The organism is Luteibacter sp. NPDC104163 (genome assembly GCF_055584245.1).
The window spans coordinates 57,672-115,342 of sequence record NZ_JBVJMK010000011.1 but is presented as its reverse complement, the minus strand read 5'-3'; the positions used below and the strand labels follow the sequence as shown (position 1 = coordinate 115,342).

Below are 57,671 nucleotides of genomic sequence, written 5' to 3'. Positions count from 1 at the left end.
ATGCTCGGTCATCGCAGACATGCTTTCTCACGCTCCGTTCGTTGCGGTATCGATGCCCCCGTTCCTGGGGCCATGGGCCGCTATTGGTAGCACAGACCATGCTTCCGGGGCGACCACGCCACGCGCATCCTGCGACGCGCTGCAACAAAGCAAAGGCCGGCGTCGCCGCCGGCCTTGCAGGGTTTTGGCGACCCCGTGTAGGGGTTCGCCTAGGCCGATTACCAGCCGATGCCTACACCCACACCACCCGAACTCTCACCCCCGCTGACGGCGGCACCGAAGGTGACGCTGGCGTGCGGCGTGATCGACCGTGAGTAGCCGACGGACAGGGCACCCTGCCCCTTGTATCCGCCGACGCCCACGCCGAGGCGGTTGTCACCGCTGACGCCCTGGGCGCTGAAGGCCATCTGCGACATGGCCGCTCCCATCGCGCCTACCTTGTTCAGGCGGTCGTTGAGGTTGCTGAAGCGGTTGTCGACCTCGCGCTTGTACTCGTCGAACGCACCACCACTCACGATGTCGCCGAACTTCTGGTCGGTGTAAGCCTTGGCCTGGTTCAGCGTGCTCGCATCGCCCTGGTCCGCGTAGGACTTGGCTGTCGTCAGGGCCTGGTCCACCTGGCCCACGTTCGCCGCGTCCGTCGGCGCCGTGCCCGCGGCGACATTGGTGACCCGGCGTTCCGCACCGGCCGAACCGACCGAGACCGTGTTCGGCTGGTCGGCGACCGAGTTGGCCCCGAGTGCCACGCTGTTGGTCGCGGCCGCGGTGACCGTGGCGCCCGTGCCCACCGCCGTGCCGTTGTCCGCACCGACCGACGCGTTGTTGCCGATGGCGAGGTCGGTCGTGTCCTTGGCATAGCTGCCGGTACCGATCGACGTGCCGTCACCGGTGCCGGGGACGATCGCCTGGGCGGCGGGCGTGACGGCGGCCGGTGCCGCTGCGGCGGTGACCGCCGGGTTGGTTGCGGCCGGTGCCATGACGGCGTTCACGTGGGCACGCGAGGGGCTGGTCCCGGGCGAGCTCGTCGCGACGGACCCTGCGCCGGTTTCGAGGTTGCCGACACGGCTGTTCAACGAGGTGAGTGCGCCATCCAGCGCCCCGACCGCATCGCCGACCGTGTTGTACGAGCCACCCTGCACCCGATAGACCGGGCCGACGAAACCGGTGGCACCCATCGTGGCGCCGCCACCCAGGGCCATGGCGACGGCATTGCCGGCCACGTTGCCGGAGCCAGAGAAGGCGCTGCTCAGGGCCGTGTTGAGCTGGTTGACGTTCACCGCGTCGGTGCCCTGAGTACCCGCTGCTACGTTGGTGATCTGGCGGTTACTGCCGGATGCGCCGACGGATACCGTATTGGCTCGCGTAGCGACGGAGCCCGCGCCCAGTGCCACGGAGTTCTTCGCCGTCGCCCGTGCGCTGTCGCCGATCGCGGTGGAACCCACGCCCGCGGCGTTAGCCGAGGCACCGATCGCCGTGCCCGATTCCTTGCTGGCGGTGGCGAACGAACCGATCGCGGTGGACAGGTCGCCGCCCGCGCTGCTGCCGGCGCCTACCGCGGTCGAATAGGCACCCGTCGCGGCCGCATCATCCGAACCGTCCTTCGCCCCATCGGCTGCGACGTAGTGCGCAGCGCTGCTCACGCTGCTGGCCAGGCTGTCGAGCTGGCCCTTGTTGGTGGCATCCGTTGCCTGGGTACCCGCGGCCACGTTCGTCACCTGGCGTTCGGCGCCGGCCGCACCCACCGAGACCGTATTGGCGCGGCTCGCGAGCGACCCGGCACCGAGGGCTACGCTGTTCGAGGCATTCGCCTCGGCTTGCGCACCCAGGGCCGTGCTGTTGGCGCCCGTCGCCGTCGATGTCGTACCGATGGCCGTGGCGTTGCCGCCATTGGCGAACGAGCCGCTACCGATGGCGCTATCGCCGTTGCCGCCGGCGAACGCACCGGAGCCGGCGGCGGTGGCGAACTGGCCTGCGGCGGTGGCGTCGTCGCTGCCATCACCGGTGCCGGTAGCCTTGAAGAAGTGGCTGGCGTCGCTCACGCTGCCGGCCACCGCATCGAGCTGGTTCTTGTTCACCGCGTCGGTGCCTTGCGTGCCGGCCGCGACGTTGGTGATCTGCCGCTCCGAGCCGACATCGCCCACCGACACCGTGTTGTCACGATCAGCCCAGGAATTGGCACCCAGTGCCACCGTGTTGTCGCCGATCGCCGAAGAGCCCGCGCCCAGTGCCGTGCCGCTGTCACCCAGCACCCAGCTGTTCGCGCCCAGGGCCACCGCGTTCGCGGCCTCGAGGCCGAACAGGGCGAAGCCGGTTTCGGCGTACTGGCCGATCGCGACGCTGCCGGTGCCAGCGGCACTCGCGCCACCGCCGACCGCCACCGCGCCATCGCTGTAGGCCGCCGTGCCGTAGCCCACTGCCGTCGAGAGTTCACCCGGCGCATAGGCCTGACCGCCGAGGGCGGTCGAGCCGGCACCGGACGCTTCGGAGAGGAAGCCACCGGCGAGCGACTGTTCGCCCTGGGCGAACGCCGCCGTACCCAGTGCCGTGGCGAACTGGCCTTCGGCCTGCGCGCTCGCGCCTACCGCTGTTGCGGCCAGACCCGAGGCCGACGCTGGGCCGACTGCTTCGCCGGTCGCCGTGAGCGTGATCAGCGGATCGCCGTTCTCATCGACGGCCTGGCCACCGATCGCCGTGGCGCTGTTCGCCGTGGCCTGTGCGCCACTGCCATAGGCGGAGGTGTTCTTGCCCTGGGCGGTGGAACCATAACCGCCGGCCGTGGCGCCATCACCCTGCGCGAACGTCGCCGCGCCGAGGGACGATGCACCTACGCCATTTGCGCTGCTGCCGTTACCGACCGCCGTGGCGTAATCGCTATCGGCCACGCTGCTGGCACCGACGCTCGTCGCGCCGCTGCCATCGGCGATGCTGTCGTAACCATTCGCCGTGCTGTCGTCACCAAACGCCGCGCTCGATGCGCCCGTCGTCGTCGAGCGTGCGCCCGACGCTTCGCTGTTCGCGCCGACGGCCGTGCTGTCTTCGCCCGTGGCCGTGGCCAGGCCGCCTACCGCCGTAGCGTTGTTCGCGCCCGCGTAGCTGCCACTACCGATCGCCGAAGCGAAGTCGCCATTCGTGGTCGACACCGCACCCACCGCGGTGGACTGCGTGCCGACTGCAATGGCTTCCGCACCAAGTGCGCTTGCACCCAGCGCCTGCGCCGATGCCGATTCACCCAGGGCGGTGCTGCTATCCGCCGCCGCGTAAGTGTTCCAGCCGATGGCCGTGGCGTAGTCCGCGGTGGCCCATGCACCCGCGCCCAACGCCGTGGTCGCGTAGCCGGTTGCTTGCGCGGTGAAGAAGCCGAAGGCACTGCCGCCCACCGCTACGCTCTCGTCGCCGGTGGCCGTCGCACTTTCACCGACCGCGACACTGCTGATGCCACCTGCGGTGCTCTGCGTACCCACCGCGGTCGAGTAATCACCCAGCGCATTGGCTACCGCACCGAATGCCGAGGATTGCGCGCCGCTGGCGTAGGCACCTACGCCCACTGCCGAGGCCGCGAAGCCACTGGCACTGGCGCTTGCACCGACCGCCGTACCACCGACGTCCGCGCTGGTCGCGCCGGTATCGACCGGCACGCCGCCATTAGTGATCAGCGGATTACCGTCCGCGTCGACGGCGACGCCGCCGACAGCCACGCTACCCGGGCCATTGGCCTGCGAACCCGCGCCGTACGCGGCGCTGTTCTGCCCCGTGGCCGTGGCGCCATAACCGGTCGCCGTGCTGTTCACACCGCTGGCGAATGCGCCGGCACCATAAGCCGCGGCACCGTTCGCCCCCGCGAAGGCACCGGAGCCCGAGGCCACCGCATAGTCGCCCACCGCGGTCGCATCGTCGCTGCCGTCGTTCGCACCGTTCGCCTTGAAGTAGCGCGTGGCACCGTTCACTGCATCGTTCACCTGGCCGACGTTCGCGGCATCGGTGTCCTGCGTACCGGCGGCCACGTTGGTGATCTGCCGTTCCGCACCAACGTCACCCACCGAGACCGTGTTGTCGCGATCGGCCACGGAGCCCGCACCGAGCGCGACGCTGGCAACGCCAAGCGCGGCACTCTGCGTGCCAATAGCCGTCGAGTAATCACCGATCGCGTTGGCCACGGCGCCGAAGGCCGCGGACTGCGCGCCACCTGCAAAGGCGCCCACGCCGAAGGACGAGGCAGCGAAGCCCGCGGCCTGGGCGCTCGCACCCACGGCCGTGCCACCGACATCCGCGCTGGTCGCACCGGTATCCACCGGCACGCCGCCATTGGTGATCAGCGGGTTGCCGTCTTCGTCGACGGCGACACCACCCACCGCGACGCTCCCCGGACCATTGGCCTGCGAACCCGCACCGTAGGCAGCGCTGTTCTGGCCGGTGGCCGTGGCACCGTAGCCGGTAGCCGTGCTGTTCACGCCCGTGGCGAACGCGCCGGAGCCGTAAGCGGCCGCACCGTTAGCGCCCGCAAATGCACCCGATCCGGAAGCCACCGCGAAATCGCCTACGGCGGTCGCGTCATCGCTGCCGTCGCTTGCACCATTCGCCTTGAAGTAATGGCTGGCGTCACTGACGCTGCCGGCCACCGCATCGAGCTGGTTCTTGTTCACCGCATCAGTGCCTTGCGTGCCGGCCGCGACGTTGGTGATCTGCCGTTCCGAGCCGACATTGCCCACCGACACCGTGTTGTCACGATCAGCCCACGAATTCGCACCAAGCGCCACCGTGTTGTCGCCGATCGCCGACGAACCGGCACCCAGGGCGGTGCCGCTGTCACCCAGCACCCAGCTGTTCGCGCCCAGGGCCACCGCGTTCGCGGCCTCGAGGCCGAACAGGGCGAAGCCGGTTTCGGCGTACTGGCCGATCGCGACGCTGCCGGTGCCGGCCGCACTCGCGCCACCGCCGACCGCTACGGCGCCATCGCTGTAGGCCGCCGTGCCATAGCCAAGTGCTGTGGAGAGTTCACCCGGCGCATAGGCCTGACCGCCGAGGGCGGTCGAGCCGGCACCGGACGCTTCGGAGAGGAAGCCACCGGCGAGCGACTGTTCGCCCTGGGCGAACGCCGCCGTACCCAGTGCCGTGGCGAACTGGCCTTCGGCCTGCGCGCTCGCGCCCACAGCCGTCGCCGCCAGACCCGAGGCCGACGCCGGACCCACCGGTTCACCGGTCGAGGTCAGCGTGATCAGCGGATCGCCGTTCTCATCGACGGCCTGGCCGCCGATCGCCGTGGCGCTGTTCGCCGTGGCCTGTGCACCACTGCCATAGGCGGAGGTGTTTTTGCCCTCTGCCGTCGAGCCGTAGCCACCCGCAGTGGCACCATCGCCTCGCGAGTTTGCGGCTGCGCCCAGCGACGATGCACCTACGCCATTCGCGCTGCTGCCGTTACCGACCGCCGTGGCGTAATCGCTATCGGCCACGCTGATGGCACCGACGCTCGTCGCGCCGTTGCCATCGGCGATGCTGCCGTAGCCATTCGCGGTGCTGTCGTCACCAAATGCCGCGCTCGAGGCGCCGGTCGTCGTCGAGCGTGCGCCCGACGCTTCGCTGTTCGCGCCAACGGCGGTGCTGTCTTCGCCAGTGGCAACGGCCAGCCCGCCTACCGCCGTAGCGTTGTTCGCCCCCGCGAAGCTTCCGCTGCCGATCGCCGAAGAGAAGTCACCGCTGGTGGTTGCAACCGCACCTACTGCCGTCGACTGGGTGCCTTCCGCGATCGCTTCGGCGCCGAGTGCGCTGGCACCCAGCGTCTTCGCCGATGCCGATTCGCCCAGGGCGGTGCTGCTATCCGCCGCCGCGTAAGTGTTCCAGCCGATGGCCGTGGCGTAATCGGCGGTCGCCCACGCGCCCGCGCCGAGCGCGGTGGTCGCATAGCCAGTCGCCTGCGCCGTGAAGAAGCCGAAAGCACTGCCGCCCACCGCGACGCTCTCGTCGCCGGTGGCCGTCGCACTTTCACCGACCGCGACACTGCTGATACCACCGGCGGTGCTCTGCGTACCCACTGCAGTCGAATAATCACCGAGCGCATTGGCGACGGCACCGAATGCCGAGGACTGCGCGCCACTGGCGTAGGCACCGACACCCACCGCCGACGAAGCGAATCCGCTGGCATTCGCACTCGCACCAATGGCCGTACCGCCGACATCCGCGCTGGTCGCGCCGGTATCGACCGGCACGCCGCCATTAGTGATCAGCGGATTACCGTCCGCGTCGACGGCGACGCCGCCGACGGCCACGCTACCCGGGCCATTGGCCTGCGAGCCTGCACCATACGCGGCGCTGTTCTGCCCCGTGGCCGTGGCCCCGTAGCCAGTTGCCGTGCTGTTCACGCCCGTGGCGAACGAACCGCTGCCATAGGCGCTCGCGCCGTTCGCTCCCGCGAACGCGCCCGATCCCGAGGCCACCGCGAAATCACCGGCCGCCGTGGCGTCGTCGCTGCCGTCGTTCGCACCGTTCGCCTTGAAGTAGCGCGTGGCGCCGTTCACCGCATCGTTCACCTGGCCGACGTTCGCGGCATCGGTGTCCTGTGTACCAGCGGCCACGTTGGTGATCTGCCGCTCGGCACCGACGTCACCGACCGAGACGGTGTTGTCGCGATCGGCGACAGAGCCCGCACCGAGCGCGACGCTGGCGACGCCAAGCGCAGCACTCTGCGTGCCAATTGCCGTCGAGTAATCACCGATCGCATTGGCCACGGCGCCGAAGGCCGCGGACTGCGCGCCACCTGCAAAGGCACCCACGCCGAAGGACGAGGCAGCGAATCCGCCTGCCTGCGCGCTCGCGCCAACCGCCGTACCGCCGACATCCGCACTGGTCGCACCCGTATCCACCGGCACGCCGCCGTTCGTGATCAGCGGATTACCCTGCGCGTCCACCGCGACGCCACCCACCGCGACGCTGCCCGGGCCGTTCGCCTGCGAGCCGGCGCCATAAGCCGCGCTGTTCTGGCCGGTGGCCGCCGCGCCGTAACCCGCGGCCGTGGCATTGCCGCCACTGGCGAACGAGCCACTGCCGTAGGCGCTATCGCCTGCGGAGCCTGCGAAGGCACCCGAACCCGACGCCGTGCTGAACTTGCCGATCGCCGTGGCATCGTCGCTGCCATCGGCCGCGCCGTTCGCCTTGAAATAGTGTTGTGCATCCGCCGTGGCGGCATCCACCGCATCGACCTTGCCGGACACCTTGGCGACATTGCCCGCCACGGTATCGACGCGTCCATTGACCGTATCGACGCGGCCGTTGACGGTGTCGACCCGCCCGTTCACCGTGTCGACCCGGCCATTCACCGTGGTCACGCGGTTGTTGACCGTATCCAGCTGACGCTTGTTCGTCGCATCCGTCGCCTGCGTGCCGTCGGCGACGTTCACGACCTGGCGCTCGCTGCCACTGCGACCCACGGACACCGTGTTCGCGCGGTTCGCCACGGAATCCGAACCCAGCGCGACCGCGTTGTTCGCTATGGCGCGCGCGCCGCGACCGAGCGCGGTGCTGCCGGTGTTCGCCGCGTTCGCGCCCTGGCCCAGCGCGAGGCTGTCGGTTGCCGTGGCGCGTGCACCCTGCCCCACCGCCGTAGCGAAGTCGCCCGATGCCTGCGCATCCTGGCCTACCGCGGTGCTGTAATCACCCTTGGAGTTCGCCGCCGAGCCGAGCGCCACGCTGTAGTCGCCCGCGGCCTTGGCCTGCGCGCCGCAGGCAAACGCTTCATAACCCTTCGCGACCGGCGCGAGCAGCGATGAGAAACCGCTGCAGATGCTGCCCTGCGCCTTGTTGTTCTGTGATCCCGCCTGGGCCGCGGGGCTGGCCAGCGCGAGCATCGCGCCTGCTGCCAGTGGCAATGCGGCCATGGCCGCGCGGAGACGTCGGGAGGCGCCGCCCTTGCCGTTCGCCCGTGCATGTTCGGATGCGACGACCAGGATGCCGAGCGACTTGTTCCATACCTTGCTGTAGATCGTGTTCACGTAACTTCCTCCCGTGGGTGCCGCCGATGTCGGCGGGCGACGGGGCGCGCCGCGCGCTGCCTCCAGTGCCTGCCGTTTCAATGGAACCCGGGCCGCTCGAGGCGGCCCGGGTTTAGCGCACTTACTTCGTGTAAACCGCCTGCACGGTGACTCCGCTGTAGGCCTTCACGCCGGTCACCTGGAAGTACCAGGTACCCTGCGCGGGGCTTGCCTTGGTGTACACCTCGGCGTTTCCGGCACGGTTGGCCACGGCGGTAAACGCCGTCGCACCCGGTGCCTGCACGGCGATCGAGACATCGCCCGAACCACCCGCGGTGCGGAAGGTCAGCGACTTCGCACCGGCCGGCACCGCCAGCGAGTACGCCTTCGTGCTGCCCGCGGCACCGGACTGGTTGCCCAGGCCGACGTTGTTGCCGAGGCTGATCGCGTCCGGCACCGCCGCATGCCACGCGGCGTACTGCTTCTGCGTCTCCGCATCGCTCAGGCACGCGTTGAGGCTGGATGCCTGCGCCGCCGTGATCAGGCCGGAACCCGCCAGCGTCGAGGCGTAGCCGCGCACGCCGGTGCGGTAGATGGCCAGCGTAGCCGCATCACCCGCGATGGTCTTGGCGTTGGAGATCACGTTGGCACCGACGATCACACCACCCGGCACGAGCGTCGGGATGCCCGTGTTGCAGGTGAGCAGCAACTGGCCCGTGGTGTTCAGGCCCCAGCCTTCATCCTTGAACAGCGCCGGCGTCAGGTCGACGTCGATCTGGCCCATCAGGTCCTGGTTGATCGCGTATTCCATGATCGCGTTCGGCGTCAGGCGCGTGTCGTAGTGCGAGAACGACGAACCCTGCGCAAGAACCGTCGGTGCGTAGAGCTGCACGTTGCCCTGCGCGTCGGCGCCGGCGAGGCCGGTGCCCTTGCCCACGGCACCGGTCAACCCGCTGAGGTTGGCCTTGAGCTTGTTGCCATCGACCTGGCTCACAGCGATCACCGGGATGTTGATCGTGGTGGTCGGCGTGCCTCCCGGGGTGATCGCGCCGGCCTGGTTGTTCGCGATAAGCACGGCGGTGGCGCCGGCCTGCTGCGCGAAGGCCACCTTGTCGGTGAAGTTACAGGTGCCGCGATCGATCAGCGCGATGTGGCCGCTGATGGCCGAACCGTTGGTGATCGCCGTGCACGCATCGGCAGGCGCCGCCTGGACCACGCTGCCGCTGAAGTTGGAAGCGGTAGCGAGCGGCCCGAACGCACCTTGCGCATACTGGTAGCTGCCGGCGGCAGCGGCTGGCGCCGTCACCTTGAACACATCCGGCAAGCCCAGCGCCAGCGGTGCCTCGGCCTTCACGGTCGCACCGGTGAATACCAGGTTGCCATCGTCGAGGGCCGCGGTGACACGCTCCGCGTTGGTCAGGTCGTACCACTTCTTCATCTTCGTGTCGTTGAAGACGAAGGTGGAGTAGATGTCGGGACGCGCGACGCCGTCATCGCCAACGTACGGCGAGCCGGTGGTCAGGCTGTTGAAGCCGGAGAAGCCGAGGCCGTGCGCCATCTCATGCAGCACGACGTTCAGGAAGTTGATCGAACCGGCGGGCGTGTTGCCATCCAGGCCGAAGTACCACTTGGAGCCCTCGAGGCATCCGGTGGAACCCAGTGCGCCGTTGAACTGGCTCTGGATATCCGCCTCGCCCGGGATGCCATCTTCGCCGCTCAGTGCATCGAAGAGCGCCGAGTGATACCAGGTGTTGCGCACCGCGCGCGGCGGCAGCGTACTGGTGTTATCGAAGTAGAAAATGTAGGTGGTGCCGGAGGAACCGAGCACGCCGGATGTCGCATCGCAATCCAGCTTCTCGAAGGTCGCGTTGTTGACGATGGTGACATCGCTCTGGAGCACGGCGCCCCAGACATCGGCGGCGAACTGGTAGACGTTCAGCGCCTGCTTGCCGACCGTGGTGCCGGGGTTACCGCCAACCGGTACCGCCGGGGTCGGATCGTCGAGGCCCTTGCCGGTGCCGACATCCTGGTTGACGATCTTGATCTCCGCGGCGCTCGCGCCCATGGCGCAGAACAAGCCGGCGGCGGCGATCGCGGTGAAGAGAAGATTGCGGCGGATCATTTCACCACCTCCGGCGCCTTCGGCGCGGCCTGCACGCCATGGTCGTCGTGGTGGATGCTGAGGCTGCCATCCGGCTGCCGCTCAGCGACCACGCTGCTCATCAGTTCCTGCGGGACCTTCACGGCCTTGGCGCGTACGCCATTGCCAAGTGAGACGCTGCGGAAGGTCGACTTCGCCTCGGCGGCCGTGCGCGGCTGGCCCGCGGCCAGCTTCGATGCCGTCGCATTGCGCACCCCGAAGGCCTTCGACAACGCGGCCCGTTCTTCCGCCGTCGGTTCGCGCAGACGGCCGGTTGCGGGATCGATCGCGACCTGCACGCCTTGTACGACGACGGTCTGCGGCGCGGCGGTCTTCGGCGCATCGGCCGCCTGGGCCGCTGTCGCGAGGGTGAAGACGCCCGTCAGCACCAGGCCGACGGCCTGTGCCAGTGTTCGTGAATACATTGCCCTTACCTCCCTTTTGCGGCGGCGGGGACCCCTCCCCGCACGCCACGCCAGCGAAGACCCCTCCGCTGGCGCAAGACGGAAAGCCCGCCCCCTGGCCAGGCTCTCCCCACCCACCGGCGCACGGCCGGTGGACGGATTCGCTTACGGCGCGGTGAAGCGCACGAGGACGTTGACGTTGGCGTAAGCCGCCGGGCTGGTGACCGTCAGGTACCAGGTACCCGAGGCCGGCCGCGCGACGGTTACCGTCTCGTTGTTCGTGCCCTTCTTCGCCGAGGTGGTCTCGCTGCCCCCGGCACCGTTCTTCACCGCGATGGACACATCGCCGCTGCCACCCGACGTGGTGAACACGAGGGTGCGGGCGCCGGTCGGCACATCGATGGAGTAGACCGCGGCCGAACCGTCGCCGGACGCCTTCACGCTCGTGCCGTTGGTCAGCACGGTGACGTCGGGCTCGCCGGGGCCGGTGTCGTTGCCGAGCGCCTTGTTCACGGCGGCGTAGGCATCGACGATGCCGGCGCCGATCGGCTTGTCCGGCGTGGACGGGAACTTGTGGGCCGTCGAGGTGAGCAGCGTGCGGATCTGCGCAGGCGTCGGCATGGGCAGGTTCGCGCCCTTCACCGCGGCGAGCATCAGGGCGATGGTGCCGGTGACGTGCGGCGTGGCCTGCGAGGTGCCAGCCATGCCGCCGTAATCCGGCGTCGTCGGGACGGTGAGACCGTCGTTGATGGCCGACCACGAGAAGCCTGCGGAAACCGGCGTACCGGACGACGCGTCGTTCGGGTACACACCGCCGCCTGGCGCGGAAAGCGTCACGCCCGAACCGTAGTTCGAGTAGAACGCCCGCTTGCCGGTGATGCCGTTGGAGGCGACCACGATCACGCCCGGGCAACTCGAGGGCGAATAGTTCGCCGTGTCGTCATCCTCGTTACCGGCCGCGACCACCACGGTGGTGCCACGCGAGATGGCGCCCGTGATGGCGTCCGCCGTGACGTCGTCGTCGCTGCACTTGCCTTCGCCACCGAGGCTCATGTTGATGACCTGGGCGACATGCGTGTTGTCGGGCACGCCATCGACATGGCCACCGGAGGCCCACACGATCGCGTCCGCGATATCCGAGCTGTAGCCACCGCAGTGGCCGAGCACGCGCACCGGGAGCACCTTCGCCTTGTAGGCGATGCCGGCCATGCCGGTGGTGTTGTTGGTCAGCTCGGCGACGTTGCCGGACACGTGCGTGCCGTGCCAGCTGGAGTCTTCCGCGGGATTGTTCGCGTCGACACAACCGCCATTGGTCGCGAGGTATTTGGCATCCGTGGTCCAGTCACCGAGATCCCGGCCACCGGAAACGCGGCCGTCGGCCGCGCGTCCCGATACGTAGCTGTCGCCGATGAAATCGTAGCCCGCATCGGCGAGCGACAGGTCGATGTCGGGGTGGTCGGTGATGCCGGTATCCAGCACGGCCACGGTGACGCCGGTGCCGTCGGAGAGGTTCCATGCGTTGGCGACGTTGCTGCCGCCCTTGTTCGCATAGCTGCTCGCATCGGAGCCGATTTTCTCGGCCGTGCCGTCCGGTGCGCGGAAGTGCCACTGGTAGCGGGCGTAATACTGGTCGTTGACCACGACCGGCGTCACCGCCGCGGCGGCGGAGATGTCACGCACCTTCTGCATCATCACGTCGGCCTGGACGTGCGCTACGGCCGGATCGCTTGCGATCTGGCGGATCAGCGCGTCGGCTTCCGCGGCGCTGAGCTTGCGCGAGACGCGCACCAGGTCGGCGCCCGTGCCCAGCTTGCGACTGTAGCTGACGGTCGGTGCCGCGGCCTTGCCCGCACGCAACGAACTGCTGGTGGAAGCGGCGCGCGATAGCGCGGCGCTTACCGCCTGCGTCGCCGCGGCGGCGTTCGCCCGCTGCGTCGTGCCATCGCGGTACTTCACGATGAAGCGGTCGTAGCTGTTGGTGGCACGCAAGGTGCTGACGTTGAACGTGGCGTGGGGCGCGGCCCCGGCGGCGAACGCGGCTGGCGCGGTGGCCAGGATGAGCGAGGCGGCGAGCGCCCTCGCGAAAATACGATGTCCCATCTGCACTACCCCTTAGCCCGTGGTACTGCCTGGACGGCCGATTGCGGGCCGCCTTCCTTTTTTGATGCCCATGGCGGGCATCCCCTGCAAAAAAAAGACACTGAGATCCTTCTGACTGAACATCCATGACGACGACTTTTTGACGCCGAAGCGCCAGCCGTCTTCTGAACCTAGCAGCAGGAAAATACGACCGTCAATAATCTGACGCAGGAAATCGTGTCGTCCGAAAGGCCTATCCCCCAATCCACGGCGAAACCGGGTGCGGACGGCCATATATGTTCTAATTCATGGCTTTGCACCGCGATAACGCATCGCCCGGGCGCGTTCCACACTCACACATTTGCGAAATAAATCATGGACTTGATCGACATCGGCGCAAACCTTACACACGAGTCGTTCCACGCTGACCTCGACGCAGTCCTTTCACGGGCAAGCGCGCACGGCGTCGGCCGAATGATCGTCACGGGAGCTTCACGCGATGGCAGTGAGCACGCGCTCACCCTGGCGCGCGCCAGCGGCGGCCGGCTGTTCGCGACGGCCGGTGTCCACCCGCACCACGCCGTCGATTACGACGATGCGACCGACGCCCGGCTGCGCGAGCTCGCCGCGGAGCCGGAAGTTCGTGCGGTCGGTGAGACCGGGCTGGACTACAACCGCAATTATTCGCCCCGCGAAGTGCAGCGCGTGGTGTTCGAGCGGCAGCTGGCGATTGCCGCCGAGTTCGGCATGCCGCTGTTCCTGCACCAGCGCGATGCGCACCACGACTTCCTCGCCCTGCTCAAGCGCTACCGCGATCGCGTGCCGGCCGCCGTCGTCCACTGCTTCACCGACACCGGCGAAGCCCTGCGCGACTACCTGGACCTGGACTGCCACATCGGCATCACCGGCTGGATCTGCGACGAACGCCGGGGCGGACACCTGCGCGAACTGGTCAGGCTCATTCCCGCCGACCGCCTGATGCTGGAGACGGATGCACCGTACCTCCTGCCGCGCACGCTGCGGCCGATGCCGAAGGACCGCCGGAACGAGCCGATGTACCTGGCGCACATCCGCGACGAGGTCGCGAAGGATCGTGGTGAGACGCGCGAAGCCGTCACCGAGGCATCGACGCGCACGGCCGAGGCGTTCTTCCGCCTGCCGTAAGCGCGCTCAGCCCGCGTGGAGGCCCGTGAGCGCGGCCTCCGCGAGGTCCACTTCGCGTACCAGCGTGTGCAGCGTTTCATCGTTGATGGTGTGGTCGCGGCGAAGCTCGAACAGCTGGCGGCGTTCCGCGCGCAACGCGGCAAGGCGCATGGCTCGCTCGGTACCGGCCTCGGCACGCGCCTTGCCCGGCACATCACCCTCCTCGCCCGCAGCCTCCAGGCGCTGTTGGTAGTCGGCCATCACGCGCGCCGCGACGCGCGACGCAAGCGCGATCGCGTCCGCATCACCGCCGTCTTCAACCTTCTTCTGCTCTTCGGCGATGCCGCGCAACGCAGCCTCCGCCGTCAGGGCACGCGCCTTGCGCTCCTCACGCACGCGCGGATCTTCGCCAGGCAACTTCAGGCTCTTCACCGCGAGCGGCAGCCCCACGGCGCCGAACACCAGCGTGCACAGGATGACGCCGCTGGCGAGGAAGATCATGAGGTCGCGTACGGGGAAAGGCACGCCTGGCGCTTTCATGAAGGGCAACGAAAGCACACCGGCCATGGTGATCGCGCCACGCACGCCGGCAAGGGCCGTCGTCCACATCAGCCGCGTGCCGACCTTTGGCCGCTTCTCGCCACGATGCAGCGCGCGCATGAGGACGAAGCGCAGCGACACCCATACCCAGATAAAGCGCAGGATGACCAGGGCCAGGGTAATCGCGACGATGTAGGCGGCGAGATACCAAAGCTCGCCACCACCGGCCTGTTGGAGATCGGTCTTCGCACCGCCAATGATGTTCGGCAGCTGCATGCCGAGGAGCAGGAAGATCAGGCCGTTGAACACGAACTCGACCATCGACCACACCGCGCTGTTCTGCATGCGCGTCGCGACGTAACCGCCCTTCAGCACGTCCGTGTAATTCATCATCATCCCGGCAGCCACGGCAGCGAGGATCCCGGAGACATCGAAATGCTCCGCCAGCAGGTAGGCCGCGAAGGGCAGCAGCAGGAGCAACGCCACCTGGCTGGCCGGATCGACCTCGCCGCTCCAGCGCACGAGCCTGCGCCGGAACAGCCCGAAGGCGACCGCCACCAGCGCGCCGGCGGCCACGCCGCCAACGGCCGTGATCGCGAAGTCGCGTGCGGCGTGCAGTGCGGAAAAGCGCCCGGTGATCTCCGCCGCGACGGCGAACTGCAACGCGACGAGGCCCGATGCGTCGTTGAGCAGCGCTTCGCCGGAAAGGATGTGCATCAACCGCGGCGGCATGCGCGTGCCGCCGGTGACCGACGACATCGCCACGGCATCCGTGGGTGAGAGCACCGCGGCAAGTGCGAAGGCGACCGCGAGTGGCACCGTGGGGATCATCCAGTGGACGAAGTACCCCACGCCGACGATGGTGAACATCACCAGCCCCACGGCGAGCGCGAGGATCGGCCCGCGCAGCAGGAACAGTTCGCGCTTGGGAATCCGCCACCCATCGGCGAACAGCAGCGGCGGGATGAACAGCAGGAAGAACAGCTCCGGATCGAACTCGACATGGACGCCGAACGGCCGGGCCAGCACCGCGCCGAGACCAATCTGGATCAGTGGCAGGGGAAGGCGAAAGGGAAGGATGCGTACAACGGCGCCGGACAGGGCGACGACGAGGAGCAACACGAGAATGGTGATAACGAGATCCATGCGGGAAACGTAGCGAGGCGAGACTGAATCCGGCAAGCGATAACTGGCCAGGATCGCAAGATCATGCCATTTCCTACGCACAATCAGTAACTTATCGCTACGACTTCACTCTTCGCGCCCTCTGGTGCTCCAGGCACAACGACAACAGCAGTCTTTCCCCCTGGTCTGGGCCGCTTCCCTGGAGAGAGAAGCGGCCTTTATTCAACTGTTCCACGCGAAAGAATCCCGCGTAATAACTCGCCACGCATGAAACTTTTTTAATTCTTCCCTTAACAAAAAACGCAACCTTGCAGCCACTGAAAGGCAAACCCAGCCTCGCAACCGCCTGGCTGTTCGCAAGGCACCACCATGGCCTATGCGAATTGCCATGATGCAAGACATCCAATTCCCTGCGTTCATGAAATCCGCATTGAGTGGCGTTCGCTGCCGCGCGTAGTTTTTGCTCGCATGTTGCCGTTTTGTTAACGCAACACGCGAGGCAACGACAGCGCCGGCCGACACCCCGCCAAGGTAAGCGGCCCGGTTTTGCATCATTTGGCCAATGGCCGGGGAGAATGAATGAATACGCGTCATAACCACAGGCAGCCAGGCCGGCGCACGCTCGCGCTCGCCGTCGCCATGGGGCTGGGCTTCGCAAGCAGCGCTGCTTTCGCGCAGAGCACCGCAGGCAACATCTTCGGCACCGGCCAGCCGGGCACCACCGTAACCGCCACGAACACGGGCAGCGGCGTAAGCCGCTCAACCACGATCGGCAACGATGGCCGCTTCAACATCGTTTCGCTGTTGCCGGGCGATTACAAGCTCACCACCAGCGGAGGCGCCGCCGCGCCCACCTCCCGCGACGTGCAGGTCGTGGCGGGCCAGGGTTTCAACGTGAACCTGGCCGCCGCTCCCGTCACGGCGGGCAACGCCGAGGACCTCAGCGCGGTGTCAGTCACCGCGAATGCGCTGCCGCCGATCGACGTGGCTTCGGCACAGACGAGCACCGTGATGACCGCCGCGCAGATCAAGCAGCTGCCGCTGGCGCGTAACCAGACCGCGGTAGCCCTGCTCGCGCCCGGCGCGACGAAGGGCGACAGCGCCTTCGGCAACCTCGCTTCGTTCAGTGGCGCATCGGTCGCGGAGAACAGCTATTACGTCAACGGCTTCAACGTCACCAACTTCTTCCAGAGCCTGACCTATTCGCAGGTTCCGTTTGAAGCGATCGATTCGGAAGATATCCAGGACGGTGGCTACGGCGCCCAGTACGGCAATTCGACCGGCGGCGTGATCTCGGTGAACACCAAGCGTGGCACGAACACCTGGCAGGGCGGCATGGATTTCACCTGGAATCCGTACCAGCTGCAGGCGAAGCAACCGAATGTGTACCTGCAGAACGGCGCGCTGCTGCAGAACAACCGCCACAACAGCAACTACCTCATCGGCAACAACCAGTCGGGTAATGCGACGGACTTCGGCCAGCGCTGGAACGCGTGGCTGGGTGGCCCGCTGATCAAGGACAAGCTCTTCATGTTCGCCCTGGTTGGCGGAACGCGTACCGCGGACGAGCACTACGGCGACACCACCGGTGGCGGCAGCTTCAACAAGACCACCATCAAGGATCCGCGTTACCTGGTGAAGCTGGACTGGAATATCAACGACAGCAACATCCTGGAATACACCGGCTTCAGCGACACCAGCACCCAGCAGCAGAGCATCTACGGCTACGGCTACGACGACAACAACCAGCCCTACCGCAGCGACTACCTGGGCCAGGTGTACGACAAGACGGGTGGCATGACCAACATCCTCAAGTACACCAGCTACATCACCGATGACTTCACCCTCACGGCCCAGTACGGCAAGAGCACCAACAAGCGCGTGAGCACGGCGACGGCGGCCGACGGCACGGTCGAGTCGTATGACGGCAATATCTTCGATGCCGCCAACTCGCCGGGCTGCCCGGCGATCACCGACTCGCGCACGCCGGTGACCAACGGCGCCGCGGGCTACCCGCACTGCTCGTTCACACCCACCGGTTCGCTCAACACGCCGGACGGCGAGGACAAGCGTGAAGCCGGCCGCATCGATTTCGAATACCACCTCGGCGACCACGAACTGAAAGCCGGCTGGGCGCGCGACCACTTCAAGACCGACACCGGTACCGCTTATGAGGGCGGCGCGCTGTACCAGTACAGCTCCATCCCCGAGGATATCCTCGGCCATGCGCCAGGCCTGGATCCGTCCGACAGCGTCGTCCGCCAGACCGTGTTCGCCACGGGTGCCAAGGTCGGTATCACGCAGAAGTCCTACTACCTCGAGGACAACTGGCACGTCACCGATAACTTCCTGGCCCGCATCGGCGTACGCAACGATGCCTTCGAGAACACCAACAGCCTCGGCCAGACCTATGTGAAGCAGGTGCACAGCTGGCAGCCGCGGCTGGGCTTCTCGTGGGATGTGCACGGCGATTCGACGCTTAAGATCTACGGCAGCGCGGGCGATTACTCGCTGCCGCTCGACGGCAACGTGGCCCTGCGTGGTGCATCCGCCTCGCTGTACCAGATCAAGTACTTCAGCTATACGGGCGTCGATCCGGTCACCGGCGCACCGATCGGCCTGGGTGCCCTGCCCCCGGCCTATGCGGCGGCCTTCCCGGCACGCACCGGCACCACCTATGCAAACGGCGAGGCCGGCCTGGTGCCCAACCCCACCGCGGTCGCCACCCAGGACCTGAAGCCGTTCAAGCAACGTGAGTTCATCCTCGGTGCGCAGCAACAGGTCGAGGACTGGACGCTGGGTGTCAAGGCGATCTACCGGAGGATCCTGACCGGCATCGACGACTCGTGCGATTTCCGCCCGATCGCCAAGGCCGCGAACGCGCAGTATGGCCTGAACCTCGATACCACGAGCCTCACGCCCGCCGACGCCAACGTGCCGGGTTGCTACATCTTCAACCCGGGCAGCGCGGTCACGCTGACCACGCCGGTGGATGCGACAGGGCAGCTGTACAAGATCCACCTCACCGGCGACGACGTGGGCGAGCCGAAGTACAAGCGCGCCTACGAGGCCCTCCAGCTCACGGCCGAGCGCAACTTCGACAACACCTGGTACCTGAAGACGTCGTACGTGTGGTCGCACCTGCGCGGCAACTCGGAAGGCGGCGTGGATTCCAGCAACGGCCAGGCCGATACCGGCACCACCGAGCTGTTCGATTACCCGGAGATCATGGCGGGCTCGAACGGTTACCTGCCCAACGACCGCAAGCACACCTTCAAGGTCTACGGTGCATGGCAGATCAGCGACGAATGGCTGGTGGGCGCGAATGGCGTCTTCCAGACCGGCCGCCCGGAGAACTGCTACGGCCTGAACCCGATCGATGCGGTGGTCAACGGCGGCTATGGCTCGGGTGCGTACCTGTACTGCGACGGCATGATCGTGAAGCGCGGCTCGGTCGGCCGCACGCCGTCCTACTGGAACATCGACCTCAACGCCTCGTACAAGCCGCAGTGGGCGAAGGGCGTGACCTTGTCGGCCAGCGTATTCAACGTGTTCAACAAGCAGCACACGACGACGATCAACGAAGTGGGCGAAGACCCGAACGGTGCGCCGCTGACCAACAGCACGTACAAGGTCCCGACCGGCTTCCAGTCGCCGCGTTACGTACAGGTCTCGGCCGAGTACGACTTCTCGCTCTAGGCATCACCACAAGAAGACAAGGCGCGCGGCCCCTCCCAGCCGCGCCGCCTTGCAGATCTCCCCGGATTGCCGCCCGCTCCCACGGGCGGCATTTTTTTGGGCTTCACGCCGTCGCCGGGCGCAGCCGCGGCGCCAGGACGAACACAGCGATGCCGAGCAGGATCAGCACGACGCCCACCCAGATCGCGGGCGGGAAGCGTTCGCCAAAGGCGAGCCATGACGTGGCAATGCCCGAGACGGGAACGAGCAACGACAACGGCGCCACCGCGGAAGCCGGATAGGTCTTCATCAGGTGATTCCAGATCGCATAACCGAAGATCGTGGTCACGTACGCCTGGAAAAGGACGGAACCGGCGGCAGCCCAGGTCATGTTCGCCGCGAGCGCGGTGAACGGCCCGCTGCCTTTCGCCAGCAGGGTCAGGAGCACGAGCGCGGGGACCGCGAACGCGCTGGTCCAGACGACGAAGGCCAGCATGTCCGCTGGACGGAAGCGCTTCACCAGCAGGTTGCACAGGCTCCAGTTAAGCGCCGCGAGCAGGATGAGCGCGGTGCCAAGCGTGCTGGCCGTACCCGGCGCCGCGTGGATCACGGTGGCGAGGCCGGCCACGGCGAACACCATGCCGATGACCTGTGGCGCCTTCACCGGCTCGCGGAACACCACGGCGCTCAGCAGAACCGTGAGGAATGCGGCGAACTGCAGCACGAGGGACGACAGACCGGGAGACATGCCGTGCGCCATGGCGATGTTCACGACACCCCACAGGCCAGCGCCGAACAAGACGCCATACGCAGCCATGGCCAGAAGCGGAACGCCCGCCGGGCGACGCACGAAGAAGATCAGGGGAAGCGCCGTGAACACGAAACGCAAAGTGGTCAGTACGAACGGATCGAGCGCACGCAGGCCAACTTCGATGACCGAGAAATTGCTGCCCCAGATGAGCGTCACCAGGATGCCAAGCAAGAGATGGAGCGGGCGCATCGTGCATTCCTTCGCTGTCGTAAGACCGACATCGTAGGACGTGCCAAGTTCGCTGCCTACAAGATCATTCTTGTGAAGCCTTGTGGGAGCGCGCTTGCGCGCGATGGGACTTGCGGCACCCCCATCGCGCGCAAGCGCGCTCCCACCATCAGCTGCGCGGCACGCTGATCGACTGGTTCGCCGTGACGCGGCGGGAGATGGCGTAGTAGATGAGGTTGCCGATGCCGGTGCAGGCGGCGAGGACGGCGACGACGCCGGGGTTCACTTCATCCCAGCCGGCGGCCTGGATGATGCCGAAGCCGATCGCCACGACGACCAGTACGGCGCCCCAGCGCAGGGCCGACTGGCGGCGCTGGTTGAGTTCTTCCTCAAACCACTGGCGCTGCAGGTCGCCGGTCATGCCGGCCTGGATCATCTTCCCGCGGAAGCGGGCCTCCACGATCCACTTGATCACCAGGGCGATCGAGGCGAACAGGCTGATCGGTACGAGGAAAACGACATTGTCCATGGCAGGGCTCCTGGCGAAGGTGGGTCTTGGGAACATGGATACGTCCAGGCCATGACCGGTTGCACTGCAACCGAACGCCGATTGGGCGTATCCCTTACCCCCATGGACGATCGCGCGACATGATTGAGGACCGCACCCTGGTCGAAGCCGTACTGGCGGAGGCGCCGGGAGCGTTCGCGCGCCTGGTCCGGACCTACCAGGGCCTGTGCTGGCATATCGTCCAGCGCATGGTTCGCCAGCCGGACGATACGGCCGAGCTATGCCAGGAGGTGTTCCTGCGCGTACATCGCACGCTCCACCAGTTCCGCTATGAGAGCCCCTTGCGCGCCTGGATCGGCCGGATCGCCTACCACACGGCCCTGCGCCACCTGGAACGCAAGCGCATCGACATCGTGGACCTGGGGGCGGACAAGGACGGCCAGGCGTTCCTGGAGAACCTGGGCGACGGGGCCGACCTGGAGGAGCGCATGGGCCAGGACCAGGCCGATGCCCTGCTTCACGCCGCCATCGAGGCGCTCCCGCCGGTCCAGCGGACGGTGCTGACGCTTTACCATCTGGACGAACTCTCCATCGCGGAGATCGCCCAGGTCACCGGCATGGCCACCGGCACGATCAAGAGCCATTTGTTCCGGGCCCGCCTGCGCCTGCGCGGCGAGCTGGAACCAAGCATGGGAGTTACCGCGCCATGAAAGACATCGATTTCCGCACGAACCACGCCGCCGAGAACGAATGGCAGGCGCAGGAACGGGGTGATGGGCCGTACGCCGCCATCCGCCGCGCAGCCCGTCAGGGCATGGAACCCGCCTTGCCTCCCGATTTCGCCGAGCGGGTGGCCGCGACGGCCCAGGCCCGGGCGCGCGCCCTGCGCCAGCCGGCCCGGCTGGAAAGCTGGCTGATCGGCGTGCTGCTCGCCGTGCTGGTCGTGACCGGCGGGGCCGCCATGGTGTTCGACGCCCGCTTCCAGATGACCCTGCGCGAACTCGACGTGCCGGGCGCGGCCTGGTTGCTGGGCCTGGCCGCCTGCGCGGCGCTGACCCAGGCCATCGCCTTGTTACCCGGTTCCCGCCGGCAAGGCTGACGGTTACTCGTTCTCACCCTCGAAGCGCAGGTGCTTCACGCTGCGGCCGTGGCGACGGACCAGTTTCAGGGCTTCCACGCCGACCTTGATGTGCTTCTCGACGAACTGGGCGGTGACCGTGGCATCGCTCGCTTCGGTCTTCACACCCTCGGGGATCATCGGCTGGTCCGAAACCAGCAGCAGCGCGCCGCACGGGATGTGGTTGGCGAAGCCGGCCGCGAAGATGGTGGCCGTCTCCATGTCGATCGCCATGCTGCGGGTCTTGCGCAGGTATTCCTTGAACGCCTCGTCGTGCTCCCATACCCGGCGGTTGGTGGTGTACACCGTACCGGTCCAGTAGTCGTGGCCGAGGTCGCGGATCATGGTGGAGACCGCGCGCTGCAGCTGGAACGCCGGCAGGGCAGGCACTTCCGGCAACAGGTAGTCGTTCGAGGTGCCTTCGCCGCGGATCGCCGCGATCGGCAGGATCAGGTCGCCAATGGCGTTCTTCCGCTTCAGGCCACCGCACTTGCCCAGGAACAGGGCCGCCTTGGGCTCGATGACACTTAGCAGGTCCATCACCGTGGCGGCATTGGGGCTGCCCATGCCGAAGTTGATCAGGGTGATGCCATCGGCCGTGGCGTTGGGCATGGGCCGGTCGCGGCCACGCACTTCCACGCCGTTTTCCTCGGCGAAACGCTCGACGTAATGGCCGAAGTTGGTGAGCAGGATGTGCTCGCCGAAGCCATCCAGCGGCGTACCCGTGTAACGCGGCAGCCAGTTGGTGGTGATTTCGTTCTTGGTTTTCATGGGGAACCCGGTGCCGATGCGCCGGCAAGGGGGTGGGCCTGGAGGGCCTGGCCGGCGCGGTTACCGGCGACGCCACGCCGGCAAGATGCCAAATTCATTCGGGCAAGTGTAGCATCCGGCGCAGCGGGGTGGGCAGGGCGCAATGGGTGCCCGGGCATGCCGCCAGGCCGGCAGGGCCTGACGAGATGGGGGTACGACCCGATGCGGATTGGTGTGGCGATTGATGCGGCCGTCGACGTGCCGCAGGACTTCGTGGAACGCAACGGCATCGCCGTGATGCCCATCACCGTCAAGGTGGATGGCCAGAAGTTCAAGGATGACCGCGACCCTTCGGAGATCCTGCGCTTTCGCAACCAGAACCTCGGCAGCAAGAGCCATTCGGCCGAGACCGAAGCCAGCAGCGTGGACGATGTGCAGAACCTGTTCCTCGAGCGGCTGGTCAAGGAATACGACTGCGTGGTCTGCCTGACGATCATGGCGACGCGCAGCCCGATCCACGACAACGTGATCAAGGCGAGCTTCGCCATCCTCAAGAATTACCGCCCCGTGCGCGAGGCCGCCGGCATTTCCGGCCCGTTCCTCATGCGCGTGGTCGACACCCGCAACATCTTCGCAGGCGCCGCGCCCGCAGTGGCCGAGGCGGTGCGCATGATCCAGGCGGGCAAGTCACCCGCCGAAGTCCGCGAACGCGCGGCGCATATCGCCGACTGCTCCTATGGCTACATGCTGCCGCGCGACCTTAACTACCTGCGCTCGCGGGCGCGCAGCAAGGGCGACCGCAGCGTGAGCTTCCTCAGCTCCATGCTCGGCACGGCGCTGGACATCAAGCCGATCCTGCGCGGCCACCGCGGCGAGACCGGCCCGGTCGGCAAGGTGCGCGGATTCGAGCACGGCGCGCAGGTGCTGTTCGATTACACGGCCAAGCGCGTGCAGGCTGGCCTGCTGGTGCCCTCGCTCACGCTGAGCTACGGCGGCGATCTCGATGACATGCGCAACCTGCCGGGCTACAACGCGCTAGTACGCATCTGCGGCGATGCCGGCGTGGAGATGCTGGAAACGCCGATGAGCATCACCGGCATGGTCAACGTGGGCGAAGGCGCGATGACCCTGGGCTTTGCTTCCGAAGACCACGTGGCCGACTTCTGAGCATGCGCGCCGGTTGCGTCCTCGCGCTGCTCCTTGCCTTGCCCATGGGCAGAGCGCAGGCGGAAACCGTCTACAAATGCGTGGCCGGCGGGCAGACGATCTACCAGCAGGCGCCGTGCGCGAAGCAGCAGCACCAGGAAGTGCTGCAACTCACCGATTCGACACCCGCCGACGGGCGCGTCGCACCGATGCCAACGGCGCCGCCATCGCGCGATCAGCTGACGGTCACCGACGAAACCCCGCCGCGACCGGCCGCGCCGCTGCCCACGCTGTACCTGTGCGTGCGCGCCACCGACGGCAAGACCTACACCAGCAGCAACGGCCATCCCGATGCCTATGCCGCGCCACTCGGCGTGCTTGGTGCCGTCGACAACGGTCTCGCGAACACCTACGGAAGCCGCAACGCCGCCGTGTCCTCGTTCCCGGAAATCAACCGTGGCAAGGGCAATGCCGCCGCCATCGCGACCAGCAACTACGTGTGGGTGCGGGACCAGTGCCGGCCGATGTCGCCTGCCGAAACCTGCGGCGCCCTGCGCGACCAGAACGACGTGAACCAGAAGGCCATGCGCAACGCGTTCAAGAGCGAACGCGGGCCGCTGGATGCTAAGGATGTGCAGCTGCGCTCGCAGCTGCAGAATTGCGGCTGATCAGAACCCGTAGCGCAGGAACCCGCCATCCACGCCGATCACCTCGCCGGTGACATAGCTCGAGGCCGGCAAGCAGAGGAACGCCACGGCGCCAGCAACTTCTTCGGGCTCACCCACGCGGCCCATGGGCGTGCGGTCGAGCACTTCATCGAGATAGTCCGCATCAGCCAGGGCGGGGTCGGTGCGCTGCGTGCGGATGTACCACGGCGCCACCGCATTCACACGGATGCCGTCTTCGCCCCACTCACATGCGAGGTTGCGGGTGAGCTGGTGGATCGCGGCCTTGCTCATGCCGTACGGTGAGCCCGTGCGGACATGCTGGATACCCGACACCGAACCGATGTTCACGATGGCCGCGTGCGTGTGTTCGACGAGATGCGGGTGCGCGAGGCGGCACATCTCGTAGGTGGAGAACACGTTGAGCTCGAAGATGCTGCGGTAGTCGTCCTCGGTGTACGCCAGCGTGGACTTCACGATGTTGCCGCCGACGTTGTTGACCAGGATCGACAGTTCGATCTCCATGTCGTTGACCCAATCGAAGACGGCGAGGCGGTCCTCGTGATCGGTCAGGTCGGCAGCCATCACCAGGATATCAACCTCGGGGCATTCCTCGGCCAGCTCCTGCGCGGCTTCCTCGAGCGCATCGTCATCCCGCGCCACCATGAGGACGTTGGCGCCGAGCACGGCGAGTTCGCGGGCACAGGCATAACCGATGCCCTTGCTGGCGCCGGTCACCAGGGCCGTGCGGCCATCGAGCCGCCAGGCGGCCATTCGTGGATGCATCTGGGAGTCCTCCATGCCGGTGATCGTACCGTATGACCGAGGCAACGGAAGCCACGATCCGCGATTGCGCTCAGGCCCGCGCGGCGGGAGACTCACGCCCTACTGCCTGAGGACCACCGCATGATCCGCTACACCCTGCCGCTGGCGTTCATCGCCACCTGCGCCGCCTGCTCCAAACCGCCGCAGCCCGCCCAGACGCCGCCCGCGCCCCAGGCGCGCGTGGAAACCCCCTGGGACAGCCTGGAAGCGCAGAAGAAAAAGGCACAGGACGTGCAGAAGACGGTCGACAAGCAGGCGGAAGACCAGCGCAAGGCGGTTGACGCGCAGACGCAGTAGGAACATCGGCGCCCGGCGGGAACATCGCGCGCAAGCGCGCTCCCACAACGTTCCTTGGGAGCGCGATGGCGTTGTGGGAGCGCGCTTGCGCGCGATGGCCTACGGGGCCGCCGCGTTACCGCGGCGAACAGAAGCAGTAAGCGTACACGTGCGGCTTGCCCGCTTCCGCCGTGCGGAACAGGGCAAACTCCGGCGCCAGCTTCGGCAATTCGGACACCCACGCCGGCAGGTGCACGCCCCACGAGACGACGACGCGCGCCTCGGTGCTATCGCCCACGTTGGTGAGGAAGCGTTCGAACGCGCCCATCGGTTTTTCCGCGTAGCGCACGCTGAAATCCTTGCCGAGCTTCGCCTGCTCCGCGGCGTCTCGCACGGCGTCATCCAGGCTGCCCAACTTGTCGACCAGGCCACGCTGCATCGCCTGCTCGCCGGTCCAGACGCGGCCCTGGGCGATCGCGTCGATCGCAGCGAAATCCTTGCCACGCGCCTGCGCCACGCCGCCGACGAAATCGCGGTAGCCCTTGTCGATGATGCTCTGGATGAGGATGCCGACCTTCGGATCGAGCGGACGGGTCACGTCGAACGCGCCAGCGAGCGGGCTGGTGCCGACGCCATCGCTCTTCACGCCCAGCTTGGCCAGCGTATCGGGCACGGTGAAGAACATGCCGAAGATGCCGATGGAGCCGGTGATGGTGTTCGGCTCGGCATAAATGCGGTTCGCATTCATCGATATCCAGTAACCGCCGCTGGCGGCGACGTCACCCATCGACACCACGACCGGGATGCCGGCTTCGCGGGTGAGTTCCACCTCGCGACGGATCTGCTCGGCGGCGTACACCTCGCCACCGGGCGAATTCACCCGCAGCACCAGCGCGCGTGTGCGGCGGTCCTCGCGGACGCTGCGGATCAGGGCTGCGGTAGAGTCGCCGCCGATCGTGCCCTGGGCCTGCTTGCCACCGGTGATTTCGCCTTCGGCCACCACGACCGCAACGCCCGGTGACGTCTGCAGCATGTCGACGGTATTCAGGCCGCGATCCGAAAGGTAGGTTCCGAGCTCGACCTGGCGGAAGCCCGTATCCTTGCGACCCGCCGGCACGCCTTCCTTGCGCAGCATGCGCACGATGTCCTGGTCGGAGGCGATGCCATCGGCGAGCTTCTCGTCGACGGCGAGCTGGGCGAGGCTGCCCTTCGCATCGCGCACGCGCTCGGCCAGGCCATCCACGTCGGCGCGCAGGGCGGCGGCATCGATATGGCGCAGCTTCGCCACTTCATCGATCCAGGTCGTCCACAGGCCGCCCAGCCAGAACGCATCGGCTTCTTTCGATTCGGGCGACGCGTGGTCAAGGATGAAAGGCTCGGCCGCGCTCTTGAACTGACCGACGCGGAACAGGTGCACCTGCACGCCGATCTTGTCGAGCAGATCCTTGTAGAACAGCCGGTAGTTCGCGAGGCCGGTCGCGATCACGCCGCCCTGCGGGTCGACATAGATCTTGTCCGCGTGGGCGGCGAGGTAGTACTGGCCCTGTTCCAGGTTCGCACCCCACGCGATCACCGGCTTGCCTGCGGCGCGGAAGCGATCGAGCGCGGCACCCACTTCGCGCAGCGCGGCGAACCCGCCAGCCTGCAGCTTGTCGGTGCGCAGCAGGATCCGGGTGATCCGGTCATCCTTCGCCGCGCTATCGATGGCGCGGACCAGGTCGCGCACCTGCACCTGCTTCACGCCATCGCCGGACATGCGCGAGAACGCGCGTGACACGGGATCGGCGCTGTACTGCTCGACCAGGGCGCCATCGGGCGCCAGCACCAGTACGGTCTTCTCCTGGATGGCATCGGCACGGCTGCCGATGAACACCAGCAGGAAGAAGATGCCTAGCGCGCCGAAAAACAGCACATTGAGGATGATGAGCCGGGTGATGTTCAGGCCACGGCCCAGCCCACGCAGGAACCGGCCGAAGCCGTTACGGCGCGGCGGGGGTACCGGCGGCACGGACGACGGGCGTCCGGGCAGGGGCGGCGGCGTGGTGTTCAGCGGATCCGGCATCGTGGGCTTTCCTTCCGAGTTACGCGCAGCGTAGCGCGTTGCCCCGTCGGCATCACGTGTGGAATGGCACGGGGGCGTCGCCCACGTCCTCCGGCCAGTCGGCGCGGCCGCTGGTCCGCCAGAACCTTGCGAAAAGGAGCACCGCGGCCACGGTCAGGCCGGCCACCAGGCCCATCCACATGCCGCGCGCGCCCAGGCCGCGATCGAACGCCAGGTACCAGCCCACGGGCATGCCGACGATCCAGTAGGCGAACAGGGTGAGCGCCATCGGCACGCGGGTGTCCTTCAGGCCACGCAGCGCGCCGTTGGAGGCCACCTGGATGCCGTCGGCAAACTGGAACACGCCGGCCAGCAGCATCAGTTGCGCGGCCGTCGCGACCACGGCCGCATCGCTCGTATACAGCCGCGCGATGGGTGCCGGAATCAGCATCATGATCCCGGACGAGAACAGCTGCGTGACCAGCACCAGCAGCAGGCCGGAAAGGCCCGCATAGCGGACGCCGGGCGCATCACGCCGCCCCGCCGCATTACCGACCCGCACCGTGATCGCCATGGAGACGCCGAGCGGGATCATGAAAGCGACCTGCGCGACATTGAGCGCCACGTGGTGGGCGGCCGACACGGTTTCGCCCAGCCGGCCGATCATGAGCGCGACGGCGACGAACAGGCCCGCTTCCATCAGCAGGGTCACGGCCATCGGCACGCCGATATGCAGCAGCTGGCGGATCTGCTTCCAGTCCGGCGCGGCCATGCGGGTACGCAGGTTGAGGTCGCGGTAGTTGCGATGCAGGAGCACGTACGTCGCGAAGCCGATCAGCTCCAGCCACAGCACGGTGGCCGTGGCGATGCCGCTGCCGCGCGCGCCAAGCGCCGGCAGGCCCAGCTTGCCGTACATCAGCACGTAGCCGAGCGGCGCCAGCACGATCGTGCCGCCGATGCTGAAATACATGGAGGGACGCGGCATGGAAAGGCCATCGGAAAGCCCGCGCAGCGCGAAGTACACCGTGAGCGCCGGCGCGGCAAAGGCGATGGCATGCAGGAAGGCGGTGACGTCCGCCCGCATCGATTCCACCACATGGAAAAGTCCCATGAGCGGCGAGGCGTGCCATACCGCCACGCCCAGGATCAGGCCAAGCACCAGCGCGATGTACAGCGCCTGGTGGAAGACCGGGCCGATCTCGCCGCGGCGGTTGGCGCCGTCCAGCTGGGCCACGGTGGGTGGCACGGCCATCATGGTGCCGATGCCGGCCACGATGGCGAGCACCCAGATGTTCACGCCGGTGACCACGGAGGCCTGGGTGTGGGCGCCCTGGTGGCCAGCCAGCACCGCGTCGACCACATTGGGGCCAACGGAAGAAAGCTGCGCGGCGATGATCGGCAGGGCCAACCGGGTGGTGGCGCCGATCTCACGTCGCGCGCGGGCGCGGTCGATGGGCATGGGGGAGACACGACGAATGGGCCGCCCATTGTACCCGGCCGCATGCCATCATCCGCACGGTAAGGGGACAATCAACGGGGAAACCAGCGGATGAACGAGCTCAAGCCGTCACCTGCGCTGCATTGCGCGAACTGCGAAGCGGTGCTGCAGGGTGAGTTCTGCCACGAATGCGGCCAGTCGATCCACAGCGTGCTCAAGCCTGTCTCGCGCATGCTGGAAGACGCTGGCGACATCTTCTTCCACATGGACGAGCGCATCATCCACACGGTGCCCCCGCTTTACACGAAGCCGGGATTCCTGACCCTGGAATACTTCTCCGGCCGCCGCGTGCGCTATATCGCACCGTTCCGGCTGATGTTCGTGTTCTGCCTGCTGTGCTTCTTTTTCATGCACGTGGCGATCAACGGCATCAAGATCGGGGAGCATGAAGGCACCGATCCGGATACCTTTGCCCAGTTCGCTGCGGCGACTTCCGCCGATGACGTGCACGAGATTTACCGCAAGGAGATCCGCACGCTGCTGGCGACCCAGGCCGATCCGAATACTCCGGCACTGGTCAAGAGCGGCCTGATTCCCGTGCAGAACCTGGTCCGGGACGCGGCTAACAAGCGGCTTGCCGAGCTGAAGGCGCCGCCGATCGAGCCGCTGGGCAAGGGCGGCGAAGACAACGTGCAGCCGATGACGGTGAAGGTATTCGGCGACGAATCGGGGGACTTCCGCTTCCACATTGGCTGGCTGCCTGAATCTGTCAACGGCCGTCTCAACGCGGGCCTCGATCGGCTGAAGACCAACCTGACCCTCGCCTCGAGCTCCGGCCCGCAGAAATCGGAGGCTATCCACCGGATCGTGGAAGGCATCTTCGGCGTCCTGCCGCAAACGATGTTCGTGATGCTGCCGGTGTTCGCCCTGTTGCTGAAGGTGTTCTACCTGTTCCGGCGCCGGCTCTACGTCGAACACCTGATCGTGGCCCTGCACAGCCACGCCTTCCTGTTCTTTGCCCTGATGCTGCTGACCCTGCTGGGTTTCGCCAAATCGGCCATCGCCACGCATGTCCCGTTCGCCGGGTCGATCATCGGGCTGGTCACCTTCGCCATGATCGTCTGGATGCCGGTCTACCTTTTGCTGATGCAAAAGCGTGTGTACCGCCAGGGATGGGGCATGACTATCCTTAAGTATGGATTGATAGGCATCGTATATTGGTGGCTCCTGATTTTCGCCCTGACCATCGCCATCATCATCGGCATCTCACACTAGGATTTTTTCCTAAGTAGCAAGCGGTTGTGCACAGGCGCCGAGGTCCCTTCGCCTTTGTCAAGGTTTTGCGGACGCGCGGTGAACCGGCCGGGCATCGTAATTTTAACCCGTTGATTTTATGCTATATTTCAGCTTGGTTAAAATGTGTTCAAGATGATCGGCACGGCTCTACCAAGCGCCTGGAGGCCCTCCATCCGAAGCTCATCCACAGACTTATCCACAGCACTTGTGGATAACCTTGAAAGGCCCCGACGGACGGGCACTTAGGCCGGATTCCTCTCCCCCGGCACCTCATTCGCCGCCAAGCCCGCGCCCCCGTGGTTAATCATTGACCAGCGAAATCGCTGGACCCCGTTAAACTAGGCCTCGCATGTCATCCGTTCTTCGCGTCGCCCTGCCGGTCCCCCTGCTCACCCTTTTCGACTACCTGCCGCCCCTGGCCGGGGTCGCCGGGGCGGGTTCGCGCGTGCGCGTGCCGTTCGGCCGTGGCGAGATGGTGGGGATCGTGATCGACCCCGCCGCCGAGCCGGCCGTTGGGGCGAAGCGGCTGAAGCGGGCCAGCGAGGTGCTCGACGAGGCGCCCCTGCTGGATGCCGAGCTGCTCGCGACGCTGGCCTGGGCCGCCGACTATTGGGCCGGTGCGCCCGGCGAGGCCGTGGCCAACGCCCTGCCCCTTGCCTTGCGTGAGCCGAAGCCCCTGCCTCCGACCGGGCGCGAAGTCTGGGCGCTGACGCTGCAGGGCCGTGCCGCCCGGGATGCCCGTAGCCGCAAGGGTGGATCGGCCGCGCTGCTCGATGCCTTATATGACGGCCCGCGTGCGGCCGACGAACTGGGGTTCGCGCTGCCCGACTGGCGCGCCGCCGCGCGCCGGCTGATCGAGGCCGGCCTCGTCGAGAAGCTCGAACTCAGGGAAGGCACCCTACCGGCGACGCCCGCCCCCGGCCCGGCGCTCAGCGAAGAGCAGGCGCGCGCCGTCGCCGCCGTCGCCGAAGGGCTCGGGCGCTTCCAGCCTTACCTGCTGGATGGCGTTACGGGCAGCGGTAAGACTGAGGTCTATCTCGCATTGATCGAGAAGGCCCTGGCCGAAGGCAAGCAGACGCTGCTGCTCGTCCCCGAGATCGGGCTGGCCCCGCAGACCGTGCGCCGCCTGCGCGAAAGGCTTGGCATCGCCATCGAGGTCCTGCATTCCAACCTGGCCGAAGGCGACCGCGCCCGCGCGTGGCTGCGCGCCCGCGACGGCAGCGCCCGCGTGGTGATCGGTACGCGCTCCGCGGTGTTCACGCCGCTGCCGAACGCCGGCCTGATCATCGTCGACGAAGAACACGATCCTTCTTATAAGCAGCAGGAAGGCTTCCGCTACCACGCCCGTGACCTGGCCCTGGTACGCGCCAAGGCCCACGGGGTACCCGTGGTCCTTGGCTCGGCGACACCCTCGCTGGAAAGCCTGGCCAATGTCGAGGCCGGCCGCTACGAGCGCCTGGTGCTGCGCGCCCGCCCCGGCGCCTCCCAGCCCACGCGCGTGCAGATCGTGGACATGCGTGCGCAGCGGCTCGACCACGGGCTCTCGCCCACGCTGGTGAACGCGGTGGCGGCCTGCGTCGGTCGCGGCGAACAGGCGCTCGTGTTCCGCAACCGCCGTGGCTACGCACCGGTGCTGCTCTGCTACGACTGCGGCTGGCACGCCGATTGCCCGCGTTGCGAGCGGCCGATGACGCTGCATGCCGGGCGGCGCCGGCTCATCTGCCACCACTGCGATAACACGATCGCGCAGCCCGCCGCGTGCCCGGCCTGCCAGTCGACCAACCTCAGCCCGCAGGGCCAGGGCACCGAGCGCCTGGAGGAGGCGCTGGCCGAGCGCTTCCCGGAGATCCCGGTGGTTCGGATCGACCGTGAAACCACCCGGCGCCGCGAGGCCTTCGGCGAAATCCTCGACGGCCTGCGCGAAGACAAGCCGGCCATCCTCGTCGGCACGCAGATGCTCGCCAAGGGCCATGACCTGCCGAACCTGACACTGGTCGCCATCGTCGGCGTGGACGAGGGGTTGCATAGCATCGACTTCCGCTCGAGCGAGCGGCTGGCGCAACTGGTTGTCCAGGTCGCCGGCCGCGCGGGGCGTGCATCGCGCCCGGGTAGCGTGCTGCTGCAGACCCACCACCCGGACCACCCGATGCTGCATGGCCTGCTGCGTGGCGGCTATGCGGCCGTGGCGACTGACCTGCTGGCCGAGCGCAAGATCCTGGAACTGCCGCCGTTTTCGCACCAGGTGCTGCTGCGCGCGGATGCGCACGGCCGCGCGGAGGTGGATGCGTTCCTGCACGAGGCCCACCTCGCCATCGGTGAACCCGGCGACCTGCGCCTCTCCGGCCCCATGCCCGCCCCGATGCCGCTGCGCGCCGGCCGCCACCGCGGGCAGCTGCTCGTGGAAGCGGGGACGCGCGCGCGCCTGCACGCGTTCCTGCGGCCCTGGCAGCACGCGCTGGCCGGCCTGCCGAGCGCCCGCAAGGTACGCTGGTCCCTTGATGTGGACCCCATCGACCTATATTGAACATGGTGACCGATACCATCGGATGCCTATCCCCGCCGCCGTCCCGGCGCGACAATCTCTTTCCCCACAGGTAACGGAAGCTGCCATCGTGACCAGCCAACTCGAACAACTGCGCAAACTCACCAAGGTCGTCGCCGACACCGGCGATATGTCGGCCATGAAGACCTACAAGCCGGAGGACGCGACCACCAACCCGTCCCTGCTGCTCAAGGCCGCTGGCATCCCCGAGTACGCTCCGTACATCGATGAGGCGGTGAAGTGGGCGAGGGAACAGAGCAATGACCGTTCCCAGCAGCTGATCGACGCCGGCGACCGCCTGGCCGTGCTGGTGGGCCGCGAGATCCTGAAGATCGTCCCGGGCTACGTCTCCACCGAAGTGGATGCCCGCCTCTCGTTCGATAAGGAAGCTTCGATCGCCAAGGCCAAGCGCCTTATCGGCATGTACAAGGATGTGGGCGTCGACCCGAAGCGCGTGCTGATCAAGCTCGCTTCGACCTGGGAGGGCATCAAGGCCGCCGAGCAGCTGCAGAAGGAAGGCATCAACTGCAACATGACCCTGCTCTTCAGCTTCGAGCAGGCCGTGGCCTGCGCCGAGGCTGGCGCGTACCTCATCTCGCCGTTCGTCGGCCGCATCTTCGACTGGTACGTGAAGAACACCGACACGAAGACCTACGCGCCTGAGGAAGACCCGGGCGTCAAGTCGGTCCGCCGCATCTACGATTACTACAAGACCCACGGTTACAAGACGATCGTGATGGGCGCCAGCTTCCGCAATATCGGCCAGATCCAGGCCCTCGCCGGCTGCGATCGCCTCACCATCTCGCCGGACCTGCTCAAGCAGCTCGACGAAACCGACGCCGACCTGCCGGTGGCGCTGAAGGACACCGGCAAGAAGGCCGAGCCGCCGGCGAAGCACATGACCGAAGCGCAGTTCCGCTGGGGCCACAACGAAGACGCGATGGCCACCGACAAGCTCGGCGAAGGCATCCGTAACTTCGCGAAGGACCAGCGCAAGCTGGAGGAACTGCTGGGCGCGAAGCTGTAAGGCTGCGCGTTATCCGAGTTCAAGAGGGCCCTTCGGGGCCCTTTTTTTCGCCCGCTGTCGTGGGAGCGTGCTTGCACGCGATGGCGCTGCGGCAAGCCCCATCGCGTGCAAGCACGCTCCCACAACTATCTCTCATGGATCTGGCACCCACGGGTTTATCCCACGGATCGCCCGTACCATGGCCACCATCGCTTCGACCACCCGCCCGCAGCGCTGGCAGGACAAGCTGAAGCCTGGCGCACTGCTGCGCACCGCCCTCGCCCGCCGTGGATCCATGCAGGCCCACCTGGGCCCCGAATGGCACGGCAGCCTCCGCACCATCCGCGAGACGCGCGAGATGACCGCCATCCTCCTCACCGATGCGGCGGCGCTGCAGATCATGATTGCCGTGCGCGCCGCCGCACGGCTCGGCGGTGCGATGGCTGAAGCCGGTGTGTTCAAGGGTGGCAGCGCCCGGCTCATCTGCGAGGTGAAAGGCGAAGCCACGCTGCGCCTGTTCGATGTGTTCGAAACACAGCAGCACGCGTCAGACGCCCCGGCCGCCGAGGTGCGCAACTACTTCGGTCCCGTGCACGGCAGCATGGGCCTCGTCGAGCGGATCCTCGCGCCCTACCCGAACGTGCACTTCCACCCCGGCTGGTTCCCTGCGTCCACCACCGACGTGCCGGACGAGCATTACAGCTTCGTACACCTCGACATGGACCTCGTCTCGAGCACAAACGCGGCGCTCGAATACTTCCTGCCACGCATGCTCACCGGCGGCATCCTCATCGGCGACGACTACTACGACCCCGGCGTACGCCAGTGCTTCGCCGGGCACTGCGGCCGCGGCGGCTACACCCTCATGGAGTTACCGTGGGGCCAGGTGATGGTGGTCAAGCACGCGTAGGAGCCCCCCGTGTCGGCGACCCCTTGTGGGAGTGAGCTTGCGAGCGATGTTCTTTCGCGAAGCCATCGCGCCCAAGGGCGCTCCCACCAACGGTAAGACAGGCGGGCTAGCGGCGGATCTTGAAGGACAGCACGCGCTCGATCGCCTTGCCATACGGTGGGCGCAGCATCGCCGTGATGTCGAAGCGCGATTGACGGTAGACGGAACGCGCGTGGCTGAAGGTACGGAAGCCGTCGAAGCCGTGGTAGGCGCCCATGCCGGAGGGGCCGATGCCGCCGAACGGGAGGTTGTCCTGCGTGAGGTGGACAACGGTGTCGTTGAGCGTCACGCCGCCCGCGACGATGTTGGCGAGGACCCGCTCCTGGTCACCGCGGACGTTGCCGAAGTAATAGAGGCTCAGCGGCCGGGGACGGTTGTTGACGTACGCGATGGCGTCGTCGAGACGGCCATACGGAATGATCGGCAGGATCGGCCCGAAGATTTCCTCGCGCATCACGGCCATCGCGTCGGTGGCGCCGAGTACCAGCGTCGGCGCCATGCGGCGGCCATCCACGTCGCCAGCGGAGGCGTGGAGTGCGCGAACCGTCGCGCCCTGCGCGCGCGCTTCATCCAGATAACCTTCCAGCCGCGCCTTGTGCCGGTCGTTGATGATCGATGTGTAGTCGGCGTTGCCACGCAGGGTCGGGAACATCTTCGCGACGTTGCGTGCGAGCGCTTCGGCGAACGCATCGACCGAACCTTCCGACACGAGCGCAAAGTCCGGCGCGACGCAGATCTGCCCGGCGTTGAGCGTCTTGCCGAATAGCAGGCGGCGCGCTGCGAGATCGAGATCGGCATCGCGGCCGATAATGGCCGGCGATTTGCCGCCGAGCTCGAGCGTGACCGGAACGAGGTTGTCCGCGGCGGCACGCATCACGTGCTTCGCGACCGACGTGGCGCCGGTAAAGAGCAGGTGGTCGAACGCGAGCGATGCAAATGCCTTGCCGACGGCTTCGTCGCCGGTGATGACCGCGACTTCGGTGTCATCGAATGCGCTCGCAATCATGGCCTGCATCAACGCCGACGACTTCGGTGTGAACTCCGACGGCTTGATCATGGCGCGATTGCCGGCCGCGAGAATGCCTGCCAGCGGCGCGAAAGTAAGGTTGAACGGAAAGTTCCACGGCGCGATGACGCCGACGACGCCCTTGGGCTGGTAATCGACCCAGGCGCGCGCACCGAGCAACGCGAGCGGTGCAGGAGATACGCCGCGGTAGTCCCGCCGCATCCAGCGCTTGACGTGATGCTTCGCGTGTTTCAGCGGCTCGATGGAGGCGGCGACATCGCTGACCAGCGTGCCCTGCCGCGAGCGATGGCCGAAGTCGTCGTTCAGCGCGTCGGCGATGTCGCTGGCGTGATCGACCAGCAGGCCGATGGCGCGATCGAGCCGATCGATGCGGATGCCCGCCGGGGGCGTGCCATCGCGGCGATGGGCGGCTTGCTGGCGTGCGAGGATCGTTTCCATGGCCGCATCATAGCGGCCACGTCGAGGCTCTTGTGGGAGCGCCCTTGGGCGCGATGGGGCTTGAGGCGAGCGCCCATCGCGCCCAAGGGCGCTCCCACGGACACGCTGGTCAGGAGGCCGCGGGCGCCTGCCAGCCGCCGCCGAGCGCGCGGATCAGCGCCACGCTGGCGCGCAGCTGGCGGGTTTCCAGGTCGATCACGCTGCGGCGGGCATCGAGTTCGGCGGTCTGGGCCTGGACGACATCGAGGTAGCCGACGGCGCCTTCGCGGTAGCGATCCAGCGAGAGGTCCACCGAACGCTGGGCGGCGTCGGCCGCGGCACGCTGGTCGGTCAACGCGTTGCCGAGATCCCGCAGCAGGGTCAGGTTGTCTTCCACCTGCGCGAACGCATTCAGCACGACATCGCGGTACTTCGCACCGGCTTCGTCGGTCGCTGCCTTCGCGGACTCGACGGCGGCCTTCCGGCGCCCACCGTCGAACACGTTGAGCAGCACGGTCGGCCCGATGGACCAGAAGCGGTTCGGCGCGGTCGCGATGTTGCCCCAGGCCGAGCTCTGCCAGCCGCCCTGCCCATCCAGCGTGATCTGCGGGAAGAACGCGGAGCGCGCCACGCCGACGCGTGCATTGGCGGCCGCGGTACGCCGCTCGGCCGCCGCGACGTCCGGCCGGCGCTGCAGCAACACCGACGGTACCTCGAGCGGAATGCTCGGCACCTTCATCGCATCGTCCTTCGTCTCGAGCGTGAACGTCGAGGCGCTGTCGCCGACGAGCACGGCGATCGCATGCAACACCACCGCGCGCTGTGCCTGCGCCTGGGTCAGCTGCGACTTTGCGTTCGAAAGCTGCGTCTGCGCACGCGCGACGTCGAGGCCGGACGCGATGCCACCCTCGTGGCGCGACTGCGTGAGCTGCAAGGCCTTCGCAAAGGCCGTGATGCTCTCGTTCAACACCTTGATCTGGCGGTCCTGCCCGTTGAGCTGCAGGTAGCTGTCGGCAAGCTGCGCCTGCAGGCTCAGCTGCGCGCCGGCGAGATCGGCGGCGGACGCGGCCTGCTCGGCGGTTCCGGCGGCGACGGTGTCACGCACGCGACCCCACAGGTCCACCTCGTAATCGAGCTGGCCACTGATGGTGTAGGAGTTGTAGTACGCCGGCGAGGTCGCGCCACGCAGCGGGCGCGTATCCGATTCACGGTTACGCGTGGCATTGCCGTTCAGCCCGAACGTCGGGAACAGCCCCGCGCGGACCTGCTTCGTAAACGCCTCGGCCTGCGCGTAGTGCGCATACGCCGCGGCGAGCGTGGCATTGTTCTTCAGCAGCTGGCCCTGCAGTCCATCGAGGCGCGTATCGCCGTAGAGCGACCACCAGCTTGCGCGGTCAAGATGATCGGCTGGCTGCGCTTCCACCCACGGTGAATCGGCATTCGCGAACTGCGGCGCGACCGGCACCTCGGGCGCCTTGTAGGTCGGCGCCATGGAGCAGGCCGCGACGCCCATCGAAAGCACCAGCCCCGCGAGCAGCCGCAAGGATTCAGGCCTTGCCATTGCCGCCGTCCTTCTTCGGGGGAATCACGCGCACGGTGTCGCCATTGGCCAGGCCATCCGGCGGGCTTTCGATCAGGCGGTCAGCCGCGCTGATGCCCGAGGCGAGCTGCACGGTCCTGCCGAAGTCCTGCGCGATCGAGACGTCCTTGAACGTCACCTTGTTCTGCGCATCGACCACGGCCACGCGCAGGCCGCTGCCGTCATAGACGAGCGCGCTGGCCGGTACGCGGAACAGCGCCGCGTTGGCCGGCAGGTCGAACGTCACGCTGGCGTAGCCACCCGGGAGCAGCTTGCCGTCGTTGTTGTCGACCGCGACCTGCACCAGCGTGGTACCGCTGGCGGCATTGATCGCCGAAGAGCTCGATTCGATCTTGCCCTCGAAGGTCTGGCCCGGGTATTCCGGCACGGTGAGCTTGACGGTCTCGCCCTGCTTGATCGCCGGCGCGTAGTTCTGCGGCACGTTCACGTACATGCGCAGCTTGTGCGTATCGGATACGACGAACAGCTCCTGGCCGCCGCCGCCCGCGTTGATCAGCGCGCCGACATCCGTCTCGCGGGCCGTGACCACGCCATCGAACGGGGCCACCAGCTTCGCGAAGCCCTTGGTCGCCTGGATGCGTTCCAGGTTGGCCTGGGCCGCCGCGGCAAGCGCATGCTTGGCATCGTAGTCGCCGGTCTTCTCGTCGACTTCCTGCTTCGACACCGAGTCCGAATCGCGCATCGCCTGCCAGCGCTTCGCGGTGGTCTGCGCCAGCGCCTCGTTGGCACGCGCGCTGGCGAGGTCCGCCTTCGCCTGCAGCAGCTGCTGGTCGAGGTCGGGGGTTTCGATTTCGCCGAGGATGTCGCCGGCCTTCACCTTCTGGCCGATGTCGAACTTCCACGACTTCAGGTAGCCGCTGGTGCGCGCATAGATCGGTGCGCGCGCATAGGCCTGCAGACGGCCCGGCAGGTTGAGGTCACCGCCGCCCTGGCCGCCTTCGGGCGTCACCAGGGTGACCGATGGCGTGGCCTGGGCGTCGGTCCACTCGCGCAGCTTGTGCGATTCGTTGGCGCGCGTCGCCACGCCGGCGACGACGATGGCGAGGACCACGATGGCGGCGATGATGCCGGCGAGGCGCAGGCGGCGCGGCTGGGGGGTATGGATCGTATCAGGCGACATGGACGGGCTCTCCGGAAGCGTTCGCCGGGGTTTTGGAGGCGTGGCCGCGACGGCCATGGACAATGTTGAACACGACGGGCACGAACAGCAGCGTGGCCGTGGTGGCGAAGATGAGGCCGCCGATCACGGCGCGGCCGAGCGGTGCGTTCTGCTCGCCGCCCTCGCCCATGCCAAGGGCCATCGGCAGCATGCCGATGATCATGGCGAGCGCGGTCATGAGCACCGGGCGGAAGCGGACGAAGCCGCCCTCCGATGCCGCGAGGAAAGCGTCACCGGTATCGGCGAGGCGTTCGCGGCAGAAGCTCACCACCAGGATCGAGTTGGCGGTAGCCACGCCCATGCACATGATGGCGCCGGTGAGCGCAGGCACGGATAGCGTGGTGTGCGTGGCGAACAGCATCCAGATGATGCCGGCGATAGCCGCAGGCAAAGCGGTGACGATCACGAACGGATCCGCCCACGACTGGAAGTTCACCACGATCAGCAGGTAGATCAGCACGATCGCGCCGAGCAGGCCGAGGATCAGGCCGGTGAAGGCGCTGTTCATGGTCTGCACCTGGCCGAGCAGCGCGGTGCTCGATGCCTTCGGCAGGTCCTTCTTGTGCGCATCCAGGATCTTCTGGATGTCCGCCGCCACGCCGCCAAGGTCACGATCCTGCGTGGTAGCGAAGATCTCGACCATCGAGTTGATGTTGTACTGGCTGACCACGGTGCTGCTGGTGGATCGCGAGAACGAGGCCAGGCCACCGAGGATCTGCGAACCCGCTGTGCCCGTGCTGGGGCTGATCGGCACGTTGGCGAGGTCGGGCAGCGTATCGATGGCGTACTGCGGCGTCTGCATCACGATCGGGTAGGACACGCCGTTCTGCGGATTGAGCCAGAAGGTCGGTGCGATCTGGCTGGAGCCCGCGAGGTTCACGCCAAGGCTGCTGGTGACGTCACGCTCGGTGATGCCGACCTGCTGCGCACGGCTGCGGTCCACGTCCACGTTGAACGTCGGGCTGGACTGCGACTGCTGGATGCGGGCATCCACCACGCCCGGCACCCGGCGGATCTCACGCAGCAGTGTGTTCGCGTACTTGTAGTTCGCGGCCACGTTGGGGCCACGGATCTGCAGGTCGATCGGCGCAGGCGAACCGAAGTTCAGGATCTGGCTGATGATGTCCGCGGGCGGGAACGAGAAGGTCGCGGTCGGGAACAGGCGCGGCAGCTTCTCGCGCAGCTGGCGCACGTATTCGGCCGTCGGCTTGTGGTCTTCCTTCAGCGAGATCTGCAGGTCGCCATCGGCCGAGCTCACCGTACCCGTGTTGTTATAGGTGTTGTTGATGCCCGACGACGAGAGGCCCATGTTGTCGACCACCGTGCCGAGCTCGTCGGCAGGGATGATCCGGCGCACTTCCTTCGTGACGGCCGCGAACAGGTTGGCGGTCTCTTCGACGCGCGTACCGACCGGCGCGCGGACGTGCATCAGGATCTGGCCGGAATCGACCGAGGGGAAGAAGTTCCGGCCGAGCATCGGCACCAGCGCGAACGAGACGATCACGAAAGCCATGAAGCCGATGACGAACGGCTTGCTGTGGCGCAGGGCCATCTCGAGCAGGCCGTGGTAGCCCTGGCGCAGCGCCTCGAAGCGCTTCTCGAAGCCGCGCTGGAAGCGAACCAGCGGGTTACGCGAGACCTTGCCGTGCTCACCGTGCGGATCGTCGACCGAATGCGGATGCAGCAGGTACTTCGCCATCGTCGGCACCAGGGTGCGCGAGAGGATGAACGAGCAGATCATCGCGAACATCACCGATTCGGCCATCGGCACGAACAGGAAGCGCGCGACGCCCTCCAGGAAGAACATCGGCACGAACACGATGCAGATGCAGAGCAGCGACACGAAGGCCGGTGTCACGATCTGCGCGGCGCCGTCGAGGATCGCGGTTTCGACGTCCTTGCCGTGCTCAAGGTGCCAGTTGATGTTCTCGATGGTCACCGTGGCGTCATCCACCAGGATGCCCACGGCCAGCGCGAGACCGCCCAGGGTCATGATGTTGAGGGTCTCGCCGAACGCGGACAGCATCGCGATCGCGCCAAGGATCGCGAGCGGGATCGACGTGGCGATGATGACCGTGGAGCGCCAGCTGCCCAGGAACAACAGGATCATCAGGCTGGTCAGCGCCGCCGCGATCACGCCTTCGCGCGCCACGCCGGAGATCGCGCCGCTCACGAACAGCGACTGGTCGCCGATCGGGCTGATCTTCAGGTTCTCGGGCAGCGCATCCTTCATCGACGCCACGCGATCCTTGATGCCCTGGATGATCGCGAGGGTCGAGGCCGAACCGTTCTTCAGCACCGTCATCAGCACCGAGCGGTTGCCATCGACGTGCACGATGTTGGTCTGCGGCGGCGATCCGTCGCGTACATGGGCGATATCACGGATGAACACCGTCGCGCCGTTGACCACCCTCACCGGCAGGTTGCCCAGCTCTTCGACCACCGAGGGCGAGTTGTTGAGCTGCAGCGTGTACTCGAAATCGCCGATCTTCTGCGTGCCGACGGGCGTGATCAGGTTCTGCGCGGCGAGCGCATTGGCCACGTCCTGCGCCGACAGCCCGCGCGCCTGCAACGCCGCGGGATCGATATCGATCTGGACCTGGCGGGTCTTGCCGCCGAACGGATACGGGATCGCCGCACCGGGCACGGAGGTCAGCTGCGGACGGATCGCATTGAGACCCAGGTCGCCCAGGTTCTGCTCGGTCAGGCCATCGCCCGAGAGCGCCAGCTGGATGATCGGTACCGTCGACGCGTTGTAGTTCAGGATCAGCGGCGGCGTGGTACCCGCGGGCAGCTGCCTCAGCAGCGTTTGCGCCACGGCGGTGACCTGCGCGTTGGCGGTGCGGATATCCACGGTGGGCTGGAAGAAGATCTTCACGATGCCGAAGCCGTTGATCGAGTTCGCCTCGATGTGTTCGACGTCGTTCACCGTGGTGGTGAGCACGCGCTCAAACGGCGAGGACACGCGGCCGACCATCTGGTCGGGCGGCAGGCCGGTGTACTGCCACACCACCGCGATCACGGGGATCTTGATGTCGGGGAAGATATCGGTCGGCGTGCGCATCGCCGAGAGCGGACCCACGATGAGGATCAGCAGGGCGAGGACGACGAAGGTATACGGCCGCGTGAGAGCGATCCGGACGATGCCAATCATGAGGGGGACGGTTTCCGAGCGCGATGTTGCGTCGCGGCGAATTTTGCCCCCGCGTGATCCTGCGGCGTAGTTAAGATTTATTTAGGCGTTTTCGGCTAAGCCGCCGGGCAGGTCACCGAGAAGACCGCTCCTTCGTCATTTCCACCCACTGCCAGCGAGTAGCCATGCAGGCGCACGATGGCGCTGACGATGGCCAGGCCGAGGCCGCAGCCGGGTTTGGCGCGCGTCTCATCCCCACGGTAGAAGCGGCGGAACACTGCTTCGCGCTCGCCCACCGGGATGCCGGGGCCGGTATCCGCGATATCGATGCGCGCATCGCCCGTGGGATCGGTCAGCGCCACCAGGCGGATCGCGCCGCCATTCGGGGTGAACTTGATCGCGTTGCCCACCAGGTTGGCGAACGCCTCGAACATCAGCTGGGGGTCGCCACGCAGCGGCGGCAGTTTGCCGACATCGAGTTCGAAACGCTGGTGGCGGTCCTCGGCGAGCGGCGCATAGAAGTCGTGGACGTTTTTCAGCACGGCGCCGAGGTCCATGTCCTCGAAACATGCGCTGCGCTGGCGGTCTTCCAGCTCGGAGACGCGCAGCAGCGCGCGGAACCGGGCCAGCACCGTGTCGATTTCCTCGACCGCGGCCTCGAGCTGCTCGGCGGCGGGCGTGTCCGCGAACTGCTGCTGTACGCGGTACAACCGCGTGCGCATGCGGGTGAGCGGCGTGCGCAGGTCGTGGGCGATGTTGTCGGTGACGCCCTTGACCTCGCCGAGCAGGCGTTCGATCTCGTCGAGCGTGGTGTTCACCGTGCCGGCGAGCAGGTCGACCTCGTCGCCGGCGCGGGTGACCGGCAGGCGGACACTGAGGTCACCCTCGCGGATCGGTTCCATCGCCTGCTGGATCTGGCGCACGCGGCGCGCGGGCCGGCGGGCGATGAGGATGCCACCCAGGACACCGGGGAGCAGCGTAAGCGAGAGACCCCACAACGCACCGCGGCGAATGATCGCCCCGAGACCGTCGATGGTCGCGCTCTCCTTCACCACGACCAGGCGCTGGCCGTTCGGCAACGTAGTGGCGAGGCCACGTGCACGCCGGCCGTTCTCGCCCGGGTGGTCTTCCACCTGGGCCGCGACCGCGTGGATCACGTTGTCTTCCTCGAGTCCCTTCGGAATCGTCGCGACGTTGCCGGCCAGCCGGCGGCCCTGCGCGTCGAACAGGCCCGCGGCCATGAAGCCGGTGGCATCGATCGCGCTGGCGGTGTCGACCGTATCGTTGAGCCGGCGCGGATCCGTCTTTGCGAGGTAATGCAGGCGCGCGGAAAGCATGCCGTCCACGACGTTCGTCAGGTAGCGCGAGGATTCCCACTGGACGACACCCAGCAGCACCACGCACCAGATGGCGAACAGTGCGCCATAGATGAGGATCAGGCGCGAGGTGGCGGAACGCCAGGCGTCAGTCAGCGGGCGCAAGGACGTACCCCGAGCCGCGCACGGTGCGGATGAGCGGCACCTGGCCGGCGCCGTCGATCTTGCGGCGGAGGCGGCCGATATGGACATCGATCACGTTGGTGCCCGGATCGAAGTGGAATCCCCACACGTGCTCGAAGATCATCTGCCGGGTGACGACCTGGCCGGCGTTACGCATGAGGAATTCGAGCAGACGGAACTCGGTGGGCAGCAGGGTCAGCGGCTGGCCATTGCGCAATGCGTTGTGCTTCACCAGGTCCAGTTCGAGGTCCTCGACGCGAAGCCGCGTCTCGGCCGCTTCGGGGCGGCGATGGCGGCGCAGTAGCACCTCGGCCCGCGCCGCGAGCTCGTCAGGCGCGAAGGGCTTGGTCAGGTAGTCGTCGCCACCCGCGCGTAAGCCGCGGACGCGCTCATCCACGTCGGATAGCGCGCTGATCATCAGCACCGGCGTCTCGACCGAGCGCTTGCGCAGCTCGGACACGACATCGATGCCGTCCATGCCGGGCAGCATGCGGTCGAGGGTGATGATGTCGTAGCCGTTTTCCAGGGCGCGGGCCAGGCCGTCGCGGCCGTTGGCGACCCACTCGGCGTTGAGGCCGTGCGCGCCGAGCTCCGCGACGATATCGCGGGCGGTGACTTCGTCATCTTCGATGACCAGGGCCCTGGGCATCCTTTTCACTCCACGTTCGGGGCAACGGAAAACGGCCCCACGAGGGGGCCGTTCCGGATCTTACGCCGTTCGCTGCACTCAGGCGGCGATGGCGACGCGCATCTTCTTCATGGCATTCGCCTCGATCTGGCGGATGCGCTCGGCCGAGACGCCGTACTCATCGGCCAGGTCCTGCAGGGTGGCCTTGTTGTCTTCGGCCAGCCAGCGGCGCTGGATGATGTCACGCGAACGGGCATCCAGGTTGGCGAGGGCAGAGCCCAGGGCGCTCATCTGGTTGTCCGAGGCGTCGGCTTCGGCCAGGTTGTCGTACGGGTCGGCGCCTTCGTCGACCAGGAACGCGGCCGGAGCCGGCTTCTCGTCGTCATCGGCATCGGCCGGGGCTTCAAAGCCGACGTCACGGCCCGAGAGGCGGGATTCCATCTCACGGACGGTGGCTTCCGGCACGCCCAGGTCGTGGGCGACCACGCGGACTTCCTCGGCGTTCATCCAACCCAGGCGCTTCTTGCTCTTACGCAGGTTGAAGAACAGCTTGCGCTGGGCCTTGGTCGTGGCGACCTTGACGATGCGCCAGTTGCGCAGGATGAACTCGTGCATTTCGGCACGGATCCAGTGCACCGCGAAACTGACGAGGCGCACGCCCTGGTCCGGGTCGAAGCGCTTCACCGCCTTCATCAGGCCGATGTTGCCTTCCTGGATCAGGTCGGAGAGCTGCAGGCCATAGCCGTTGTAGCCGCGGGCGACGTGCACCACGAAGCGAAGGTGGGACATCACCAGCTGGCGGGCGGCGTCGAGGTCGGCGTCGTCGTGGAAGCGCCGCGCAAGCGTCTGCTCCTCGTCAAGGCTGAGCACCGGGATGCGATGGACGGCCGCGATGTAGGAATCCAGACTGCCAACGACGCTCGGTAGCCCGTAGTTACGGGTGGCGAGGGCTTGAGACATGTGTGGAACCTCCTGAAAGGTATCGGTGCAGGTTAGCAGTCCCAGGGTGGGAGTGCTAACCCCTGCCGAAGTTCAATCTTGGTTAGCTGTACTCAATGGTACAGAAATACCCCCGGGGTGTCCAGTGGGGGCCGGGGGATATTCAGGAGGCAGACGGCAAGGCGGACGCCCGAGAGCCGTGCAGCAGCCTGTATGTGGCTGCTACGTAAGGGAAATGGTGCTCGGAAGGCAGTTTCTCAAGGGCCTACGCACGGGTAAGGCAAACCGGACAGACCTCACCGGGATGCACCCACAAGCCAGAACGGCACTCGCTGACGTCCAGCCCTGGGACCAAGGATTTAATCTAGTCCCCGTCTATCGGCGGGAACGCCGATTTCCAAGACCTCGATGCAGCGTTCAAACGCGATCGAGGCGGGCCGAAACACGATGACAAGTGATTCGGTTGCTACTTAGCCCGCGCGCTTCGGCCGCGGGCTTTTGTCTTTCAGGCTTTGAATCAGGCGCGGCATGGCTGTGATTCATCCATGAGCTCATCGTGCCTTCGGATCATGGCTTCGACACATGAACGTCGCGGATGTCGGTGACACGAAGCTCGATCATCCGGCCCTCCCGTTGAATAACGCCGGTCCATAAAGCATCGATGTGCTTCCCTCGCGTCCCTGGAGGGAACGCATCGACCGCGCTACTTACTTCAGCACCCGCGCCAGCGCTAAAGCTACTGGGGACAATGCCCTGCTTTGGGCATGTCTCATCGAGCAGTACAGTGTGTTCCAGGCCATCGCTCCGGACCATCGCCCGGAAAGTGACCGTCTGGCCTTCCGCGGCCTCCGGGTGACTGACGATGTCGCACAGGTGCCACTGACCGCGTGCGTCGGCTCCGATGGTCCGGCACGCCGCCAGAGGAAGCAGCGTAAAGAAAAGCGCGGCTGCGACGCATGGACGGGGCATCAAGGGGTGCCCGTGTCATTTTGCATTTCAGCCAAGGTCCGCTCGTGATGGTAGGGACCAATCGATCGGCAGCTTGCCACGTGAGGCCAGGTAAGCATTCGCTTGCGCGAAATGCCCGCAGCCCATGAAACCCCGGTGCGCCGATAGCGGCGAGGGATGCACGCTGCGCAGGATGCAGTGGCGCTTGCCGTCGATCAGCTGGCCCTTCTTCTGCGCGTGGCTGCCCCACAGCATGAAAACGAGGCCTTCGCGCTCGCGGTTGAGCACATCGATCGCGGCGTCGGTGAAACCTTCCCAGCCCTTGCCCTGGTGAGAGCCGGCCTGCCCTGCTTCCACGGTGAGCACCGCGTTGAGCAGAAGCACGCCGCGATCGGCCCACGTCGTGAGACAACCATGGTCCGGACGAGGAATGCCGAGACAGCTCTCGATTTCCTTGAACATGTTCTGCAGCGACGGCGGCACGCGCACGCCGGGGCGCACGGAGAAGCTCAGGCCATGTGCCTGACCGGGTCCGTGATACGGATCCTGGCCGAGGATCACGACACGGACTTTCTCGAACGGCGTGTGCTCGAAGGCATTGAAGATCTCGGGACCCGGCGGATAAATCACCTTGCCGTGCGCTTTCTCGTCACGAAGGAACGCGGAGAGCTCGAGCATCTCGGGCCGGTCGAGATATTCGCCGATGCGCTCCTTCCAGGAGGCCTCGAGCTTCACGCGATCGTTCAAGCTTCCGCCTTCGCACGCAGGTGCAAGGCCACGCGCAACTGGAACAGAAGCTTGGTGATGAGCAATTTCTCTTCGACGGGCTTCTCGACCAGGTCATTCGCACCGGCACGCAGCAGCGCCGCCTGGTTCGCGGGATTTTCATCGCCGGTCATGATCAGCGTCGGCAGCCTGCCCTTGCCGTAGCCGAACTCATTGCGGATACGCTCCACCAGGTCGCCGCCGGTGAGCTCACCCTTGAGGCTCACATCGGTCAGGACCACGTCGGCGCCAACCTTGCCTCCTGCCTTGGCCGTACGCAGGAATTCGATCGCATCCTCCGCACTGATGACGTGATGCACGGTCAGCCCGTACTTCTCCATCATGCGGCGCGTCGCCAGCGCGACGACACGGCTGTCTTCTACGTAAAGCACTTCGCCTTCCGCACCGCCTTCGGGGCGCACGTAGCCGCGGATGAACTCCGCCAGTGCCTCGAAGCCAAGCGACTTGTCGAAATAGTCCGTGACGAACTCGCCGAGTTCGCGACGATGCAGGCGCTGCTCGACGTCGCCGGACACCACGACGATCGGCATGTAGATCTGGGGCGCGGCTTCGCGGACGAAGCGTGCGACGTCCAGGCCATCCATGTCCGGCAGGCGCAGGGCCACCGTGACGAAGTCGAACACCCCGCGTTGCAGTTCCATCTGCGCTTCCGCGCCGGTCCCCACGCCGACGATTTCCACGCCAGGCACTTCCGCCGACACGACGCGCGAAATCAGCGAGCGCACGACCTTGGAGCCGTCCACCAGCAGGATGCGCGGCGTGGCGCCAGCGACGCCTGATCCGATATGCGATGCCACCCCCTGGCCTCCCCTTAACCCGCCGCCGCGCGGCGTATCTGTCGAGCGCTGACCAGCCGCGCACCGAGCCAGCCGAGGACGGCGGACGCGAGCGGCACCGAAAGAAGCAACCACACCGGCAGGCCGCCGAACTGCACGCTGCCATCGTAGGCGGCGGCGAGGCGGCCGACCGGGCCGGCCATCGCCAGCTCGATCACCACCGCCAGCGCCACGGCCAGGATGCCAGCAAGCAGGCCCAGCCAGATGCCTGCATAAAGATAAGGCCGGCGTACGAAGGGCCGGCTGGCGCCGATCAGCAGCAGCACGCCGATTTCCTCTGCGCGGCTCTGGATGTCGACGCGAATGGTGTTGCCGACGACGAGCAACGCGGCGATGCCAAGCAGCAGCGCGAGCATGGTGGTCGCGCGCGCGCCGACACCGACGATCGCATCCAGCCGCTGGCGCCAGGCGCCCGTGTCCTGGACCATGTCGACGCCCTGCGTCGCCTTCATCGATTCGACGAGACGGCTGGCGTCCTCGGCGGAAAGGTTGGGCTTGGGCTGCACGGCGAGGACATAAGGCAGCGGGTTCACATCAAGCGACTGCAAAGCGCCCGAGAACCCCTGCACTTCAGCCAGTTCGGCGAGGCCATCCTTCGGCGTGCGCACGGTGATGTCCTGCACCTCCGGCCGGCCGCGCAAGGCCGAGGCCGCAGTTTCCGCCATCGCCGCGTTCTCACCCGGCTTCATGAAGGCACTGATCGTCTGGTTGCGGCCCAGCGCATCACCCATGCGCTCGACATTGCCGAGCAGCAGGTAGAAGGCCAGCGGAAGCGCGAGCGCGACGCCCATGACGGCGACGGTAAGGAGCGTGCCCAGGGGGCGCGAAGCCAGCCGGCGCCAGCTGATCGAGAGGCTCCAGGCGTGGTGTTCGCGCCACGCGCCGATGTGGTGCGGCGTGGTCCGGCGGGTCTTCTCCGGCTCGGGTGCACGGCGCGGCTCGCGGACGGTGTTCATACCACCTCCGTCGCGGGCACGTCGGCGATGAGCTTGCCGTGGTCGAGGACGACGACGCGTTTCTTCATGCGCTTGATCAGCATCAGGTCGTGGCTCGCGACAAGGACGGCGGTACCCACCGCCTGGAATTCGGCGAACAGGCCCATGATCTCCATGGCCAGCTGCGGGTCGAGGTTGCCGGTGGGCTCATCGGCAATGAGCACGGCGGGCTTGGCGACGATGGCGCGGGCGATGCCCACGCGCTGCTGCTCGCCGGTGGAAAGCGTGCCGGGCAATTGCTTCTCGTAGCTGAGCAGGCCGACCTTCTCGAGGGCGGCACGTACGCGCCGTGCCCGTTCGGTGGGCGAGACCCCGGCGATGACCAGCGGCAGCTCCACGTTCGCGAACACGCTGCGGTCCAGCAACAGGCGGTGGTCCTGGAAGACCATGCCGAGCTTGCGGCGGATACGCGGGATGTCGGAGGAGCGGACGGTATTGAGCTTCTGGCCGTCCAGGGTGACCACGCCGTTGGTCGGGCGCTCGATCATGGCCAGCAGCTTGAGCAGGGTGCTCTTGCCGGCACCGGAATGCCCGGTCACGAAGGCCATTTCACCGGCGTCGACCTGGAAGGAGACATCCGTAAGGGCCTGGTGGTCGCCCTCGTATCGTTTGCTCACCAGATCGAAACCGATCACCGCGCTACCCGTTGGCTCGTGAAGCCTAGAGGATAAGGGATGCGGCGGGGTTTGGGCCGGGTCTGGGTCGCGAAATTCGGGCGGGTGGCGTGCGGCGTCGCCGGTTCGTTGGCTTATCGCGCGCAAGCGCGCTCCCACAACATCTGTCATGTGGGAGCGCGCTTGCGCGCGATGCATGCCGCGAGGGCGTTACTTCCCGGCGAAAATCCGGCCGAGGCGGCGGAAGAAGCCTTCTTTCTTCGCCGGGGCGGCGGCCGGCGCCGGGACCGGCGTGGCGGCCGGGCGCGCGGCGGCGACGTGGCGCGACGGGCGACGGCTGCCGTTCGCGGCGGCGCCGTCGGCGCTTGCCGTACGCGGTGCGGCCGCGGTGCCGGCGTCCTGGATCCGGACCTGCGGGGTACCCTCGCCACCCTCGCGACGGCCACGGCCGCGGCCACCGCGGCGGCGGCGCTTCTTCGGCGCGGATTCGGCAGCCATCGCCTCGGCGGCGGCCGGGAGTTCGGCAATGGTCTCGGCCACGACGACGGTCTTCACCGGCACCTCGGTCGAGCTACCGGTGGGAGCATCCTGGCGCGGGCGACGCTCGCGGCTGGCCGGGCGCTCGCCGGAGCGCTCACCCGAGCGCGAGCCCGAGCGCGAACCGGAGCGGGAGCCGGAGCGCTGGCCATCACGACCGCCACGGCCACCCTTCTCGGGCGGCGCGCCGCGGGTCGGCACGTGGCCGCCGGTGTCGTTCGGGTCGTCGATTTCATCCTGCACGCCATCGGCGCGCGGACGCGGGGCCGGCATCACCAGCATCCGCGCGTCGATCGACGCGGTCGGGATCTTCTGGTTGATGTAGGTCTCGATGTCGGGCAGGCCCATCGCGTACAGGTCGCAGGCGAAGCTGATGGCATCACCCTCGGCGCCCAGGCGCGCGGTACGGCCGATGCGGTGGACGTAGTCCTCGGCATCCTGCGGCAGGTCGTAGTTGAACACGTGGCTGACGGCCGGGATATGCAGGCCGCGGGCGGCCACGTCGGTCGCGACGAGCATGTCGATCTGGCCATCCTGGAAGCGCTGCAGCAGCTTCTGGCGCTTGACCTGCGGGACATCGCCCGAGATGGCGCCGACCCGGAAGTTGTGGCGCTTGAGGCGGTCGGTGATGCGCTCGGCGGCGGCCTTGGTGTTCACGAAGATGATGCTGCGCTCGGCCTTGCTCTCCTCGAGCAGGTTCAGCAGCAGCGGCATCTTTTCTTCCTTCGAGGGGAAGTAGACGACCTGGCGGACGCGATCGGCGGTGACGTTCTCGGTCTCGACGACGAGCTTTTCGGCTTCGTGCATGTGCTCGTAGGCCAGCTCGAGCACGCGGTGGCTCAGGGTGGCGGAGAACAGCAGGACCTGGCGCTTCTCGCGTGCCGGCAGGCGGCGGAAGATGAAGCGCACGTCCTTGATGAAGCCGAGATCGAACATGCGGTCGGCTTCGTCGATGACCATGACCTCGACGCTGCCGAAGCCGAACACATCCTGCTTGTAGTAATCGAGCAGGCGGCCGGGGGTGGCGATGATGATGTCGCAGCCGTCGCGGAGCTGCTGGCGCTGCTTGTCGTAGTCGACGCCGCCGTAGATCAGGGCGCTGCGCAGGCCGGTGGCCTTGCCGATCGTCTGGAAATCCTTCTCGATCTGGATGGCGAGTTCACGGGTGGGCGCGATGACCAGGGCACGCGGGTCGGAATCCTTGCGCCCGGGGGCGGCCGGATTCTTCAGCAGGCGATCGACCAGCGCCACGAGGAAGGCGAAGGTCTTGCCGGTGCCGGTCTGGGCCTGGCCGGCGACGTCGCGGCCAGTGAGCGCGACCGGCAGGGTCAGCGCCTGGATCGGCGTGCAACGGGTGATGCCGGCGGTGGCGAGCCCCTGGTGCAGGAGCGGGTGGAGGTCGAGGTTTTCGTAGAAGACGTCGGTAAGTACGGTCTGGGACATGGAGGGACCTGGAAGCTTGCGCCGCGGATACGCGGCGCCGCCCCTGCGGCAAGGAATGCACCACGGGACGGGTGGTTGGTCCGGCCGGCGCCACGGGAGGGTCGGTGGCCCCCGGTTGCCAGCCCGGCGGCATGTCGACGCGCCCGGCGCACGTTGGCCGGAGGCGGTGGTGCCTGGCCCGACGGCTCCCGCTGGCATAGCTGAACCGGCTTCACTGAACCGGTTTACCTATGTCAACGGAAACCACCCGCTGGCACCTTGAATCGCTTGTATCGCGCCCCTAGTTGGGTTGGAATGAGGGCCACCGGCTGCAACGGCCAAGACCTTCGGTTCCGGTTGGACCCGCGACATGGGGCTCCTAAGTGTAGCCGATGCCAGCGTCACGGTCGTCAACTCCCCCTAAACCCACTTTGGAGACCACGGTGAGCGACAAGATCACCCACACCAGCGACGCCGCCTTCTCGAAGGACGTGCTCGAGTCCGATACCCCCGTCCTGCTCGATTTCTGGGCGGAATGGTGCGGCCCGTGCAAGGCGATCGCCCCGGCCCTCGAGCAGCTGGCCGATGAGTACCAGGGCAAGGTGAAGATCGTGAAGATCAACATCGACGAAAACCAGCAGACCCCGCGCCAGTTCGGCATCCGTGGCATCCCCACGCTGATGGTGTTCAAGGACGGCAAGGTCGCCGGTACCCAGGTCGGCGCCGTCAACAAGGGCGTCCTCGCCCAGTTCATCGATAAGTCCATCTGAAGCCGCCAGGCTTCCGTTAGCCGCCGTGTGGGGCGCTTTACCTCGCGCCCCACACGATGCTAGGCTCTAAGCGTTCGCCTTGGGACACCTCGCTGTCCCCCATCCCGCGGACCTTCCCACCTTCTTCTTCCAACGGCGCCCCGTGAGGTTTGCCCGTGTCCGATATCGAAACGAAAGATTCCACTGACGCCAAGGGCGCCGGCGACAAGCCTGCGGCCGAACCGCGTCCGCGTACCCGCCGCAAGGCCCCGGCCGCCGAGGCGCCCGCGGTAGAGACGAGCGCTCCCGCGCCGGCTCCCGCGCCAGCCCCGGCGCCGCCTTCGCCCCCGCCGCTGCCGCCGGTACCGGCGCCCCAGGCTGAGCTTCAGCTCAACAACCCGCCCGCCTCGGGCGAGGCCCGCCAGCCGCAGGAGCCGCGTGAAGGCGGCCAGTCGCAGGGCCAGGGCGGCCAGGGCAACCCGCAGGGTGGCCAGGGCAACCAGGGCGGCAACAACGGCGAGCGCCGCGAGCGCGAAGGCCGTGGCCGTCGCCGCCGCAACGAGCGCAACGACCGCAACAACCAGCAGCGTCAGGGTGGCGGTGGTGGTGGCAACGGTGGCGGTAACTACCAGCACCAGCGCAACAACAACGGCTACCCCGTCGATGACGACGAGAACGCCGATGCCGGCAGCAACGATCGCCTGATCAACCTGACCGAGCTCAAGCGCAAGAACTCCATCCAGCTGCTCGAGTTCGCCGAATCCCTGGGTATCCGTGAGGGCGTCGCCCGCCAGCGCAAGCAGGATGTGGTCTTCAGCATCCTCAAGGCCCACGCCCGCTCGGGCGGCGGCATCTGGGCGGAAGGCGTGCTCGAAATCCTCCAGGATGGCTTCGGCTTCCTGCGCTCGGCCGATGAGTCCTACCTGGCCGGCCCGGATGACATCTACGTCTCGCCCAGCCAGATCCGCCGCTTCAACCTGCGCACCGGCGATTACATCACCGGACGCGTGCGCCACCCGAAGGAAGGCGAGCGCTATTTCGCCATGCTCAAGGTGGACGACATCAACGGCGATCCGCCGGAGGCGTCGAAGAACAAGCTGCTGTTCGAAAACCTGACCCCGCTGTTCCCGCGCAAGGCGTTCAAGCTCGAGCGTGGCAACGGCTCCACCGAAGACATCACCGGCCGTATCCTCGACCTGGTGGCGCCGATCGGCCGTGGCCAGCGTGGCCTTATCGTCTCCCAGCCCAAGTCGGGTAAGACGATGATGCTGCAGAACATCGCGCAGGCCATCCAGTACAACCACCCCGACGTGCACCTGATCATGCTGCTGATCGATGAGCGTCCGGAAGAAGTCACGGAAATCGCCCGCACGGTCCGCGCCGAAGTCATCAGCTCCACCTTCGATGAGCCGGCCGTCCGCCACGTGCAGGTCGCCGAGATGGTGATCGAGCGCGCCAAGCGCCTCGTCGAGCACAAGCGCGATGTCGTGATCCTGCTCGACTCGATCACCCGCCTGGCCCGTGCCTACAACACCGTGGTCCCGAGCTCCGGCAAGGTCCTCACCGGTGGTGTGGATGCCAACGCCCTGCAGCGCCCGAAGCGCTTCTTCGGCGCGGCGCGTAACGTGGAAGAAGGCGGCAGCCTCACCATCATCGCCACGGCGCTGACGGACACCGGCTCCAAGATGGACGAGGTGATCTACGAGGAGTTCAAGGGCACCGGCAACATGGAAGTGCACCTGTCCCGCCGCATCTCCGAGAAGCGCGTCTACCCGGCCATCGACATCAACCGCTCCGGCACCCGCCGCGAGGACCTGCTGATCGACCCGGACCTGCTCGCCAAGATCTGGATCCTGCGCAAGCTGCTCCACCCGATGGACGAGCTGGCCGCCATGGAATTCATGCTCGACAAGATGAAGAACACCAAGTCGAACGACGAGTTCTTCAACTCGATGAAGCGCTGAAGTCCAGTAATGGCACGTTGAGAAGGCCGCCCTCCGGGGCGGCCTTTTTTCTTGCGCGGCGCGTACGCGGGGGTCACGGCGTTTTGCTACGCTGCGCGGCGGGCATGACACCTTTTCCCGGGCATCATGCGCCCCCATGTGGGGCGGCTACGGCCCCTGCCGTCCCTTGCCAAGGAAAGTGAAGTGTCCATTCCCAGCGCCGCCAAGAGCACGCCCATCGGTGACCGTAACGATCTGGTCGCCAACCTCGCCGAGGGCGAAAAGCCGCGCGAACAATGGCGCATCGGCACCGAGCACGAGAAGTTCGGCTTCTACACGGACGACCTGACCCCGCCCCCGTTCGAAGGCCCGCGCCCGGGTATCCGCGCGATCCTCGAGGGGCTGGCTGAGCGCTTCGACTGGTCCATCGCCCGCGAGGGCGACACGCCGGTCGCGCTGACCAAGGGCAAGGCAAACATCACCCTTGAGCCGGCCGGCCAGCTGGAGCTCTCCGGCGCGCCGCTGGAGTCGATCCACCAGACCTGCGATGAAGTCAGCACCCACCTGCAGGAAGTGCGCTCGGTCGCCGACGAGTTCGGCATCGGCTTCCTCGGCATGGGCTTCCAGCCGAAGTGGCGCCGCGACCAGATGCCGTGGATGCCCAAGGGCCGCTACAAGATCATGCGCGAATACATGCCCAAGGTCGGCTCGCTCGGCCTGGACATGATGACGCGCACCTGCACGGTCCAGGTCAACCTCGATTACGCGACCGAAGCCGACATGGTGAAGAAGTTCCGCGTGGCCCTGGCGCTGCAGCCGATCGCCACCGCGCTCTTCGCCAATTCGCCGTTCACCGAAGGCAAGCCCAACGGCTTCAAGTCATACCGCTCGCACGTCTGGACGGATACCGACGCCGACCGCACGGGCATGCTCGACTTCGTTTTCGAGGATGGCTTCGGTTACGAACGCTACGTCGATTACATCCTCGGCGTGCCGATGTACTTCAGCTACCGCGACGGAAAGTACGTCGACCTTTCGGGCCAGGACTTCCGCAAGTTCATGCGTGGCGAACTCGCGGCGTTGCCGGGCGTGAAGCCCACGATCAAGGACTGGGCCGACCACCTGACGACCGCGTTCCCGGAAGTGCGCCTCAAGCAGTACCTGGAAATGCGTGGCGCCGATGCGAGCCCGTGGAACCAGCTGTGCGCCCTGCCCGCGTTCTGGGTTGGCCTGCTGTACGACGACGTGGCGCTCGATGCCGCGTGGGACCTGGTGAAGGATTTCAGCAAGGCGGAACGTCACGCGCTGCGCGATGGCGTGCCGAAGCATGCGCTGGATCTCGAGTTTCGCAAGCATACGGTGCGCGAGCTGTCGCTCGAGGCACTGAAGATCGCCGACCACGGCCTGAAGCGTCGCAACGTGCTGAGCTCGCGCGGTGCCGATGAGTCGATCTACATCGAGCCGCTGCTCGAGATCGCGCTTTCGGGCAAGACCCAGGCCGATACGAAGCTCGAGCAGTTCCACGGCAAGTGGAACGGCAGCGTGGATCCGGTGTTCAGGGAATACGCGTACTGAGGCATAAAAAAACCTCCCTGTTGCCAGGGAGGTTTTTTTTCAGTGCCTGTTCGCCGAAGCGATCAGAACTGGTACTTGGCCGACAGGCTGAGCAGGTTGCCCTTGTCGTCGTTCTCGCCGACGAGGACGTCGTTCGTGGCGCTGACGGCACCGTTCATGTGGGCCTTGTTCACGAAGATGTGAGCGTAGCCCGCATTGATTTCGAACTTATCCGACACCTTGTAGCCGGCACCGAAGGCAAGCCACTTGCGGGTCGAATCCGGCACGCGCGGGGAGCGGGTATCGGCATGGGTCGGGGTGGTGTCGACAGCGACACCGCCACGCAGGGTGAACTTGTCGGTGACGTAGTACTCGCCACCCACCGACACGAACCACGTGCTGCGCCAGTTGTAGACTTCCGTCGTCGGCGGCTGGTTCGGGTTGGAGTAGTTCACCGTCAGGTTCTTGAACGAGCTCCACTTCGTCCACGAGGCATCGATACCGAGGCCGAACTTCTCATCCTGGTGCCAGAAGCTGGCGGTCGCCACGGCCGGGTTCTCGAAACCGGCGTTGCCGTCGGTGTGGGTGAACGGCGGCTGGCCCTGGAACAGGTTCGCGATGGTCGGGTTGGAGAGCAGCGCGGTCACGTTGGCCGGGACGGTGAAGTTACCCGTACCTTCCAGGTGGTGCTTGATGGCGCTGCGATAGTTCAGCGCGATGCGATCCTGCGCGGTGAGCTTCCACAGGCCGCCGAGCTGCCAGCCGTAGGCCCAGTCGTCGCCCTTGATCTTGGCGATGCCGTCGGTGCCCGGCGGGACCACGGCGTTGATCGTGCGCAGGAAGGTCGGGACAGCCTGCACCGGGATGGCACCGGCGGCGACGCCCTGCTGCAGCACGCCGAGCGCGGCGCTGTTGTAGTTCACGGCGCTGGTCAGCTCGGCGCTGGTCTTCTCGGCGATGAAGCTGGCGCCGATCGCGAAATCATCGGTGACGTCGAACGAGGCAGAGAGCGTGGCGTCGAACGACTTGAAGTCGGACTTGATGCCGTTGTAACGGCCCTTCCAGTCGGAGTCGTAATCGGTCTTGAAGCCGAACGGCGCGGTCAGGCCGAGGCCGATGTGCACGCGATCGCCAACCTTCGAAGCGAAGTACAGGGCCGGGACCGGGATGGTCGTGCCGGCGTCGCCGCCGTTGCCACCGGAGATGGGACGGCCCTGGGCATCCGTGGCGGTGCCGTGGAACTTGGTGCTGAAGTTGATGCCGGTGACGTCGGCCTGGAAGGTGTTGCCCTCCAGCAGGGTCATGGCGGCCGGGTTGTTCACGATGACCGAGGCATCGTCACCCGCGGCAGCCGAGCCGGCGAAAGCGCGGCCGAGCGCCTTGGCGCTGTTTTCCTTCAGCTGGAACGCGCTGGCGTGGGCGGCCTGCGGAGCCACGAGCGCGCCGGCGATGGCCAGCGAGAGCGCGGCGACGGCCAGCGGGCGGGTGTGAAGTTTGATCTGCATGCGAAGCGGCTCCTGCTTATTGTTCTGACGGGATCGAACGGGGCGGAAAACGTAAAAAGTTAGCCGTTTTCATACGCGCGTTTAACAATCTGGCGTGGAACTCTGGACGACTTGACCAAGAATTTGCAAGTGCTCATGCAACAAACCTGAAACAGGCCACAGTTCCGCGCCTGCGGCCGGGCCCGCGATTTGGTAAATTAGGGGACCGAGCCGCCGCGAGACCTGCCGTCATGCACTGCTTCGTCTACGTCAGCCAGCGCAAGCCCGACACCTACGTGTGGCTTTCCCGCCGCGAGGGCTTCGATCTCCTTCCGGAACCCCTGGCCCTGTTGCTCGGGGAACTGCGCTTCGTGCTTGAGGTGGAACTCACCGCCCAGCGGAAGCTCCCCCACGAGGACACTGAGAAAGTTCTCGCCAACCTGGGCGGCCAGGGCTGGCACCTGCAGGCGCCGCCCAACGAGACGCTCAGCGTCTGCAACCAGCCGAACCTGAACCGGGAAATCGACCCGGACGCCTCGCTCGTCAGGGCCTGACTGGCCGAAACCGTGCATGGGTGAAACGTGGAGCGCAGGTTAACGCGAGGTTACCGCGCGGGCCTGCGACGGTCCGTATACTCGCGCGCATGGCCAATCCCAAACGTCGTCGACCGCCGCTGATCAAGGCGCTGCCCTGGTTCCTGCCCGCCCTTGCCGCCGTCGCGTGTGCTGGCCTTACCGCTTCACCCCTGGCCCTGATTCCGCTCCTGCTCGCCAACGCGCTGGCCATGGCCGCCGTC

At 66.8% G+C, this 57,671-nt stretch carries 42 protein-coding genes (2 of these 42 cut by a window edge); 16 read left to right on the top strand and 26 right to left on the bottom strand.

Annotation, left to right across the window (positions count from 1 at the left end):
• From gspE to ACZ6YI_RS14535, 6 genes are all read right to left on the bottom strand, one after another.
• Positions 1 to 12, bottom strand: the 5' portion of a protein-coding gene (gene gspE / locus ACZ6YI_RS14560) for a type II secretion system ATPase GspE (protein WP_465779328.1). It extends 1,704 nt beyond the left edge of the window; 12 of the gene's 1,716 nt are visible here — the first part of the coding sequence; its start codon is at positions 10 to 12; its stop codon lies beyond the left edge, outside the window.
• A 206-nt stretch (positions 13 to 218) separates the two neighbouring features.
• A complete protein-coding gene (locus tag ACZ6YI_RS14555; RefSeq protein WP_465779288.1) occupies positions 219 to 7,979 on the bottom strand; it encodes an ESPR-type extended signal peptide-containing protein in 7,761 nt (2,586 codons plus the stop codon).
• 121 nt (positions 7,980 to 8,100) lie between these two features.
• The gene (locus ACZ6YI_RS14550; protein WP_465779287.1) at positions 8,101 to 10,080 is read right to left on the bottom strand and encodes a PA domain-containing protein; all 1,980 of its coding nucleotides are present in this window, start codon (positions 10,078 to 10,080) and stop codon (positions 8,101 to 8,103) included.
• A complete protein-coding gene (locus ACZ6YI_RS14545) occupies positions 10,077 to 10,523 on the bottom strand; it encodes a post-PEP-CTERM-1 domain-containing protein (protein ID WP_440324115.1) in 447 nt (148 codons plus the stop codon). Before ACZ6YI_RS14545 ends, ACZ6YI_RS14550 begins: the two co-directional genes overlap by 4 nt.
• A 144-nt stretch (positions 10,524 to 10,667) precedes the next feature.
• Positions 10,668 to 12,602, bottom strand: coding sequence for a S8 family serine peptidase (locus ACZ6YI_RS14540; protein WP_465779286.1), 1,935 nt, complete (start codon positions 12,600 to 12,602; stop codon positions 10,668 to 10,670).
• A 12-nt stretch (positions 12,603 to 12,614) separates the two neighbouring features.
• Positions 12,615 to 12,875, bottom strand: coding sequence for a hypothetical protein (locus ACZ6YI_RS14535; RefSeq protein WP_465779285.1), 261 nt, complete (start codon positions 12,873 to 12,875; stop codon positions 12,615 to 12,617).
• An 81-nt stretch (positions 12,876 to 12,956) separates the two neighbouring features.
• Between ACZ6YI_RS14535 and ACZ6YI_RS14530 the strand changes: the two genes are divergently transcribed.
• On the top strand, positions 12,957 to 13,745 hold the full coding sequence (locus tag ACZ6YI_RS14530) for a TatD family hydrolase (protein ID WP_465779284.1): 789 nt from the start codon (positions 12,957 to 12,959) through the stop codon (positions 13,743 to 13,745).
• Between the two features lie 6 nt (positions 13,746 to 13,751).
• Here ACZ6YI_RS14530 and ACZ6YI_RS14525 read toward each other — a convergent pair whose 3' ends face one another.
• Positions 13,752 to 15,410 (bottom strand): Na+/H+ antiporter, encoded by a 1,659-nt coding sequence (locus tag ACZ6YI_RS14525; protein WP_465779283.1) that lies wholly within the window; start codon positions 15,408 to 15,410, stop codon positions 13,752 to 13,754.
• A 558-nt stretch (positions 15,411 to 15,968) separates the two neighbouring features.
• Between ACZ6YI_RS14525 and ACZ6YI_RS14520 the strand changes: the two genes are divergently transcribed.
• Positions 15,969 to 19,088: an outer membrane beta-barrel protein gene (locus tag ACZ6YI_RS14520; protein ID WP_465779282.1), complete on the top strand. Its 3,120-nt coding sequence runs from the start codon at positions 15,969 to 15,971 to the stop codon at positions 19,086 to 19,088.
• Between the two features lie 103 nt (positions 19,089 to 19,191).
• On the opposite strand, the gene ACZ6YI_RS14515 is transcribed toward ACZ6YI_RS14520, so the two are convergent.
• Together ACZ6YI_RS14515 and ACZ6YI_RS14510 are read right to left on the bottom strand one after the other, a co-directional pair.
• The gene (locus tag ACZ6YI_RS14515) at positions 19,192 to 20,067 is read right to left on the bottom strand and encodes an EamA family transporter (RefSeq protein ID WP_465779281.1); all 876 of its coding nucleotides are present in this window, start codon (positions 20,065 to 20,067) and stop codon (positions 19,192 to 19,194) included.
• Between the two features lie 148 nt (positions 20,068 to 20,215).
• Entirely contained in the window at positions 20,216 to 20,575 is a 360-nt protein-coding gene (locus tag ACZ6YI_RS14510; protein WP_465779280.1) for a DUF6249 domain-containing protein, read from the bottom strand.
• A 119-nt stretch (positions 20,576 to 20,694) separates the two neighbouring features.
• Here ACZ6YI_RS14510 and ACZ6YI_RS14505 point away from each other — a divergent pair, with 119 nt between their 5' ends.
• Both ACZ6YI_RS14505 and ACZ6YI_RS14500 read left to right on the top strand, forming a co-directional pair.
• The gene (locus tag ACZ6YI_RS14505; protein WP_465779279.1) at positions 20,695 to 21,264 is read left to right on the top strand and encodes an RNA polymerase sigma factor; all 570 of its coding nucleotides are present in this window, start codon (positions 20,695 to 20,697) and stop codon (positions 21,262 to 21,264) included.
• On the top strand, positions 21,261 to 21,653 hold the full coding sequence (locus ACZ6YI_RS14500) for a hypothetical protein (protein ID WP_465779278.1): 393 nt from the start codon (positions 21,261 to 21,263) through the stop codon (positions 21,651 to 21,653). The genes ACZ6YI_RS14505 and ACZ6YI_RS14500 overlap by 4 nt, the downstream gene beginning before the upstream one ends.
• 3 nt (positions 21,654 to 21,656) lie before the next feature.
• On the opposite strand, the gene ACZ6YI_RS14495 is transcribed toward ACZ6YI_RS14500, so the two are convergent.
• Positions 21,657 to 22,442, bottom strand: a complete 786-nt coding sequence (locus ACZ6YI_RS14495) for an AMP nucleosidase (RefSeq protein ID WP_440328455.1) — start codon at positions 22,440 to 22,442, stop codon at positions 21,657 to 21,659.
• 201 nt (positions 22,443 to 22,643) lie between these two features.
• Here ACZ6YI_RS14495 and ACZ6YI_RS14490 point away from each other — a divergent pair, with 201 nt between their 5' ends.
• Positions 22,644 to 23,588, top strand: a complete 945-nt coding sequence (locus ACZ6YI_RS14490; protein WP_440328453.1) for a DegV family protein — start codon at positions 22,644 to 22,646, stop codon at positions 23,586 to 23,588.
• Between the two features lie 2 nt (positions 23,589 to 23,590).
• Positions 23,591 to 24,235 carry a DUF4124 domain-containing protein gene (locus ACZ6YI_RS14485; protein WP_465779277.1) on the top strand — a complete coding sequence of 215 codons (645 nt, stop codon included), beginning with the start codon at positions 23,591 to 23,593 and terminating at the stop codon, positions 24,233 to 24,235.
• On the opposite strand, the gene ACZ6YI_RS14480 is transcribed toward ACZ6YI_RS14485, so the two are convergent.
• Positions 24,236 to 25,018, bottom strand: coding sequence for an SDR family oxidoreductase (locus ACZ6YI_RS14480; protein WP_465779276.1), 783 nt, complete (start codon positions 25,016 to 25,018; stop codon positions 24,236 to 24,238).
• A 120-nt stretch (positions 25,019 to 25,138) separates the two neighbouring features.
• On the opposite strand from ACZ6YI_RS14480, the gene ACZ6YI_RS14475 reads away from it, so the two are divergent.
• A complete protein-coding gene (locus ACZ6YI_RS14475; protein ID WP_465779275.1) occupies positions 25,139 to 25,354 on the top strand; it encodes a hypothetical protein in 216 nt (71 codons plus the stop codon).
• Positions 25,355 to 25,469: 115 nt separating this feature from the next.
• Here ACZ6YI_RS14475 and sppA read toward each other — a convergent pair whose 3' ends face one another.
• On the bottom strand, positions 25,470 to 27,395 hold the full coding sequence (gene sppA / locus ACZ6YI_RS14470; RefSeq protein WP_465779274.1) for a signal peptide peptidase SppA: 1,926 nt from the start codon (positions 27,393 to 27,395) through the stop codon (positions 25,470 to 25,472).
• A gap of 52 nt (positions 27,396 to 27,447) precedes the next feature.
• Complete coding sequence (locus tag ACZ6YI_RS14465) at positions 27,448 to 28,833, bottom strand: MATE family efflux transporter (RefSeq protein ID WP_440328445.1); 1,386 nt, start codon at positions 28,831 to 28,833, stop codon at positions 27,448 to 27,450.
• A 90-nt stretch (positions 28,834 to 28,923) separates the two neighbouring features.
• Between ACZ6YI_RS14465 and ACZ6YI_RS14460 the strand changes: the two genes are divergently transcribed.
• From ACZ6YI_RS14460 to ACZ6YI_RS14445, 4 genes are all read left to right on the top strand, one after another.
• The gene (locus tag ACZ6YI_RS14460; protein ID WP_465779273.1) at positions 28,924 to 30,087 is read left to right on the top strand and encodes a DUF3667 domain-containing protein; all 1,164 of its coding nucleotides are present in this window, start codon (positions 28,924 to 28,926) and stop codon (positions 30,085 to 30,087) included.
• 370 nt (positions 30,088 to 30,457) lie between these two features.
• Positions 30,458 to 32,632, top strand: a complete 2,175-nt coding sequence (locus ACZ6YI_RS14455) for a primosomal protein N' (protein WP_465779272.1) — start codon at positions 30,458 to 30,460, stop codon at positions 32,630 to 32,632.
• Between the two features lie 88 nt (positions 32,633 to 32,720).
• Positions 32,721 to 33,677: a transaldolase gene (tal, locus tag ACZ6YI_RS14450; protein WP_465779271.1), complete on the top strand. Its 957-nt coding sequence runs from the start codon at positions 32,721 to 32,723 to the stop codon at positions 33,675 to 33,677.
• A gap of 178 nt (positions 33,678 to 33,855) precedes the next feature.
• Complete coding sequence (locus tag ACZ6YI_RS14445; protein ID WP_465779270.1) at positions 33,856 to 34,566, top strand: TylF/MycF/NovP-related O-methyltransferase; 711 nt, start codon at positions 33,856 to 33,858, stop codon at positions 34,564 to 34,566.
• A gap of 106 nt (positions 34,567 to 34,672) precedes the next feature.
• On the opposite strand, the gene ACZ6YI_RS14440 is transcribed toward ACZ6YI_RS14445, so the two are convergent.
• The 12 genes from ACZ6YI_RS14440 to ACZ6YI_RS14385 all read right to left on the bottom strand — a co-directional run bounded on the left by ACZ6YI_RS14440 (position 34,673) and on the right by ACZ6YI_RS14385 (position 51,166).
• Positions 34,673 to 36,070: a coniferyl aldehyde dehydrogenase gene (locus tag ACZ6YI_RS14440; protein ID WP_465779269.1), complete on the bottom strand. Its 1,398-nt coding sequence runs from the start codon at positions 36,068 to 36,070 to the stop codon at positions 34,673 to 34,675.
• 109 nt (positions 36,071 to 36,179) lie between these two features.
• Entirely contained in the window at positions 36,180 to 37,610 is a 1,431-nt protein-coding gene (locus tag ACZ6YI_RS14435) for an efflux transporter outer membrane subunit (protein WP_465779268.1), read from the bottom strand.
• Positions 37,597 to 38,769 (bottom strand): efflux RND transporter periplasmic adaptor subunit, encoded by a 1,173-nt coding sequence (locus tag ACZ6YI_RS14430; protein ID WP_465779267.1) that lies wholly within the window; start codon positions 38,767 to 38,769, stop codon positions 37,597 to 37,599. Before ACZ6YI_RS14430 ends, ACZ6YI_RS14435 begins: the two co-directional genes overlap by 14 nt.
• Positions 38,759 to 41,962 carry an efflux RND transporter permease subunit gene (locus ACZ6YI_RS14425; protein ID WP_440324203.1) on the bottom strand — a complete coding sequence of 1,068 codons (3,204 nt, stop codon included), beginning with the start codon at positions 41,960 to 41,962 and terminating at the stop codon, positions 38,759 to 38,761. Before ACZ6YI_RS14425 ends, ACZ6YI_RS14430 begins: the two co-directional genes overlap by 11 nt.
• Positions 41,963 to 42,057: 95 nt before the next feature.
• A complete protein-coding gene (locus tag ACZ6YI_RS14420) occupies positions 42,058 to 43,422 on the bottom strand; it encodes a sensor histidine kinase (protein ID WP_465779266.1) in 1,365 nt (454 codons plus the stop codon).
• Entirely contained in the window at positions 43,406 to 44,089 is a 684-nt protein-coding gene (locus ACZ6YI_RS14415) for a response regulator transcription factor (protein WP_440324206.1), read from the bottom strand. Before ACZ6YI_RS14415 ends, ACZ6YI_RS14420 begins: the two co-directional genes overlap by 17 nt.
• A 78-nt stretch (positions 44,090 to 44,167) precedes the next feature.
• The gene (rpoH, locus tag ACZ6YI_RS14410; RefSeq protein ID WP_440324208.1) at positions 44,168 to 45,028 is read right to left on the bottom strand and encodes an RNA polymerase sigma factor RpoH; all 861 of its coding nucleotides are present in this window, start codon (positions 45,026 to 45,028) and stop codon (positions 44,168 to 44,170) included.
• Positions 45,029 to 46,003: 975 nt separating this feature from the next.
• Positions 46,004 to 46,702, bottom strand: coding sequence for a uracil-DNA glycosylase (ung, locus tag ACZ6YI_RS14405; protein WP_465779265.1), 699 nt, complete (start codon positions 46,700 to 46,702; stop codon positions 46,004 to 46,006).
• Positions 46,699 to 47,538 (bottom strand): response regulator, encoded by an 840-nt coding sequence (locus ACZ6YI_RS14400; RefSeq protein ID WP_440324214.1) that lies wholly within the window; start codon positions 47,536 to 47,538, stop codon positions 46,699 to 46,701. The genes ung and ACZ6YI_RS14400 overlap by 4 nt, the downstream gene beginning before the upstream one ends.
• Positions 47,539 to 47,552: 14 nt before the next feature.
• On the bottom strand, positions 47,553 to 48,533 hold the full coding sequence (gene ftsX, locus ACZ6YI_RS14395; RefSeq protein ID WP_440324216.1) for a permease-like cell division protein FtsX: 981 nt from the start codon (positions 48,531 to 48,533) through the stop codon (positions 47,553 to 47,555).
• Positions 48,530 to 49,207, bottom strand: a complete 678-nt coding sequence (ftsE, locus tag ACZ6YI_RS14390) for a cell division ATP-binding protein FtsE (protein WP_247331587.1) — start codon at positions 49,205 to 49,207, stop codon at positions 48,530 to 48,532. Before ftsE ends, ftsX begins: the two co-directional genes overlap by 4 nt.
• A 189-nt stretch (positions 49,208 to 49,396) precedes the next feature.
• Positions 49,397 to 51,166 (bottom strand): DEAD/DEAH box helicase, encoded by a 1,770-nt coding sequence (locus ACZ6YI_RS14385; protein ID WP_465779264.1) that lies wholly within the window; start codon positions 51,164 to 51,166, stop codon positions 49,397 to 49,399.
• A 422-nt stretch (positions 51,167 to 51,588) separates the two neighbouring features.
• Between ACZ6YI_RS14385 and trxA the strand changes: the two genes are divergently transcribed.
• From trxA to ACZ6YI_RS14370, 3 genes are all read left to right on the top strand, one after another.
• Entirely contained in the window at positions 51,589 to 51,915 is a 327-nt protein-coding gene (gene trxA / locus ACZ6YI_RS14380; RefSeq protein ID WP_139979157.1) for a thioredoxin TrxA, read from the top strand.
• Between the two features lie 155 nt (positions 51,916 to 52,070).
• On the top strand, positions 52,071 to 53,858 hold the full coding sequence (gene rho, locus ACZ6YI_RS14375; RefSeq protein ID WP_465779263.1) for a transcription termination factor Rho: 1,788 nt from the start codon (positions 52,071 to 52,073) through the stop codon (positions 53,856 to 53,858).
• 183 nt (positions 53,859 to 54,041) lie between these two features.
• Positions 54,042 to 55,412, top strand: a complete 1,371-nt coding sequence (locus tag ACZ6YI_RS14370; RefSeq protein ID WP_465779262.1) for a glutamate--cysteine ligase — start codon at positions 54,042 to 54,044, stop codon at positions 55,410 to 55,412.
• A gap of 62 nt (positions 55,413 to 55,474) precedes the next feature.
• Here the strand turns inward: ACZ6YI_RS14370 and ACZ6YI_RS14365 are convergent, their stop codons facing one another.
• Positions 55,475 to 56,896 carry an OmpP1/FadL family transporter gene (locus ACZ6YI_RS14365; RefSeq protein WP_465779261.1) on the bottom strand — a complete coding sequence of 474 codons (1,422 nt, stop codon included), beginning with the start codon at positions 56,894 to 56,896 and terminating at the stop codon, positions 55,475 to 55,477.
• Positions 56,897 to 57,126: 230 nt separating this feature from the next.
• Between ACZ6YI_RS14365 and ACZ6YI_RS14360 the strand changes: the two genes are divergently transcribed.
• Both ACZ6YI_RS14360 and ACZ6YI_RS14355 read left to right on the top strand, forming a co-directional pair.
• Entirely contained in the window at positions 57,127 to 57,429 is a 303-nt protein-coding gene (locus ACZ6YI_RS14360) for a YcgL domain-containing protein (protein WP_440327250.1), read from the top strand.
• An 89-nt stretch (positions 57,430 to 57,518) separates the two neighbouring features.
• Positions 57,519 to 57,671: the 5' end (the start) of an ankyrin repeat domain-containing protein gene (locus tag ACZ6YI_RS14355; protein ID WP_465779260.1), read on the top strand. The gene runs 3,285 nt beyond the window's last position; the window shows 153 of its 3,438 coding nt (coding positions 1-153); the start codon lies at positions 57,519 to 57,521; the stop codon falls past the right edge of the window.

What these genes read in the sequence shown, in the direction of transcription:
- ACZ6YI_RS14510 (WP_465779280.1), bottom strand. Translation starts at nt 20,575, where the DNA reads ATGGACAATGTCGTTTTCCTCGTACCGATCAGCCTGTTCGCCTCGATC.
- ACZ6YI_RS14435 (WP_465779268.1), bottom strand. Translation starts at nt 37,610, where the DNA reads ATGGCAAGGCCTGAATCCTTGCGGCTGCTCGCGGGGCTGGTGCTTTCG.
- ACZ6YI_RS14485 (WP_465779277.1), top strand. Translation starts at nt 23,591, where the DNA reads ATGCGCGCCGGTTGCGTCCTCGCGCTGCTCCTTGCCTTGCCCATGGGC.
- ACZ6YI_RS14455 (WP_465779272.1), top strand. Translation starts at nt 30,458, where the DNA reads ATGTCATCCGTTCTTCGCGTCGCCCTGCCGGTCCCCCTGCTCACCCTT.
- ACZ6YI_RS14475 (WP_465779275.1), top strand. Translation starts at nt 25,139, where the DNA reads ATGATCCGCTACACCCTGCCGCTGGCGTTCATCGCCACCTGCGCCGCC.
- ACZ6YI_RS14465 (WP_440328445.1), bottom strand. Translation starts at nt 28,833, where the DNA reads ATGCCCATCGACCGCGCCCGCGCGCGACGTGAGATCGGCGCCACCACC.
- ACZ6YI_RS14550 (WP_465779287.1), bottom strand. Translation starts at nt 10,080, where the DNA reads ATGATCCGCCGCAATCTTCTCTTCACCGCGATCGCCGCCGCCGGCTTG.
- rpoH (WP_440324208.1), bottom strand. Translation starts at nt 45,028, where the DNA reads ATGTCTCAAGCCCTCGCCACCCGTAACTACGGGCTACCGAGCGTCGTT.
- ftsX (WP_440324216.1), bottom strand. Translation starts at nt 48,533, where the DNA reads ATGAACACCGTCCGCGAGCCGCGCCGTGCACCCGAGCCGGAGAAGACC.
- ACZ6YI_RS14385 (WP_465779264.1), bottom strand. Translation starts at nt 51,166, where the DNA reads ATGTCCCAGACCGTACTTACCGACGTCTTCTACGAAAACCTCGACCTC.
- ACZ6YI_RS14365 (WP_465779261.1), bottom strand. Translation starts at nt 56,896, where the DNA reads ATGCAGATCAAACTTCACACCCGCCCGCTGGCCGTCGCCGCGCTCTCG.
- ACZ6YI_RS14490 (WP_440328453.1), top strand. Translation starts at nt 22,644, where the DNA reads ATGCGGATTGGTGTGGCGATTGATGCGGCCGTCGACGTGCCGCAGGAC.
- ACZ6YI_RS14505 (WP_465779279.1), top strand. Translation starts at nt 20,695, where the DNA reads ATGATTGAGGACCGCACCCTGGTCGAAGCCGTACTGGCGGAGGCGCCG.
- ACZ6YI_RS14480 (WP_465779276.1), bottom strand. Translation starts at nt 25,018, where the DNA reads ATGCATCCACGAATGGCCGCCTGGCGGCTCGATGGCCGCACGGCCCTG.
- ACZ6YI_RS14495 (WP_440328455.1), bottom strand. Translation starts at nt 22,442, where the DNA reads ATGAAAACCAAGAACGAAATCACCACCAACTGGCTGCCGCGTTACACG.
- ACZ6YI_RS14445 (WP_465779270.1), top strand. Translation starts at nt 33,856, where the DNA reads ATGGCCACCATCGCTTCGACCACCCGCCCGCAGCGCTGGCAGGACAAG.
- ACZ6YI_RS14530 (WP_465779284.1), top strand. Translation starts at nt 12,957, where the DNA reads ATGGACTTGATCGACATCGGCGCAAACCTTACACACGAGTCGTTCCAC.
- ACZ6YI_RS14545 (WP_440324115.1), bottom strand. Translation starts at nt 10,523, where the DNA reads ATGTATTCACGAACACTGGCACAGGCCGTCGGCCTGGTGCTGACGGGC.
- ACZ6YI_RS14520 (WP_465779282.1), top strand. Translation starts at nt 15,969, where the DNA reads ATGAATACGCGTCATAACCACAGGCAGCCAGGCCGGCGCACGCTCGCG.
- ACZ6YI_RS14515 (WP_465779281.1), bottom strand. Translation starts at nt 20,067, where the DNA reads ATGCGCCCGCTCCATCTCTTGCTTGGCATCCTGGTGACGCTCATCTGG.
- ACZ6YI_RS14440 (WP_465779269.1), bottom strand. Translation starts at nt 36,070, where the DNA reads ATGGAAACGATCCTCGCACGCCAGCAAGCCGCCCATCGCCGCGATGGC.
- ACZ6YI_RS14500 (WP_465779278.1), top strand. Translation starts at nt 21,261, where the DNA reads ATGAAAGACATCGATTTCCGCACGAACCACGCCGCCGAGAACGAATGG.
- ACZ6YI_RS14535 (WP_465779285.1), bottom strand. Translation starts at nt 12,875, where the DNA reads ATGGCCGTCCGCACCCGGTTTCGCCGTGGATTGGGGGATAGGCCTTTC.
- sppA (WP_465779274.1), bottom strand. Translation starts at nt 27,395, where the DNA reads ATGCCGGATCCGCTGAACACCACGCCGCCGCCCCTGCCCGGACGCCCG.
- ACZ6YI_RS14425 (WP_440324203.1), bottom strand. Translation starts at nt 41,962, where the DNA reads ATGATTGGCATCGTCCGGATCGCTCTCACGCGGCCGTATACCTTCGTC.
- ACZ6YI_RS14430 (WP_465779267.1), bottom strand. Translation starts at nt 38,769, where the DNA reads ATGTCGCCTGATACGATCCATACCCCCCAGCCGCGCCGCCTGCGCCTC.
- ACZ6YI_RS14525 (WP_465779283.1), bottom strand. Translation starts at nt 15,410, where the DNA reads ATGGATCTCGTTATCACCATTCTCGTGTTGCTCCTCGTCGTCGCCCTG.
- ACZ6YI_RS14415 (WP_440324206.1), bottom strand. Translation starts at nt 44,089, where the DNA reads ATGCCCAGGGCCCTGGTCATCGAAGATGACGAAGTCACCGCCCGCGAT.
- ACZ6YI_RS14460 (WP_465779273.1), top strand. Translation starts at nt 28,924, where the DNA reads ATGAACGAGCTCAAGCCGTCACCTGCGCTGCATTGCGCGAACTGCGAA.
- ACZ6YI_RS14540 (WP_465779286.1), bottom strand. Translation starts at nt 12,602, where the DNA reads ATGGGACATCGTATTTTCGCGAGGGCGCTCGCCGCCTCGCTCATCCTG.
- ACZ6YI_RS14360 (WP_440327250.1), top strand. Translation starts at nt 57,127, where the DNA reads ATGCACTGCTTCGTCTACGTCAGCCAGCGCAAGCCCGACACCTACGTG.